Raw genomic sequence first — 54,605 nt, 5'->3', positions numbered from 1 at the left:
TCATGGCGGGCAACGCGTTCAATCGCTGGATGGTGCGCTGCATGTCCGCGGCGGGCGCGAAGGACATGACGGCGGTGGAAGTGTCGCTGCTGCACCACGTGAGCCATCGCGACCGCAAGAAGAAGCTCGCCGACATCTGCTTCGTGCTGAACATCGAGGACACGCACGTTGCCACGTATGCGCTGAAAAAACTCGTCGCTCGCGGCTATGTGCAGAGCGAGAAATCCGGTAAGGAAGTGTTCTTTTCCGCGACGCCGGCGGGCCGCGAGCTGTGCGGCAAGTATCGCGAAGTGCGCGAAGCCTGCCTGATCGAGACGCTGCGCGAAAGCGGCCTCACCAACGAGCAGATCGGCGAGGCCGCGCAACTGATGCGCAACGCCTCCGGCCTTTACGATACGGCCGCGCGCGCGGCGGCCTCGCTCTAATAGACAGCGGATTCGGTGACGATCGCGTCGAGCGGCATGTCGTGCGTCTCGCGCGGCAAGGTCGCGCACAGACCCGATTCGTACGCGACGCCGATCGTCACCGGCCGCGCGCCGTTCGGCCACGCGGCGAGCGTGCGGTCGTAATAGCCGCCGCCGTAGCCCAGCCGATACCGGTCCGCATCGAAACCGACGCACGGAATCAGCAGCAGTTCGGGCACCACGGCTTTCTCTTCAGCGGGCACCGGAATACGGTAGCGGCCTTCTTTCATCGGCGAGTCGGCGCGCCAGGCGTGGAAGACCATCGGCGCGTGCGGTTTCACGACGACCGGCAGCGCGGCGCTGCGCGTGGCGTCGGCGGCGAGCCAGCGCGTGAGCGCGTCGCGCGCGTCGAATTCGCCCGCGACCGGCCAGTAAAACCCGACGCAGCGCGCTTCGTGCCGCGCGAGCACTTCCTGAAGACGGATCGCGAGCGCCTCGTTTCGTGCGTCCTGGCCGGCTTGCTCCTGTTGCGCCTCGCGCTTCGCGAGAAGGGTCGCGCGCAAGGCGCTTTTCGGCTCACGCTTGGGTTCGTCGCAAACGTTGCGTGCTATGCTTTCCTCCGATCTCAGGACCCGGTTCAAGACCATTCGCGCTCCAGAAATAAAGATGTCAAAACGCCTCAACCGAGTATATCTCGCGGTCGGCGCAGCCCTTGCCGCCGCGACGCTCGTCGCCTGCGGCACGGCCTCCGCCGTCCGTCCCGATGCAGATTTCTCCCCCACGTCCGACGACCGCGTCTTCCTGCAGCTGCGCGATGCCGCGCGCGCGAACGATGCGGGCAAGGCCGCGATGCTCGCCGCCCAGATTCCGAATTACCCGGCGCCGAGCTACATCGAATACTTCACGATCAAGCCGCAGCTTTTCGATTCGCAGGGCCACGCGCGCCTCGACGCGCCCGACGCGCCGGTGCTCTCGTTCCTGCAGCGCTACGACGGCCAGGCGATTGCGGACCGCCTGCGCAACGACTATCTCGTCGTGCTCGGCGGCCGTCACGACTGGAAGAACTTCGAGCAGCAGTATTCCCGTTTCGTTCTCAACGACGACACGCAGGTCAAGTGCTATGCGCTCGAAGCGCGTTTGTCGCGCGGCGAGAACGTCGCGGATGCGGCGCGCGCGCTGCTCGTCGAGCCGAAATGGTATGGCGACGGTTGCGTCGATCTGATCGGCGCGCTCGCGGCGTCCGGCCAGTTCACGAGCGACGATGTCTGGCAGCAGATCCGCCTTGCCTACGAGCAGAACTACACGTCGACGGGTTCGAATATCGTCGACGCGCTCGGCCAGGAAAAGCCGAAGGATTCGCTCTTCGACGACGCCGTCAACAAGCCGCCGCTCTATCTCGCGCGCGGCGTGATGCCCAACACGCCGGCGCATCAGCTGACGCTGCTCGCGGTCACGCGCCTCGCCCGCAACGATCCGGCGATGGCCGCCGCCACGTTCAGTTCCGTCGCGCCGAGTCTCACGCCCGCGGAGCGCGCGACCGGCTGGGGCACGATCGGCTATCAGGCGGCGATCAAGCGCATGCCGTCGGCGGCCGACTGGTATCGGCTGTCGGCGAACGCGCAATTGTCCAACCCGGCGTACGAATGGCGCACGCGCAGCGCGCTCCTCATCGGCGACTGGAACATGGTGCGTTGGTCCATCGAACAGATGCCGCCCACACTGCGCGCCCAGCCGTCGTGGGTCTACTGGCATGCGCGCGCCGTGAAGCAGGCCGGCGATACGGCCACGGCGAATCAGGAATTCCAGAGCATCGCCGATCAATACAACTTCTACGGCCAGCTCGCGCTCGAAGAGCTCGGTCAGAAGATCACGGTGCCGCCGCGCACCACGGTGTCCGACGCCGAGATCGAGCAGATGCAATCGGTGCCGGGCTTCGCGCTGTCGCAGCGTTTCTACGCGCTGAACATGCGGCTCGAAGGCAACCGCGAATGGAACTGGCCGCTGCGCACGATGACGGATCGTCAACTGCTCGCCGCCGCGCAGTATGCGAAGCGCATCGAGATGTTCGACCGCACGGTCAACACCGCCGACAAGACGAAAGCCGAGCACGATTTCACGCTGCGCTATCTGTCGCCGTTCCGCGATATCGTCGAGCGCGACGCGAAGGACACCAATCTCGACATCGAATGGGCGTACGGGCTGATCCGTCAGGAATCGCGTTTCATCATCAATGCGCGGTCGGAAGTCGGCGCGGGCGGCCTGATGCAACTGATGCCGGGCACGGCGCAACTCGTCGCGAAGAAGATCGGTCTTGGCACGGTGTCGCGCGCGCAGATGAACGACATCAACACCAATATCCTGCTCGGCACGAATTACCTGTCGATGATCTACAATCAATTCGATAACTCGCCCGTGCTCGCGACCGCTGGCTACAACGCGGGGCCGGGCCGGCCGAAGCAGTGGCGTCAGGACTTGCGCGCACCCGTCGAGGGCGCGGTTTTTGCTGAAACGATCCCTTTCACCGAGACTCGCGATTACGTGAAGAACGTGCTGTCGAACACCGTCTATTACGCGGCGCTGTTCGAAGGCCGTCCGCAGTCGTTGAAGGCGCGTCTGGGCTACATCGCACCCTGACCGTCTGAAACGAAGCTTCACGCCCGCGCGTCGAACGACAGGACGCGCGGGCGTTTTCATTTCTGCGCCGGCGTTCTGAACTGAAGCCGCATTCGTCAGGCCGCGACCCAAGAGGCGAACTATGCGACACCAACATATAGCGTTGATCGGCGGTTCGGGATTCATCGGCAGCCATCTCGTCAATGCGCTCGTCGATCTCGGCAAGAACGTGCGCGTCGCGACGCGACGGCGCTCGAACGCCGCGCATCTCACGCTGTTGCCCGTCGACGTCATCGAGACCGATGTGCACGATCCCGTGCAACTCGCCGCGTTCATCGATCAGAGCGATGCCGTGATCAATCTCGTCGGCATTCTTCAGGGACGGCGCGACGATCCGTACGGGCCGGAGTTCGCGAAAGCGCATGTCGAACTGCCGCGGAAGATCGCCGCCGCGTGCGAGGCGAAGGGCGTGCGGCGTCTGTTGCATATGAGCGCGATCGGCGCCGATCCGGCGGGCCCGAGCATGTATCTGCGTTCGAAGGGCGACGGCGAAAAGATCGTCCGAGAATCCGGACTCGACTGGACGGTCTTTCGCAGTTCCGTCGTGTTCGGTCCGGAGGACAATCTGCTGAATCAGTTTGCGTTTCTGGAACGCATGTTCCCGGTGATTCCGCTCGCTTGTGCCGATGCGCAGTTTCAGCCGGTCTTCGTCGGCGACGTGGCGAAGGCGATGGTCAACGTGCTCGATCTCGACGCCGCCAATGGCCATGTCTACGAGCTCGCCGGGCCGAGCGTCTACACGCTCGCGGAACTGGTGCGTTTCGCGGGCGCGACCATCGGCAAGCATTCGCGCATCATCAAGCTGCCGGAGAGCCTCGGCCGCCTGCAGGCGATGACGATGGAAATGGCGCCCGGCCAGCCCGTCATCTCGCGCGACAATCTCGATTCGATGAAGACGCCGAGCATCGCGAGCGGGCCGCTTGCGCCGGAACTGGGCATCGACGAGCCGGCGAGCATCGAGACCATCGCGCCGCTGTATCTGAGCGGCAACTCGCCGCGCTCGCGCTTCAACGGATATCGCGCAACCGCGCATCGTTAATCTTCTTTTTGTGATCGCATGAAACTCGTTATCGGTGACAAGTTCAATTCTTCCTGGTCGATGCGCCCGTGGGTGCTGCTCAAACATTTCGGCATCCCGTTCGAAGAGACGCTGATCCGCCTCGGCCAGCCCGACACGAAAGCGAAGATTCTCGAAGTGTCGCCGTCCGGCAAGGTGCCGTGCCTCATCACCGATGCGGGCGATTCCGTGTGGGAGTCGCTCGCGATCGTCGAAACGATCGCCGAGGCGCATCCCGAACACGCGATGTGGCCACGCGATGCGGCTCTCCGCGCGCGCGCCCGCAGCATCAGCGCGGAAATGCACGCGGGTTTCGCGGACTTGCGCGAGAACATGCCGATGGAAATCACGACGCGCGCGCCGGGCGCGGGCGCGACGCCGGGCGCGCTCGCGAACATCGCGCGCATCGAGGCGATCTGGGCGGAGTGCCTGGCGAAATCGGGCGGGCCGTTTTTGTTCGGCGAGTTCGGTATCGCGGACGCGATGTTCGCCCCGGTCGTCATGCGCTTCAACACCTACGCGCCTGAACTGAGCGCGACGTCGCTCGATTATGCGAAGCGCGTGACGGCGCTGCCCGCGGTCGCGGCGTGGATCGACGGCGCGCGCGAGGAAGCGCGATGAACATCTACGCAGTCGGCGGCGCGATCCGCGACGAATTGCTCGGCGTGCCGGTGGTGGATCGCGATTACGTCGTCGTCGGCGCGACGCCGGAGCAGATGGTGGCGCAGGGTTATCGGCCGGTCGGCAAGGACTTTCCGGTGTTTTTGCATCCGCAGACGCACGAGGAATACGCGCTCGCGCGCACGGAGCGCAAGACGGCGGCGGGTTATCACGGCTTCCAGTTCTACTATTCGCCGGATGTGACGCTCGAGGAAGATCTCGCGCGCCGCGATCTCACGATCAACGCGATGGCGCGCGAAGTCACGCCGGCGGGCGAGCTGACCGGTCCGGTGATCGATCCGTTCGACGGGCAGAGCGATCTGAAGAACAAGTTGTTCAGGCATGTCGGCGATGCGTTCATCGAGGATCCGGTGCGTATTCTGCGACTCGCGCGTTTTGCGGCGCGTTTCGCGGATTTCGATGTCGCGCCCGAAACCGCCGAGCTGATGAAGCGGATGGTCGCGGCGGGCGAAGTCGATGCGCTCGTCGCCGAGCGTGTGTGGCAGGAAGTGTCGCGCGGGCTGATGGAAAAGAAGCCGTCGCGCATGTTCGACGTGCTGCGCGGATGCGGCGCGCTCGCGCGGATTCTGCCGGAGGTGGATGCGTTGTGGGGCGTGCCGCAGCGCGCGGACTATCACCCGGAAGTGGATACCGGCGTGCACGTGATGATGGTGCTCGACTACGCGGCGTCGCAGGGATTCGCGTTGCCGGTGCGCTTCGCGGCGCTGACGCACGATCTTGGCAAGGCGACGACGCCGGAGCATGTTTTGCCGCGGCATATCGGCCATGAGGGACGCAGCGTCGACCTCTTGCGGCCTTTGTGCGAGCGCTTGCGCGTGCCGAACGAATGCCGCGATCTGGCGATGCTCGTCGCGCGTGAGCACGGGAATATTCATCGCGTGATGGAGATGGGCGCGGCGGCGCTCGTCAGGCTGTTCGAGCGATCGGATGCGATACGCAAGCCTGCGCGGTTTGCTGAAGCGCTACAGGCTTGTGTCGCGGATGCGCGTGGGCGGCTTGGGTTGGAGCAGCAGGCTTATCCGCAGGCTGAGCGTTTGCGGGAGGCGTTGGTTGCGGCTCGTGCGGTCGATGCCGGGGCCGTTGCGCAGGCGTTTGCTTCTAATCCTTCCAAGATCAAGGATGCCGTGCATGATGCGCGGGTCGCGGCGGTGAAAGGCGCTCTGGGGGTTTGACGGCTTCTTGTTTTGCTTTGTTTTGCTTTGTCCTGCGGTTCGTTTGTTTTTTGTTTTCGCCGGATCCCGTGTTCGTGTCGGTCGATTAGCGTTGCCCCTGTGCGGGGCGGCACCTACTTTCTTTGCTGCTGCAAAGAAAGTAGGCAAAGAAAGCAGCTTTTCAGGCCCGCGGTCACACGCAATTTGGGTAGTTCTCTCGTCCTCGATGGCACTCGCCTAAAGAGTGCCCTCATCACAATAACCGGGCTTGGATCGCGCACGGTCCGCCGCCCGAAACCGTTGAGAACGCCGGTTCAGCACGAAAGAGCTTCGGCACAGCGCTACGCGCTGCCGCCGGGTTTGCAAAGGAAGCCATCGGTTTGCGCGCGCAGTGCGATAAAGATGTTAGTAGCGAAGCACGCGCGGACCCGATTGACCGGTCGGCCGCGAAGCGGGCTGGAGCTATTTGGTGCTGAACCGGTTTGTTGTGTGGTGCGATGTGGCAGACCGTGCGCGAGCCAAGCCCAATTGGGCCTATGAGGGCACTCTTTAGGCAGCCCACGAAGGACGAGAGGACTACCCAAATTGCGTGTGACCGCGGGCGTATCAGGAGCTGCTTTCTTTGCTTACTTTCTTTGCAGCAGCAAAGAAAGTGAGTGCCGCCCCGCACAGGGGCAATGCTAATAGACCGACACGAATACGGGATCCGGCGAAAACGAAAGCAAAAGCAAAAGCAAAGCCAGGACCCAAAACCCTCAAAGCGCCCGCGCAATCAACGACAACAAAACCGACAACAGCAGCGTCGACATAAAGGGAAACGAATATTCCCGCCCAAATATCCGCAGCGTGAAATCTCCGGGAAGCCTCCCGATGCCGATCTTCTTGAGCCACGGCAGCGACCCCGAAAGAATCGCGAGCGCGATAAACGTAGTGAGCAGCCAGCGGATCATGATCGCTTACTCATAGCGTATGAGACCGATCGCCGGCCGAAAACGCATCCAGCATTCCGGGAATGCCGCGCGAAAACGCGATCACCTTGAACAACTCGCCCATTTCCGCCTCCGAAAGCAGCTTCTGCACGGCATTCGCAGCAGGCAAAAAGCGCTTCACATCAGCGGGATCGAGATCGCTGAGCACATCGGTGATGCCGGCATTCATCAGAAACCGCGCCTGCGACGTAAATCCGAGCAAATCCGCACCCGCTTCGACGCCTGCTTCCGCGATGCCCGTAAACTCGACATGCGCCGTGATGTCCTGCAATCCCGGATACAGAAACGGATCCGAATGCGCGCGATGCCGGTAGTGACACATCAGCGTGCCCGCCGCGCGCTGCGCGTGATAGAACTCGCGTCGCGGAAAACCATAGTCGATGAAAAATGCCGCACCGCGCACAAGCATCGTGCAGACGGTCTTCGTGAACGCGAGCGCGGCCTCGTGCGTCTCCGTCACATATTCGGCAAAAGGCTCGTCGTTGGCTTCATCGATGGCGGCATCGATCAGTTCGACCTGCGCGTCCGGCGCGATCGGCCGGTCATCGAAGGCAAAGCGGTCGTTCAGCGCCACGACGCCACGCTCGTGCCACGCGCCGAGCTTGCGCACGACCAAACGCACAGGCATCGCGTCGAGCACTTCGTTGCCGATCACGACGCCCTCGAACGCATCGGGCAGCGCGTCGAGCCATTTCACCTTCGCGGCGAGCGCCGGCGCGTCCTTCTCGATGGTCTCGCGCTGACGTTCGCGCAACTCGCCCGAAAGATCGACGATCGTGTAGCTGTCGAAGGCGACATCGAGTTCGGCGAGCGCGTTCACCAAGCCCGCCGCGAGCCTGCCGGTGCCCGCGCCGAATTCCATCAACTGCTTCGTGTCGCTTTGTTGCAACGCCTGCGCGACAGGCCGCGCGAGCGTCGTCGCGAAAAGCGGGGACAGTTCCGGCGCGGTGACGAAATCGCTGCCGTCTTCCGCGCGGCGGCCGAATTTCATTGCTCCGCCGCCGTAATAGCCGAGGCCGGGCGCGTACAGCGCGAGGTCCATATAGCGGTCGAACGGCAACCAGCCGCCCGCCGCGGCAATGCGCCTGCGGATCAGGTCGGTGAGCGCTTCGGACTGCGCGAGCGCGTCGGCGCCCGGAGCAGGTAAACTATCGGATTGTCTGGCATTCGGATTCATCCCAGTATTGTAAATGAGCGCTTCCACGCCGTTTTCTTCCGTCAACACGTCGTCATCCGGTTCCGTTTCGCGTGCGCGCGCCGTGCTCGTGACCGGCGCGGCGAAACGCATCGGGCGCGGCGTCGCGCTCGAATTCGCGCGGCAAGGCTGGGATGTGGTCGTGCATTACGGCCACTCGGCGCATGAAGCGCGCGAAACCGTCGCGGATATCGAGTCGCTCGGGCGCCGCGCGGTTGCACTGAAAGCGGATCTCGCCGTCGAGGCCGAGGTAGAACGGCTCGTGCCGGCGTGCGCCGAAGCGTTCGGCGGTCTGAACTGCGTGGTGAACTGCGCGTCGCGTTTCGACGAAGATACGGCCATCGACTTCGGCTACGCGAAGCTGCTCGAGATGACCGCCGTCAACGTCGCGGCGCCGCTCACGCTCGCGCGCATGCTGCACGAGATCACTCCCGAGTCCGCAACCGTCGATGACGCGCAACGCGGCGTCGTCATCAACGTGCTGGATCAGAAGCTGTACAACATGAACCCGGACTACCTGTCGTACACGCTGACGAAGGCGGCGCTCGAAAACGCCACCATCGCGCTCGCGCAGGCGCTGGGTCCGAAACTGCGCGTCGTCGGCCTCGCGCCCGGTCTGACGCTGATTTCCGCCGGGCAGACGCCCGCGTCGTTCGAGACGGCGCATCGCGTGACGCCGCTCAACCGCGCATCGACGGTCGACGACGTCGCGCAGGCCGCGTGTTATCTCGCGAACGCGCACGGCGTGACCGGCACGACGCTCGTCGTCGACGGCGGCCAGCATCTCGTGCCGAGTCCGCGCGACGTCATGTACATGATCGGCGCGCAAAAGTCCTGAAACGCGCCACTGAATATTGGAACCAACATGCTTGCCGCACTTTCGCACCCCCGGCTGACCGATTGCCGGCGGCTTTTTCTGCGTAACTACGAAGTTCGCATCAACATCGGTGTGCATGACTTCGAAAAGCGCGGCGAGCAACGTGTCGTCATCAACGTCGAGCTGTACGTGCCGCTCGCGCTGTCGACGCCCGTCGCCGACAAGCTCGCCGAAGTCGTCGACTACGATTTCATGCGCTCGACCATCGCCGAGCGCGTGAAGCGCGGACACATCCATTTGCAGGAAACGCTGTGCGACGACGTCGCGGCCGCGCTGCTCGCGCATCCGAACGTGCGCGCCGTGGCCGTGTCGACGGAAAAGCCCGACGTCTATCCCGATTGCGACGCGGTCGGCGTCGAAGTCTTCCGCATCAAAGAGGAACGAGCATGAACGCGCGCGACACGATCGAAGCCGCAGCCGAAACCGCAGAAGCGCAAAAGCCGGTGCGCGAGGCGCTGACGAAGCGCCAGCAAAAGGAAGCGTACGAGAACAACAAGCTGTTCAAGCGCATCGCGCGCCAGGTCGGCGAGGCGATCGGCGACTTCAACATGATCGAGGAAGGCGACAAGGTCATGGTGTGCCTGTCCGGCGGCAAGGACAGCTACGCGATGCTCGACATCCTCATGCGCCTGCGCGAGCGCGCGCCGATCAACTTCGAGATCGTCGCCGTCAATCTCGATCAGAAGCAGCCGGGCTTTCCGGAACACGTGCTGCCGGAATATCTGAGCAAGCTCGACATTCCGTTTCATATCGAGAATCAGGACACGTACAGCATCGTCAAGCGGCTCGTGCCGGAAGGCAAGACGACATGTTCGCTCTGCTCGCGACTGCGCCGGGGCATTTTGTATCGAGTCGCGGGCGAGCTCGGCGCGACGAAGATCGCGCTCGGACATCATCGCGACGACATCCTGCAGACGCTGCTGCTCAACATGTTCTACGGCGGCAAGCTGAAGGGCATGCCGCCCAAGCTGCAATCCGATGACGGCAAGAACATCGTCATTCGTCCGCTCGCGTACGTGAAGGAAGTCGATCTCGAAAAATACGCCGAACTGCGCGAATTCCCGATCATTCCGTGCAATCTGTGCGGCAGCCAGCCGAATCTGAAGCGCGCGGAAATGAAGGCGCTGGTCCGAGAATGGGACAAGCGTTTTCCGGGGCGCGTGGAAAACATGTTCAACGCGCTGTCGAACGTGGTGCCGTCGCATCTGATGGACAGCAAACTTTTCCCGTTCGCCGGATTGCGCGCGACGGGCGAGGCCGATCCGCAAGGCGATATCGCGTTCGACGAGGAACCGTGTGCGACCGAACCGTCAGGAACGTCCGGCACGGTTTCAATTGTGCAGTTCGACGACCTGTAACCTTTATCCAATAAGGCGCAGCGTGGGTTTCGCCGCATTGCGCCAAAGAGCCGCGTGATAAATTGGCGGCTCGTCATACCAGCAAGGCTTTCAGCGATGAACATCGTGATTCTGGCTGCCGGCATGGGCAAGCGCATGCGCTCCGCCCTGCCGAAAGTGCTTCATCCATTGGCGGGCAAACCGCTGCTCGCGCACGTCATCGATACGGCGCGCACGCTGTCGCCGACGCGGCTCGTCGTCGTCGTCGGACATGGCGCGGACAAGGTTCGCGAGGCCGTCGGCGCGCCGGACGTCCAGTTCGCTCTGCAGGACAAACAACTCGGCACGGGACACGCCGTGCAGCAGGCGCTGCCGCTGCTCGATCCATCGGTTCCGACGCTCGTGCTGTACGGCGACGTGCCGCTCACGCGTGCGAGCACGCTCGAACGTCTGATCGCCGCCGCGGGCGCGGAGCGCTACGGCGTCCTGACCGTGAACGTGGGCGATCCGACGGGCTACGGGCGCATCGTGCGCGACGCCGCGGGCAAGGTGAAGAAGATCGTCGAGCAAAAGGATGCGAGCGAGGAAGAACGGCGCATCGCGGAAATCAATACGGGCATCGTCATCACGCCGACGCGCACGCTCGAATCGTGGCTCGCGTCGCTGAAGAACAACAACGCGCAGGGCGAGTTCTATCTGACGGACGTCGTCGAGCGCGCGATCGAAGCGGGCGTCGAAGTCGTCACCGCGCAGCCGGACGCCGAATGGGAAACGCTCGGCGTGAACAGCAAGATCCAGCTCGCGGAGCTGGAGCGCATCCATCAGCGCAATGTCGCGAACGCGCTGCTCGATGCGGGCGTGACGCTGATGGACCCGGCGCGCATCGACGTGCGCGGCACGCTCGAATGCGGCGCGGATGTGTCGATCGACGTGAACTGCGTCTTCGAAGGACGCGTGACGCTCGCCGACAACGTGACGATCGGCCCGAACTGCGTGATCCGCGACGCGACCATCGGCGCGGGCACGCGAATCGATGCGTACACGCACATCGAAGGCGGCAAGACGGGCGCGAACGTCGTGCTCGGTCCGTACGCGCGGCTGCGTCCGGGCGCGACGCTCGGCGATGAAGCGCATGTCGGCAACTTCGTCGAAGTGAAGAATGCGGTGTTCGGGCGCGGCTCGAAGGCGAACCATCTCAGCTATATCGGCGATTCGGATGTCGGCGCGCGCGTGAACATCGGCGCGGGCACCATCACCTGTAATTACGACGGCGCGAACAAGCATCGCACGGTGATCGAGGACGACGTGTTCGTCGGCTCGGATACGCAACTGGTCGCGCCGGTGCGCGTGGGCCGCGGCGTGACGATCGCGGCCGGCACGACAGTATGGAAGGACGTTGGCGAAGGCGAGCTGGTGCTCAATGAGAAGTCGCAAGTGAGCAAGACGGGCTACGTGCGCCCGGTCAAGAAGAAGTCGTAAGGCTGTACGTCAGATTCAGCCCAACGCGCGCGGCGCATCGTGCATCGCGCTTTCGAATGCAAGTCTCAGAGGAAGAACGTCCATGTGCGGAATTGTCGGCGCGGTAGCGCAACGTAACATCGTCTCGGTGCTGGTCGAAGGTCTGCGCCGGCTCGAATATCGCGGCTACGACTCGTGCGGCGTGGCCGTTCTGAGCAACGGCGAGCCGCGCCGCGCGCGCAGCGTCGCGCGCGTATCCGATCTCGACGCGCAAGTGCGCGAGACGAACCTCGGCGGCATGACCGGCATCGCGCACACGCGCTGGGCCACGCACGGCGCGCCCGTCACCGACAACGCGCATCCGATCTTCTCGCGCGATACCGTCGCGCTCGTGCACAACGGCATCATCGAGAACTACGAGTCGCTGCGCGAAATGCTGAAGGGCAAGGGCTACGAGTTCGTGTCGCAGACCGACACCGAAGTCATCGCGCATCTGATTCACAGCATGTATCGCGGCGATCTCTTTCAAACCGTGCGCGAGGCCGTGAAGCAACTGCACGGCGCGTATGCGATCGCGGTGATGCACCGGAATCAGCCGCATACGGTCGTCGGCGCACGTCAGGGTTCGCCGCTCGTCGTCGGCGTGGGCGAGGGCGAAAACTTCCTGGCTTCCGATGCGCTCGCGCTCGCCGGCAGCACGGACCGCTTCGCGTTCCTCGAAGAAGGCGATGTTGTCGAGATCGGTCTCGAAGGCGTGAAGATCGTCGATCGCGAAGGTGTACCCGCCGAGCGCGAAGTGCGCGTGGTGACGGCGTACGGCGGCGCGGTCGAGCTCGGGCCGTATCGCCATTTCATGCAAAAGGAAATTTTCGAGCAGCCGCGCGCGATCACCGACACGATTCCGCAAGCCGACGAGTTCAGCCCGAGCCTCTTCGGTGAAGCGGCGCGCGACGCGTTCTCGCAGGTCGACAGCATTCTCATTCTCGCGTGCGGCACGAGCTACTACTCGGGCGTGACGGCGAAATACTGGCTCGAATCGATCGCGAAGATTCCGACGCAGGTCGAGATCGCGAGCGAATATCGTTATCGCGAATCGGTGCCGAATCCAAAGGCGCTGGTCGTCGTGATTTCGCAATCGGGCGAAACCGCCGACACGCTCGCCGCGCTCAAGCACGCGCAGTCGCTCGGCCACAAGCACACGCTCGCCGTGTGCAACGTCGCGACGAGCGCGATGGTGCGCCAGACCGAACTCGCATTCCTGACGCACGCGGGCACCGAAATCGGCGTGGCATCGACGAAGGCGTTCACGACGCAGCTCGTCGGTCTCTTCGTGCTCGCGGTGACGCTCGCGAAGATGCGCGGTCACGTCGACGCGAAGCGCGAAGCGGCGTACTTCACGCAACTGCGCCACTTGCCGGCTGCGCTGAACAGCGTGCTCGCGCTGGAGCCGCAGATCATCGCGTGGTCGGAAGAGTTCGCGCGCAAGGAGAATGCGCTGTTCCTCGGCCGCGGCCTGCATTATCCGATCGCACTCGAAGGCGCGTTGAAGCTCAAGGAAATTTCGTACATCCACGCTGAAGCGTATCCGGCGGGCGAGCTGAAGCACGGGCCGCTCGCGCTCGTCACCGAGGCGATGCCGGTCGTGACCGTCGCGCCGAACGACGCGCTGCTCGAAAAGCTGAAGTCGAACATGCAGGAAGTGCGCGCGCGCGGCGGCGAACTGTACGTGTTCGCGGATGCCGATACGCGCATCGTCAGCGAGGACGGCATCCATGTGATCCGCATGCCGGAGCATTACGGCGCGTTGTCGCCGATCCTGCACGTCGTGCCGCTGCAGTTGCTCGCGTATCACACGGCGTGTGCACGCGGGACGGATGTCGACAAGCCGCGCAATCTGGCTAAGTCGGTGACGGTGGAATAAGGTCGGTTGATCGGCTGAAAAAGAATAAAGAGGTCCGCGCATGTCGCGGACCTTTTTCATTTTCACGCGCCGATCATCCATCCGCCGATCGCGGTCAGCGCCACGACGATCACCGGAGACACGCGCCCCACGACGAGCAAACCGAACGCGGCCAACGCCAGCGCGACATCCGCACGCGAATGCACGGCGCTCGTCCAGACCGGGTCGTACAGCGCCGCGCCGAGAATGCCGACGACCGCCGCGTTCACGCCGCCCATCGCGCGCTGTATCGCGTCCCGCTGACGCAACGTCTCCCAGAACGGCAGTGCGCCGAGCACGAGCAGAAACGCGGGCAGGAACATGGCGACGAGCATCGCGAAACCGCCGATCCATCCGCCGAGCGGCGCGGGCATCACCGCGCCCAGAAACGCGGCGAAGGTAAAGAGCGGCCCCGGTACGGCTTGGGCCGCGCCATATCCGGCGAGAAAAACATCGTTGGGCACCCATCCGTTCGGCACGACGCTCGCCTGAAGCAGCGGCAACACGACGTGCCCGCCGCCGAAAACGAGCGAGCCCGACCGGTAAAACACCGACGCCATCGCGAGCCAGTTCGCGCCGGTCCAACCGGCGACGCCCGGCAGCAAAGCGAGCAGCACGAAAAAAACCGCGAGCAGCATCGCGCCCTGCGTTCTGCCGATGCCATATCGCCGATGCTTCGCCGACGCCAGATGCGTCAGCGTCAACATCCGCCAGCCGATGATTCCGCCGAACGCGATGGCGCCCAATTGCCCGGCGGCCGACGGCACGGTCAGCGCGATCAACGCGGCGGCCACGGCGATGCCGGCCCGCAACCGGTCCGGACACAGCGACGTCTTCATGCCCCACACCGCTTGCGCGACGATGGCGACCGCCGCGAGCTTGAGACCGTGCACGATCCCGGAGTGAATCAGCTGCGCCGAGTGCGCCAGGCCGAGGGCGAAGAGAATCAGCGCAATCGCGGACGGCAACGTGAAGCCGGTCCATGCCGCCAGCGCGCCGATCCATCCTGCGCGCGCGAAGCCGATCGCGATTCCGACCTGGCTGCTCGCCGGCCCCGGAAGGAACTGACATAGCGCGACGAGATCGGTGAAGCTCGTGTCGTCGAGCCATTTCCGGCGTTCGACGAATTCAGCGCGAAAGTAGCCGATGTGCGCGACTGGTCCGCCGAACGATGTCAGGCCGAGTTTGAGAAACGTCGCGAACACTTCGAACGGCGTTCCGCGCGCGGACTTCGGTTCATGCAAAGCCATCGTCCTGTGGACAACCTTGTTGGCACATCGTCGCGTTAACTGTTGGCGCTTTCTGAACAACTCGACGTCCGTCGAAACGACGCGAAAGTTGTCCCGAGTTCAGGCCGAAACCACGCCCGCCATACCGGAGTTGTCGGCGCGGTAAACCTCTGACGTAAAAAGCGCATTGCCAGTTATCCACCGATTTGCGGCGAGCTTGTTAACTACTACCACGTATACATACGAACTCTTTTGTTTACTCAGACAACGTGGCGGCACTGCCCAAAACATCGGCGCTCATTCAGGCGGCAGCGCCATGCGCGTGTCTCAACCGTTCGCGGCTGTTGCTCAGATGCATGCGCATCGCGGCGCGGGCATCGTCCGGATCCTGACGCACGATCGCCTGATAGATCGCCTTGTGCTCGCTCAGCACACAGCGCAGACGTTCGATCTGATCCAGCTCCGCGATTTCGGCCTTGCGCAGCCGCGTGCGCGGACTGACGCCGCGTCCCATCTGACTAAGCACGTCGTGGAAATAGCGATTCCCGCTCGCGCGCGCGATCTGCAAGTGAAACTCGACGTCGTGTTGCAGCACGTCCGTACTTCCGTTCGCGAGTTGCTCCTCGAAGCGCTTGAGCGCGGCGGCGATCTGCTTCAGATGCGCGTCGGTGCGCCTGCCGGCGGCGAGCGCGGCGGCGGCGCCTTCGAGATCGATGCGAAATTCGATGATCGCCATGATGTCCAGCAGGTTCGACAGGTCGGCATCCGCGAGACGCACCGATTCGCGTTCCTCGGGCGAGCGGATGAACGTGCCGACGCCGTGCCGCGTTTCCACGACGTTCGCCGCCTGCAAGCGCGACACAGCCTCGCGCACCACGGACCGGCTCACCGACAGTTGCTTCATCAGCGCGGCTTCGGTCGGGATCTTGTCGCCGGGACGGAGAACGCCGCGTTCGATATCCTCGATCAGGGTTGCGACGACTTTATCGGTGAGACTGGCCATGGTAATTCGCTGCTGATGGATATTGTTCTGGGAAGCGCGGCGTTTACACCCGTTGTCGGACGTCTTGGCTTCGCTTAGGATCGGTCGACGCGCATGGCGCGATAAGCCTCGCGCGTGGGGATGTCCGACGACGCATCTTCCTGCGTGGGGAACGCTTCGTCAATTCGACGCGGCCCGGATGTCCTGCAAATTGATATAAGACATCGTATAAGTAGAATTAGACGATTCTTAGCAGAAATCTCTTAAACTAAAGGAATGCAGGGTTTACGCCGCTGTCGTTTTCCCGCGTTTCCACAGTACCCTGTGTTAAGACGTCCGATAACTACGTGAGTTCGGACTTGCCGCTTTCCAATCAGATCGCCGTCGTCACAGGGAGGCATCATGCCGTCTTCGTCACCATATCAACCGCTGCCCAATACATTCCGAACGTCGCTGCGCGAGCGCAAGCGGCTGATCGGATGCTGGATGTCGCTGGCGAGTCCGATCGTCACCGAACTCGTCGGCGTGGTCGGATTCGACTGGATGCTGCTCGACGCCGAGCACGCGCCGAACGACGCGCTCACGCTCATCCCGCAATTGATGGCGCTGAAAGACAGCCCGAGCGCGCCTGTCGTGCGCCCGCAGGCCAACGATCCCGTCGCGATCAAGAAGCTGCTCGACGGCGGTGTCGTCAATTTCCTGATTCCGTTCGTCGACAGCGCCGCCGATGCCGAGCGCGCCGTCGCCGCGACGCGTTATCCTCCTCAGGGCATCCGCGGCGTGTCGGTCGGGCATCGCGGCAATCGCTACGGCACGGTTCCGAACTACTTCCAGATCGCGAACGACAATATCAGCGTCGCGGTGCAGATCGAGAGCCGCGCGGCGGTCGAAGCGATCGACGAGATCATCGCGGTCGAAGGCGTCGACGCGCTGTTCGTCGGACCGTCGGATCTCGCGGCATCGTACGGTCACATCGGCCAAGCGAACCATCCGGACGTGCAGGCGGTCATCGCACATGTGTTCGAGCGCGCGCACGCGGCCGGCAAGCCGAGCGGCATTCTCGCGCCCGTGCAGGAAGACGCCGAGCGCTATCTGGCAATGGGCAGCACATTCGTCGCCGTGTGCGCGGATCTGGGGATGCTCAGAAACGCGGCGCAGGGCGTGCGCAAACATTTCATCCCGGACTGAGCGTCGCGCTCGACAAACCGGCATCGAAAATCGACATCAAGGAGCGATACATGCAAAAGGCAGGCTTCATCGGACTGGGCATCATGGGCAATCCCATGGCGGCCAATCTTCTCAAGGGCGGCGTCCAGCTCGCGGCATTCACGCGCAGCGGCGTGCCCGCCGATCTGACCGGCGCGGGCGCCACGGCCTGTGATTCGCCCGCGGCCGTCGCGGAGCAGGCCGACGTCATCTTCATCATGGTGCCGGACACGCCGGACGTCGAACGCGTGCTGTTCGGCGAGAACGGCGTCGCGAGCAAGCTGAAGAGCGGTCAGATCGTCGTCGACATGAGCTCGATTTCGCCGATCGCCACGCGCGAATTCGCGGCGAAAGTGCGCGAGAAGGGCGCGGATTATCTCGACGCGCCCGTCTCCGGCGGCGAAGTCGGCGCGAAGGCCGCGTCGCTGACGATCATGGTCGGCGGCGCGCAAGCCACGTTCGACAAGGTCAAGCCGCTTTTCGACCTGATGGGCAAGAACATCTCGCTGATCGGCGAAGTCGGCGCGGGACAGGTCTGCAAGGTCGCGAATCAGGTGATCGTCGCGGCGACCATCGAGGCGGTCGGCGAAGCGCTCTTGCTCGCATCGAAGGCCGGCGTCGATGCCGAAAAGGTTCGCACCGCGCTGATGGGCGGCTTCGCGTCGTCGCGCATTCTCGAAGTGCACGGCGAGCGCATGACGAAGCGCACGTTCAATCCGGGCTTCCGTATCGAGCTGCATCAGAAGGATTTGAATCTGGCGCTCGCGACGGCGCAATCGCTCGGCGTCGCGCTGCCGAACACGTCGACGTGCATGCAGTTGTTCAATGCGTGCGCCGCGCACGGCGGCAAGGCGTGGGATCACTCGGGCATGGTCCGCGCGCTCGAGATCATGGCGAATCACGAGATCGGGCAGGACAAGAAGTAAGCGTCAGCATTTCCCGTCTTCGTTAAACACTGCCGGCCTCGCGCCGGCAGTGTCGTTTTCGCAACCGGCTTTGTGCTTCTGTAGTTGTCGGACGTCCTAGTTTAGAAGGCCAGCGTCCGAACATGCGCTCGGTGTCCATCGGCGTGTAAGCCATATACGACAAGCCTAGAGCCGAGAAAGGGTAAACACGTGATTGGCCCCGAAAGCATCTCGCCATACAATGTCATCAGACAACGTACCACGAGACGCGATCCGGAGACATCCCTTGAACACGATTCCCGCCACGCCAGCCGCCGATCTGCTCGAATCGGCCAGCGCCAAGGTCAAGCGCCATGTGCTGCCCTTGTTCCTCATCATGTTCATCGCGAACTACATCGATCGCGTGAACGTCGGTTTCGTGAGCTCGCATTTGCAGACCGATCTCGGCATCGGCGCGGCGGCGTACGGTCTCGGCAGCGGTTTGTTTTTCATCGGCTATGCGCTGTTCGAAGTGCCGTCCAACGTGCTGATGCAGAAGTACGGCGCGCGCGCGTGGCTCACGCGCATCATGGGTACGTGGGGCGTCGTCGCGGCGATGATGGCCTTCGTGCAGAACGAAACGTCGTTCTACGTGCTGCGCTTTCTCCTGGGCGTCGCGGAAGCGGGATTCTTTCCGGGCGTCATCTATTACTTCACGCAATGGCTGCCGCAGAAGGAACGCGGCAAGGCGATCGCGATTTTCCTCGGCGGCTCGGCGTTCGCATCGATTCTGTCCGGCCCGATCACGGGCGGTCTGCTGTCGATTCGCGGTCTCGGCCTGCACGGCTGGCAGTGGATGTTTCTGATCGAAGGCGGGTTCTCCGTCATCCTGTGCGGCGTGAGCTGGATGCTGCTGAAATCGCGCATCAGCGATGCTCACTGGCTCTCCGTCGACGAGCAACGCGCGCTGCAAAACGCGATCGCATCCGAACAGGCGGAACGCGAAGCGGCCACCGGCGGCCACATTCCCGCGATCAAGCTGCTGAAAGATCCGCAGATCGTGCTGTTCTGCTTCATGTATTTCGCGATTCAGCTCACGATTTACGCCGCAACCTTCTGGCTGCCGACGATCATCCGCAAGATGGGCGGCCTCACCGATTTCCAGGTCGGCCTCTACAACACGATTCCGTGGATGATCGCGATCGTCGCGATGTACTGCTTCGCGCTGCTCTCCGCGCGCTGGCGCTTCCAGCAGGCGTGGGTCGCCGTGGCGCTCGTGATCGCGGCATGTGGCCTGTTCGCATCGACGACCGGCAACGCGGTGCTCTCGTTCGTCGCGATCTGTTTCTCCGCGATCGGCTTCAAGGCGGCGTCGTCGCTGTTCTGGCCGATTCCGCAAGGCTATCTCGATGCGCGCGTCGCGGCTGGCGTGCTCGCGCTCATCAACTCGGTCGGCAATCTCGGCGGTTTCTTCGCGCCTGCGACCTTCGGCTATCTTCAACAACATACGGGCTCGGTGTCGGGCGGCTTGTACGGCCTCGGCGTCGCATCGCTGATCGCGGCGGTCGCGGTCTTCTTCACGCGCAACCGCCGCTCGGATCGCACGCCGGACGGCCACGTCGCGCATCAAGGCGCGCACTGAAACCCGCTTCAACCTCTCTGGGAAGGATCACGCTCATGTCCACGAACACTCCGAAAGTCACCGAATTGCGCGTCGTGCCGGTCGCGGGCCGCGACAGCATGCTCATGAACCTGTCCGGCGCGCACGGTCCGTTCTTCACGCGCAATCTCGTGATCCTGACGGACAGCGCGGGCTACACGGGCGTCGGCGAAGTGCCGGGCGGCGAGAACATCCGCCAGACGATCGACGATGCGCGCTCGCTCGTCGTCGGGCAATCGGTCGGCAATCTGCATGCGGTGCTGAATCAGGTCCGCACGAAGTTCGCCGATCGCGACGCGGGCGGCCGCGGCCTGCAAACCTTCGATCTGCGCACGACGATCCACGCCGTCACCGCGCTCGAAGCGGCGCTGCTCGACCTGCTCGGCAAGCATCTCGGCGTGCCCGTCGCGGCCTTGCTCGGCGAAGGCCAGCAGCGCGATGAAGTGGAAATGCTCGGCTATCTGTTCTACATCGGCGATCGCCACAAGACGGATCTGCCGTATGGGTCCGGCGCGGACGGCAAGGACGATTGGGACCGCGTGCGTACCGAAGTCGCGCTGACGCCTGAGGCGGTCGTGCGTCTGGCCGAAGCGGCACAAGCGCGCTATGGCTTCAACGATTTCAAGCTGAAGGGCGGCGTGCTCGCGGGCGATGCGGAAATCGAAGCCGTCACGGCGCTCGCCGAGCGTTTTCCGGATGCGCGCGTGACGCTCGATCCGAACGGCGCGTGGTCCTTGGCCGAAGCGATCCGCCTGTGCCGCGACAAGCACGACGTGCTCGCCTACGCGGAAGATCCGTGCGGCGCGGAAAACGGCTACTCCGGCCGCGAAGTGATGGCGGAATTCCGCCGCGCGACCGGCCTGCCGACGGCGACGAACATGATCGCGACGGACTGGCGTCAGATGGGTCATGCGATCCAGTTGCAATCGGTCGACATTCCGCTCGCCGATCCGCATTTCTGGACGATGCAAGGCTCGGTGCGCGTCGCGCAGATGTGCAACGACTGGGGCCTGACGTGGGGCTCGCATTCGAATAATCACTTCGACGTGTCGCTCGCGATGTTCACGCACGTCGCCGCTGCCGCGCCGGGCAAGATCACCGCTATCGACACGCACTGGATCTGGCAGGACGGCCAGCGTTTGACGCGCGATCCGCTCCAGATCGTCGGCGGGAAAGTGAAGGTGCCGGAAGCGCCGGGCCTCGGCGTCGAACTGGATATGGACGAAGTCGAGAAGGCGCACGAACTGTACAAGCAGCATGGACTCGGCGCGCGCGACGACGGCGTCGCGATGCAATATCTGATTCCGAACTGGAAGTTCGACAACAAGAAGCCGTGTCTCGTCCGCTAGAGGTTCTTTAGCCTTTCAGACGTTCGATGAGCGCGATCGCCGCCGCGGGATTGCGCTCCTTGAATCCGCTGATGACGTAGAGAAACACATCGCGCGATGCGGCTTTCGGCGCAGCCTTGCCGAAGGTCTGCAAGTCGTTCGGCGAGCCGCCCGACGACCACGTCTTCGCGCGCTCGGCCCAGCGATCGAGCGCCGCTTTCGCATAGCCCTTCGCCTGCTTGTCGGTCGTGCCCATGATGCGCGCATAGACGAACGGCGCGGTGATATCCGCGATTTGCGGATACTTCGAATCCCCCGCGATGACCACCGCGACGCGATACTTCCGCGCGAGCGCAACGAAGGCCGCATCGCAAAAGCTCTCGTGCCGAACTTCGACCGCGTGACGAATCGCGCGGCCTTCCACTTTCGCGGGCAGCAGTTCGAGAAAGCGTTCGAAGTCCTCCGGATCGAACTTCTTGGTCGGCGCGAATTGCCAGTTGATCGGGCCGAGCTTGTCCTTCAGTTCGAGCACGCCGCTGCCGAAGAATCGCTCGATGGTATCGCCCGCTTCGGCGAGCACCCGGCGATTCGTCGCGTAGCGCGGCGCCTTCAGCGAGAACACGAAGTCGTCGGGCGTTTCGTCGCGCCACTTGATGAACGTCGCGGGCTTTTGCGCGCCGTAGAACGTGCCGTTCACTTCGATGGACGTCAGCGCGCGGCTCGCGTATTCGAGTTCGCGCTTTTGCGGCAGATCGTCCGGATAGAACGTGCCGCGCCACGGCTCGAACGTCCATCCGCCGACGCCGACGCGAATGCGCGCGGTCTTGCTTTTCGAGGTGGCCATCGCGCGCTTACTTCCGGCCGGCATCGAGCGAACCGTCCGGCTCGCGCGTCTCGGTCACGACTTGGTTGAAGCCTTCGTCGAAGAGAGGTGCGGGAGATTCGTCGCAGTGCATGCTGGCCATTCCGTGGATAAGGGAAGCGCGTCCGTTCTCACCGAACGGACGCGCCGGGTCATGCACCTATGCTGGCGCAGTCTAAAAAATTCACTGGCCGAAGAAGATATTGCATTGCGGCCCGCGCGTGCAGGGCTTGGAGGCCGGACTGTCCATCGTGCCCATCGTGGTTGCGCCGGCCGCGCCGCGTGTCATCGGCGAGCCGCCGTAGGACGTGTCGGTCGACTGGCCCTGCATGGCGCTTTGCGCGGGCGCGCCGGGATCGGTCCAGGTGTCGGCGGTGGCCTGTCCCGGAACCTGCGCGGTGCGGTAGTAGGACTGCTGAGCCGATGCGAGACCGGCCGTGGCGAGTAACGAGGCGGCGAGCGCCGCCATGGCGATACGTGATTTCATGTCGACTCCTTGATCGAAAGGCGCGTTCGCGTGTACGCCGCGCAACGCTGTTCGCTGATTCGAATCGTTGATCCGCACGGAACGTGCCACGAGTGCTGCATGTGCCATGCATGGCGCTGGCGAGCGGATATTGGCGCCGGTTCCCGGCGAGGCTGCCGCGGCGGGTTTCCCGGACTTGTTCGAATGTGATGCAGACGGAGCGCCGGTGCGCTTGCCGGCGAATGGGACCCGCGGGTCCGCAGAAGACGCATGCCGCGCTGCACTCTTCGTTATAGGCCGTCGCTCCGCGATTGAACAGGACAATTGAACGCGCATGGCGCTCGCGGTCGCGTGCGTGACGCGAAGCTGTCGATCGCGCCATCGCCTAGAATGCGATGGCTAATCCACGAACGCAGGGACATCGCCGCCATGACCGTCACCATCTATCACAACCCGAAGTGCGGGACTTCGCGCAACACGCTCGCACTGATCCGCAACGCGGGCATCGAGCCGGCGGTGATCGAGTATCTGACGCATCCTCCGAGCCGCGAGACGCTCGTTGCGCTGATCGCGCGCGCGGGACTGTCGGTGCGCGAAGCGCTGCGCGAGAAGGGCACGCCATACGCCGAACTCGGCCTCGACGATCCGAGCCTCGGCGACGAACAACTCATCGACGCGATGCTCGCGCATCCGATTCTCATCAACCGTCCGTTCGTCGATACGCCGAAGGGCGCGCGGCTGTGCCGGCCATCGGAGCTCGTGCTCGATATCCTGCCCGAAGCGCAGAAGGGGCCGTTCACGAAGGAAGACGGCGAAGTCGTCATCGACGGTTCCGGCAAGCGTGTGCGCTAGGACACCTTCGTTTTCGCTGACCGTTACCTGACGTTACCTTTCTGGCAAACCCGTTGCACCTGTATCCGTCATCGCTTTCTAGACTGCACTGACTCACACGGCACTCGGTGCAAGGAGAAAGCGGCATGAAGAAGAAACTTCTTGGTACGGCGATCGGGCTGGCGGGGCTCGCGGCACTTGCGATATCGGCATCGGCGAACGCGCACGTCGATGTGGCGGTGGGCGTGGGCGTGCCGGTCTACACGCAGCCCGTGTACGCGCAGCCCGCGGTGCCGGTCGGCTATTACGGATATGGATACGGCGATCGCGACGAACGCTGGCGCGAGCGCGAATGGCGTCGTCACGAATGGCGCGAGCGCCGCTGGCATCACGAGATGCGCCGCGAGCAACGCTGGCGCGAGCGTCATGAATGGTAAAAGCGCGCGGGAATCCGCGTTCGAACGCGGCGCGCCGAAAGGCTGCGCCGCGTTTTTACATGCGTCATGCGACGCCATGACGCAGGTCGACCTGTTCAAGGCACGCCGATTCGAGCCGTAAACACGTCGGTGTTGTCGGATACTCGTGCTCTTTCGCCGCGAATCCCTTTTAGCGAATCTTTTCGTCGCACCGCGCGTGCGGCGTCGTTTGCTCAAAGCACGAGCGATAACCCGTCCACTTTCAGCGATGTTCAGTCCCGTCAGCATTCTCGTCGTCACGGCGCTGTCGAGCATCCTCTCGATACTGGTGCTGATCTCGCTGCTCTCGCACGCGATTGCGGGCGTGCCGCGCTGGCTTGGGGCGAACGTCATCGCAATCGTTTCGCTCTTGCTTTTTGCCGTGCAGAACGTGGCGCCGGCGTGGCTCGGCATCGTCGTCGCGAATCAGTTGCTCGCCGCGACGGTCCTGCTCATCTACGAAGGCTGCAACGATTTCTTCGACGTTCGCATGCGTCCCGCGCAGCGCTGGGCCGGCTGGATCATGTGGCTCGGCGTGATGGCGGGCATCGTCTACTTCACGTATGTGACGCCGGATGTGAATGCGCGCGTGGTGATTGTGTCGGCGTTTCATGCCGCGTGCGATTTCGCGATCGCCGGACGCGTGCTGATCGAGCGTCCGAGGGAACGGCCGCGCTATAACTACTTGTTCGTCGCCGGCGCGGCGGCGCTCGGCGCGCTCGGCCATACGGTGCGCGGCGCGATCTACGTCGTGGAGCCGCCCGCGCAGACATCGCTGCTGCAGCCCGGCGTGATGCAGATCACGTTTCTCGCGCTCGGCATTCTCGTGCTGCCGTCGCTGTGCATCGGCCTCGTGATGATGGCGCACGACCGTCTCGCGCAGCGGCTCGAACGGCTTGCGCGCTTCGACGATCTCACCGGCGCGCTTTCGCGCAAGGCATTGCTGGCCGGCGCGGGCGAGCGTCTCGCGCGGGCGCGGCAGGAAGGCGAGCGCGAGTTCGTCGCGGTCATCGACATCGATCACTTCAAGAGCGTGAACGACCGCTACGGTCACGCGGCGGGCGACGAAGTCTTGCGCCATTTCGCGTCGATCGTGCGTGCGCGCATTCGCGAAGACGATGCGTTCGGGCGTATCGGCGGCGAGGAGTTTTGTCTTTTCTGCACGGCGGCGCGCATCGGCGATGTCACCGCGCTCGTCGAGCGGCTGCGCAAGACCGTCGAGGCGACGCCGTGCGCCGCGCCCGGCGGCCTGCTGCATTACACCTTCAGCGCGGGCATTGCGATGTGGGACGGGCGCGAGCCGCTCGCATCGCTGATGGCGCGCGCCGACGGCCTGCTCTATGCCGCGAAGGTCGCGGGCCGCAATCGCGTGAAAGCGCCCGCCGCCGACGCGTTCGCCTAAGCCTCTTCGACGTCCGCGTATTTCTGGCGTTCGTCTTCCGGCTTGCTCATCCAGCGACGCAACAGACGCTTCTCGACGACGCGCCCGATTGTGAGCAGCGCGATCATCAGGATCATCGCGATGAACGCGAGGCTCCAGACGCCCAGTCCGCAGACGATGCCCACCGCCGCCGTCACCCAGATCGACGCCGCCGTCGTGAGCCCGCGCACGCGATTCTCGCGCGGATTCTGCAGGATCACGCCCGCGCCGAGAAAGCCGACGCCCGTCACGATGCCCTGCACGGCGCGCGACACGTCGGCGTCGTTGGAGAGCGTCATCGAGAAACCTTGCGCGCACATCGTCGCGATGCACGCGCCGAGCGACACGAGCCCGAGCGTCTTCATGCCGGTCGGCTTGCCGTGCAGATCGCGATCGATGCCGATGATGCAGCCGATCAGCATCGCGGCCAGCATGCGCAACACGGCGTCGGCGAGAATGGGATAGGGAAGCATCGCGTGTGAAAAGGTAATCGTAAGCCGGGCCATCTTCGCATGCGGCGCCGGCGCGCGCGCAATTTTGGCGCGCTAACGTGCCGGTTCTGCTTTATATCGAACGCAAAACGGGGAGACGAAGTGACTCAGATGCCGAAATTCACGATGGTCGATGCCGCGCCGACGCCCGTCGGCCCTTTCTCGCACGCAGCCGAAGCCGACGGCTGGGTGTTCCTCACCGGTCAGATGCCGACCGATCCGAACGACGACGGCGCGCCGTTGCCCGAAGGCGTCGCCGCGCAGACGCGCCGCGTGATGGACAACCTGATTCTCGTGCTGAACGGCGTCGGGCTGACGCTCGACAATGTGGTCAGCGTGCGTATCTTTCTGACCGAGTTCAAGCGCGACTACGACGCGATGAACGCGGTGTATCGCTCGTACTTTCTGCCGAAGCCGCTGCCGGCGCGAACGTGCATCGGCGTGACGGGGCTTGCGCGCGATGCGCTCGTGGAGATCGATTTCGTCGCGAAACGTCCTTGAGCGCGATTACTTCCGTTTCGACGCATCGACCCAGCGGAAAGTGAGATTGATGCGCTCGCCGCGCGCCCCCGGCTCTTTCGGCACGCGATGCACCCATTCGCGCTGCGTGCGCCCGCGCATCACGAGCAGGCTGCCGTGTGTGAGCGCGAGCGTGTGCGTCGCGTGCGTGCGCGCGTGACGAAACTCGAAGGTGCGCGTCGCGCCGAGACTCACCGATGCGATCACCGGCTCGGGCCCGAGTTCGCGTTCCTTGTCGGCATGCCATCCCATGCTGTCGAGGCCGCTGCGATAGCGGTTGAGCAGCACGCTGTTGAAGCGCGCATCGCAGGCGGCCTCGGCGCGCTCGCGAAGTTGCGCGACGGCGGGCGTCCACGGCTGCGGCACATTGCGGATGCCGGAATAGACATAGACCGCGTCCGGTTCGCCTTGCCACGCGGTCAGGCGCGGCAGCGGCACGCGGCCGCCCGGCGTGGTCATCGTGTCCTGCTGCCAGGCGACTTCCGCGATCAGGGCGCCCATCAGATCGGAAGCCGCGTCGGCGTCGATCCAGTCCGGATGCCACGCGATGTCGGGCTTGGGAATGTCGTCGAAGAGATCGAACATGACTGTGGTGCGAGACGGCGGCGGAAGGAACGTTCACGATAGCAGAGCCGCCGGGCGGTGTGATTGCGGAGTCGTTTTCTTGCCCGCGAACCCGCTGTGCTACATTGCCCCAATCATCTCAATAACGTCGTGCGAGGGTCGGAACATCCGCTTTGGCCTTTTCGTGCGACGACGGCAACGGGGAACTGCATGAACACCACCGCCCAAGCAAGCGGCGGCACGGTGCCGGGCCGCCGCATCCTGCTCGTCGACGACAGCGTCGATGCGGCGCTTGCCATGTCGATGCTGCTCGAAGCGCTCGGCCATGAAGTCCGCACCGAGCATGACGGCCCGCGCGCGCTCGCATCGCTCGACGATTTCAAACCGGATGTTGTCGTGCTCGATATCGGATTGCCGGGCATGAGCGGCTTCGACGTCGCGCGCGAAATGAGAAAGCGCGACGCGACCCGAAGCGCGCTGCTGCTTGCATTGACCGGCTGGGGCAGCGATGCCGATCGTCGCAGCGCGCTCGACGCGGGCTTCGATCATCATCTGACGAAGCCCGTCACCATCGCCGATCTGGAAGCGCTGCTCACGAAGCCCTGAGCGCGCTCACTCCACGCGCAGCCGCGCCATGTACGGAAGGTGATCGGACAGCCACGCGGTGTCCTGCGTCGGCACGAGCCATTCGACCGGCTTCAGGCCGCGCACGAACATCTTGTCGAGCGCGAGCGCCGGTGAGAAAGCCGGAAACGTGCGGCCCGATTCGCCGAGCATCGTCGCGACTTCGCTCATGCCGAGTTCGCCGAAAAGCGGCACGGAGTCGTTGCGCCAGTCGTTGAAATCGCCCGCCAGCATGAGCGGACCTTCCGGCGCTTCCTTCGCGATCCAGTGCGCGATCCAGTTCATCTGACGCAGCCGCGCCTGCCGCGTCAACGCGAGATGCGCGCACAGCAATGTGATGGCCTGACCGGCGAAGGTCGCGCGCGCGACCAGCAAGCCGCGCTTTTCGAAACGATGCGCGGAGATGTCCCAGCGCCCGGAAAGATCGAGCGGATGCGGCGAGAGAATGGCATTGCCATGCCGCCACGACGGCTTGAACACGTTCGGTCCGAGCGCGATCTGCAATTCGAGCGCGGTGGCGATCTCGGTCGCCTGGCAATGCCAGACATCGTCGAGCGGCGCGTCGAACGGCTTGCCGAAGCCGCTTGCGAGCACGGGCTGCGGCATGCGCCGCGCCATCGCTTCCTGAAGAAAATAGACGTCGGCGTTGGTGGTCTGAACCCACCGTTGCATCGCGGTCCACGCGCGCAGGCCGAGGGGCGAGCGGCCCTTGTGCAGATTCCAGCTGACCGCCGTGAAATCCGGCGTGGCCGAATGAGCGGACGGGCCTGGCGGAAGATGTTCTGGGTTTCGCATGCGTTCTTGGTCTCGAGCGGCGGCCTCTTGAGTCTATGTCACCGCGGTTGTCATTGCGCCGCCGCCGGCGACCCCAGGCTCGCGCGTACCCGGTAGGCGAGCGACGGATTGCTGTCGATGAGCTGCCACTGCGCCCATTCGCCTGGCTTGAGCGCCAAGCCCGGATGCGATCCGCTCACCTGACGCGGCACCGGCGGCAGCTTGCAGCCCGAGGGCGATGCGCGCGAGCTGTCGTCCTGCAAGGTTTCCTGCGCGTCGATGGCGAGCGTGATGTCGTCGGCGTTCGCGCGCGTCGGCGAAATGGTGATGGTGCGTTGCAGATCGATGTCGCCGGCAGGCTGATCCGCGCAGCCGACGCGATTCTGCACCTTGCTGTGATGCGTGTCGGTGCGCGCCTGTCCGACGTTCGTCGTGCCGGAAAACGAGTCGATCTGTTGTCCGTCGCGCACGACCTGCAACTCCCAGGTCACCGGTTGCGATGGCGCGGTCTGCGCCTGCGCGTTAAGCGCGGCAAGACCGGCGCCCGTCATGAGCGCGGCATTCAGAAAGACGGTGCGTATCGTTTTATGCATTGAAAGCGACTCCTGCGCGCGGACTGTTCGGATGGCGGCGCGGCTGGCGCGTCGCTGGATCGGCGTTCTCCGGCGAATTCGTTGTGACACGGCGGCGCAGGTACGGTTCAGCCAGACCGCGCAACACACAATTGTGGACGAACGAAACGAATCTCAACCTGGCCTGACGCGAAGCAGATTTCGAACCCGCTCGCCGCGTCGTCCGACGATGATACTCGCACGCTTTGCGCGCATCGCGATTAGCAGCACACGCGTTCGACTGCTCGCTTGCGTGCGGTTTTGGCGTCGATACACTGGACTCGTCGACCATAAAAATTGACGGGGTGTGACATGACGACGGCCGTGGTCAAACAGGAACTCGCAGTGGCATCGTTCAGCAAGGTCTACAGTCTCGACGATGTGGAGTCCGCGCTCAACGATCTCTCCGAAGGCGCGAACGACGCCTTGCGCGCCACTTACGAAAAAATGCTCAAAGTGGGTAATCTGCGTTTCTGCGTGAAGCCGAACCGCATGCCGTCGGTGGACGATCTCGCCGCGGATCTGCCGAATTTCGAGGAGCCGCTCGCCGATATCCGCAAGCAGATCGCGCTGTGCCTCGAAACCGACGATCGCCTCGAACTCATGCCGATGCTGCTGCTCGGCGAGCCGGGCATCGGCAAGACGCACTTCGCGAAGCAGCTCGCGCGGCTGCTCGGCACGTCGAATCACTATGTCGCGATGAGCTCGCTGACGGCGGGCTGGATCCTGTCGGGGGCGTCGTCGCAATGGCGCAATGCGAAGCCCGGCAAGGTGTTCGATGCGCTCGTGAACGGCAGCTACGCGAATCCCGTCATGACCGTCGACGAAATCGACAAGGCCACCGGCGACGCGCAATACGATCCGCTCGGCGCGCTCTATGCGCTGCTGGAGCATGACACGGCGCAGACTTTCGTCGACGAATTCGCCGAAGTGCCGATCAACGCGGGCAACGTCGTGTGGATCGCGACGGCCAACGACGCGCGCGCGATTCCCGAGCCCCTGATGAATCGCATGAACGTCTACGAAATTCCGCCGCCCGATCGCGACGGCGCGCGGCGCATCGCGCAGTCGATTTACGCCGAAATCCGCAATGCTCATTCGTGGGGCGCGCGTTTTCCGGAAACACTCGGCGACGCGCCGCTCGACGCGCTCACGCAGGCGTCGCCGCGCGGCATGCGGCGCGCGATGCTGAATGCGTTCGGCAACGCGCGTATCGACGGACGGCATCACGTCGAAGCGCGCGACATTCAGATCGACCGCAACTTGCGCAAAAAAGCGATCGGCTTCTGAAAGCGCGCCGTTCGCGAAATTGCCGAAAAGGCCGCCAAAACCTGTCGTTTTTGACATCTGGCGGCCAGATTCTTGCCTTTTTCTGAATTGCACCGGAAAACGATCTAATCGGCGTGCATTTGTTGTGTAACGCGCAATAGTCCCGAACGTAAAATAGTTGGGACAAATCTGCCGCGGAAGAAGACATGGATCGGATCGATTGCGTAGTAATCGGGGCGGGCGTCGTCGGACTGGCGATCGCCCGCGCGCTGGCCAAGCGTGGCCGCGAAGTCATCGTGCTGGAGGCGGGCGAGGGCATCGGCATCGGCACGAGCTCGCGCAACAGCGAAGTCGTTCACGCAGGCATCTACTATCCGCGCGGATCGCTGAAGGCCGAACTGTGCGTGCGCGGGCGCGACATGCTCTACGCGTTCTGTCAGGAGCACGGCGTGCCGCACCGGCAATGCGGCAAGCTGCTCGTCGCGACGGCGCGCAATCAGGTGCCGCAACTCGCGGCGCTGGAACAGAAGGGCATCGAGAATCGCGTGAAGGGACTCGTGCGCATCAGCGGCGCACAGGCGGCCGAGATGGAGCCGCAACTTCAATGCGTCGAGGCGGTGTGGTCGCCGCTGACGGGCATCGTCGACAGTCATCAGTACATGCTCGCGCTGCAGGGCGAGGCGGAGAATCACGGCGCGAATATCGTGTTCCATACGCCGGTCACGTCGATCGATGCGCGCGAAGGCTGCTTCATCGTCGAGACGGGTGGCGAGTCGCCGGCGCGCTTTCGGGCGTCGTTTCTCATCAACAGTGCGGGCTTGCATGCGAACGAGATCGCGCGGCGCATTCGCGGACTGGACGATCGTCACGTGCCGCCGCTCTACTTCGCGAAGGGCAACTACTTCAGCGTGAGCGGACGCGCGCCGTTCGAGCGGCTCATTTATCCGATGCCGAACGAAGCCGGCCTCGGCGTGCATCTGACGATCGATCTCGGCGGGCAGGCGAAGTTCGGTCCGGACGTCGAATGGGTGCAGGCGCTCAATTACGACGTCGATCCGCGTCGCGCCGATTCCTTCTACGCCGCGATCCGCGCGTATTGGCCGGGTCTGCCCGACGACGCGCTTCAACCCGCGTACGCGGGCATCCGTCCGAAGCTGTCCGGTCCGGGCCAGGCGGCGGCGGATTTCGTGATCCAGGGCAAATCGGCGCACGGCGTGCCGGGACTCGTGAACCTCTTCGGCATCGAATCGCCGGGATTGACGGCATCGCTCGCGATCGCCGAACGCGTCGCCGACATGGCGCGCTGACTGTCATGCGACTTTCCGCCGTGCCTTATCTCTAACATTTGGCGTCGTCGACTCGCTTTCAGGTTGCTATGCTCGGGTATCGCCGTCGCCAAGAACGGCGCTATCCCCCAATACAACATGGAGTGAGTCACCATGAAGACATCACGTCGCACGTTTCTCATTACCAGCGTGGGCGTCGCATCGACGTTCGCGCTCGGCTCGAAAGCGGCCTTCGCCGCCGACGCCCCGAAAGTCGCTGAAAGCGATCCCACCGCGCAGGCACTCGGCTACAAGGAAGACGCGAGCAAGGTCGACAAGGCCAAGTTCGCGAAGTACGCCGCCGGGCAGGACTGCGGCAACTGTCAGTTCTATCAGGGCAAGCCGACGGACGCCTACGCGCCGTGCCCGATGTTCAGCAACAAGCAGGTCGCGGCGAAGGGCTGGTGCAGCGCCTATGTGAAAAAGGCCTAAGCGCGGCTCGCTCCCGAGCCGAAGCGCGCCCGGCCGAAAGGCACGGCGCGCTTTTCTTCGTTCGCAATTAGCTTGATCGGGAGAAAAACCGTCTTTACACTCGCCAAGGAAAAAAGAGCCGCGCGTTCGCATCTTTAAAGCGCGGACACCCACTGACCTTGGGGGATCGCATGCCAGGAAGAGCATTGAACGCGCGCGCCGTGATGGCGGCGGTCATCGGCAACGCGCTGGAGTGGTACGACTTCACCGTGTTCGGCTTCATGACGGTCGTCATCGCCCGCTTGTTCTTTCCGAGCAGCAGCGATTATTCGTCGATTCTTCTGACCACCGCGACCTTCGGCGTCGCGTTCGTGATGCGTCCCGTGGGCGGCATCGTTCTCGGCCTGTATGCGGATCGCGCGGGGCGCAAGGCGGCGCTGACGCTCGTCATCGGACTGATGACGCTCGGCATTCTCCTGCTCGCGATAGCGCCGCCGTATTCGGCGATCGGCATCGGCGCGCCGCTCGTCATCGTGTTCGCGCGGCTGCTGCAGGGATTTTCCGCTGGCGGCGAGTTCGGCAGTTCGACCGCGCTGCTGATCGAAGCGGCGCCGTTTTCGAAGCGCGGCTTCTACGGCAGTTTCCAGATGGCGAGCCAGGCGGCGTCGCTCCTGCTCGGCGCGATCGTCGGCTCGGCGATTTCGCGCGGACTGTCGCCCGAAGCGCTCGATTCATGGGGATGGCGCGTGCCGTTCATCTTCGGTCTCGTGATCGGGCCGGTCGGGCTGTACATTCGCCGCAACATGGCCGACACCGAAGCGTTCCTGCACGCGAAGAAAACCGCGCGCCGCGCGACGCTCGGCGAAGTGTTCGGCACGCATGGCCGCGAGGTGCTGTGCGGGCTCGGCTCGGTGATCGCGTTGACGGTGAGCGTGTACGTGCTGATTGCCTATCTGCCGACGTTCGCCGTCAAGCAATTGAAGCTGCCGTTCGGTCAGTCGTTCACGGCGTTGATCGTCGGCAATCTTCTGCTGACGGTGCTGTCGCCGGTCACGGGCGCGTGGTCGGATCGCATCGGGCGCAAAGGGCTGTCGCTGTGGTCGCTCGCGATCACGCTCGTCATCATCTATCCGCTTTTCGCGTGGCTCGCGGCGGAACCGAGCGTGATGCGGCTCGTTGTCGTGCAGGCGCTGCTGTCGATCGCGCTGTCGGGATACTACGGGCCGTTCGGCGCGCTGATCGCGGAGCTGTTTCCGGCGCACGTGCGCTCGACAGGGCTTTCCCTCGCGTACAACATCGCGGTGATGATCTTCGGCGGCTTCGGACAGTTCATCGTGACGTGGCTCATCCGCGTGACCGAATCGCAACTCGCACCCACGTTCTATGTGATGGGCGGGCTCGTGCTCTCGCTGATCGCGGTGGCGTGCATCCCGGCGACGCGCCATGCGGATGTCGACGAAGCGCGCGACCTCACGCGTTAGGCGCAAGCCGACTACACGGCCGGGCGCGCGCAGGCGATTCTTCCTAACCCGTTCGGACAGGTGGCATGGGGCGAACGTTGGCGGTCATAATCGGCCCATCGTCGTGCAAATGGGAGGGTGGAAAATGGTTAGGACCGTTGAATTAATCGAGCGTAAGTATGAAGCGGCGCGGGCAGCGGGGCGGTTGTCGAGCGAATGGGGCGAGATGCCGTTGCTGGATTCGGAGAAGCTCGTCGTGGTTCCGAAGGACAGGCTGGCGCTGTACATTGCGCGGCTTCAAGAGGTCGAAAACGAGCTTTGCCGGCGGACAGTCGACGAGACGTTCGAGTTGATGGAGGCGCAGGGCGTCAGTTTTCTTACGCCGGCATATCTCGAGGAGGAGGAAGCGTCGCAAGGTGGGAAGCTTCTGCGAGGGCGGCGCATACGTAGGACGCGGGCGCCGAAATCGTCGTTTCTCAACATGTTCGCGAAACGAACGAAGCAGGCCGGATGATGGGGCGCGGCGTGAAGTTCTTGATGCCGGGCTGGTGTGATTATCACCAGTGGCGTAGTTTGGATGCGAAGACCTTCGAGAAGCTGACGAGCCTGATCGATGAGTCCTGCCGCAGCCCGTTCAAGGGAACGGGCAAGCCGGAACCGCTCAGGCACGACAAAGCGTAGTCGCCGCGCATCGTTCGCTGCCGCGGCCACCACGGCGACAACCAGCGCTTACCGCTCCAGCCCCGCCTTCACCAGCAACTCGGCCAGCACTTCCGTCATCCCGCCTTCATGCGCTTCGGCGCGTTCCTTCAACTGCTTGACGAGCTTTTCATCGAGCTTGCACGCGAACGGCACGAGCCCCTTCGCCTGATCGAGCTTGCGCTGTTCACGCCGATCGAGCTTCTGCGCATCCGCTGCGCCCACGCGTGCCCGGCCGCCCTGCTTGAGGTCGTTGGCGAGTTTGAATGCCTTGTTCTGTTCCAGTTCGAATTTGTTCACGCGATGCTCCGATGCGACGATTGATTGCAAGTCCGACATTGTACGGAACTAGCGACCCGCCTCCGCCAGCGCATCGATGCGCGCCCGCATGCGCCGCCAGTGCGAGCCTTCCCAGAACACGCGATGGCACACATCGCAGGTCACGAAGCGCGCATGCCGCTCACGTACGCCCTCGGGCACGCGGCCGTCGATCTCGCCGGGCGCGGCCGGACGCAATGGCGCGTTGCACATCAGGCAGAGACGGAACGCGCGGACGTGCGGCGCGAGATCGAAGCGCTCCGAGACTTCGCGGAACTGGTCATCGGCTTGCAGGGTCCGCACGTAGCATCCGCGCAAGACGGTGCGGCGCTTGAGCAATTCGCGATCGCGCGTGAGCACGATGCGCGCTTCGTCCTGCGCGAGCTGCTCGATTTCATCGTCGGGGAAGTTGTTGTCGTAGCGCGTGTCGAAGCCCGCCAGCCGGAGGAGTTGCGCGAGTCCGCCGAGATGTGCGTCGGCGATGAAACGCAGGTCCGCGGCGTCGAGCGGCGGGCGCAGCAGCAGCGCGCCGTTCTCCATTCCGGCGGGCGCGTGACGCGCGGGATAAACCTCGATGAGATCGTCCGGCTCGATCGGGGCGTCGAATCCAACCGCGCGGCCGGCCTTCACGATCAGATCGACTTCGGTATGCGGCACGCCGAGCGCCTCGATCATGTGCTTGATCGACGAAGACTTCGCGCACGCGCACGCGAACGTGTGCCCGCGCAGGGATCGAGCGAGGAAATCGTTCAGTTCGCGATGGAAGTGAAAGCGCGCCTTGACCATGCAGCAGTATGGCATTGCGCGCTTCTGCGCGCTTTCCGGCGATGTGCTTTACTGGCGCTCGGTCCGCCCGGCATTGCGCGCGCGGCAAGCGGACAAGGCAAAGGAGCACACGAGCATGGATATCGGATTCATCGGATTGGGGGAAATGGGCGGCGCGATGGCGGAGCGCGCGCTCAAGGCGGGGCACAGCGTGCGCGTCTGGAATCGCTCGCGCGACAAAACGCGCGCGCTCGCGGATCAGGGCGCGTCGGTCGTCGATACGCCCGAGCAGGCTTTCGCCGGCGACGCCGCGTTCTCCATGCTCGCCGACGATACCGCGCTGCGCTCCGTGCTCGTCGATGGCGGCCTGCTCAAGCACGCGCCGAAAGGCCTGGTGCACGTCAACATGGCGACGATCTCGGCGGCGCTCGCCACCGAGCTCGCCGAATTGCACGCGCAGCACGGCGTCGCGTATGTCGCCGCGCCGGTGCTCGGCCGGCCGGACGTCGCGGCGGCGGGCAAGCTCAACATTCTCGCGGCGGGCGCGAGCGAAGCGATCGACCGTGTGCAGCCCGTCCTCGATGCGCTCGGCCAGAAAACGTGGCGCGTCGGCAGCGAGCCGCAGCACGCGAACGTGCTCAAGCTCGCCGCGAATTTCATGCTGGCGTCGGCGATCGAGAGCTTCGGCGAGGCGGCGGCGCTCGTGAGCGGCCACGGCATCGAATCGCAGACGCTGCTCGACGTCATCACGAATTCGCTGTTTCCAGGACCGGTCTATCAGGGATACGGGAAGATGATCGCCGAGCGGCGCTACGAGCCCGCGCTCTTCAAGGCGCGTCTCGGACTAAAGGACGTGCGTCTCGCGATCGCCGCGGGCGATGCCGTCAACGTGCCGCTGCCGGTGGCGAGCGTCGTGCGCGACAACCTCGTCGATGCGCTCGCCCACGGCGACGGCGAGAAGGATTTCGCCGTGCTCGGTCAGGTGGCCGCGCGCCGCGCGGGGCGCGAGTCGTAAATCGATGTCGTGGAAGGCGGTCAAACGGCATAATTCGAATCCCGTTTCCGTCCTTGCCACGCCGCAATGAGCCTGCATCTCTGGTGGCTGTTCGTCGCCACCGTCTTCGTCGTATCCGCGATTCCCGGCCCCAACATGCTGCTCGTCATGACGCACGGCGCACGGCATGGTCTCGAGCGCTCGACCGCCACCATGGCCGGCTGTCTGACGGCGCTCGTCATCATGTTGTCGGTGTCGGCGGCGGGGTTGGGCGTGTTTCTCGAAGCGTGGCCGCGCCTCTTCGACACGCTGCGTCTGATCGGCGCGGCGTATCTCGTCTGGCTCGGCGTGAAAAGCTGGCGCGCCAAGGCGGGCGCGATCGACGTGCGCGACGAAACCGGCGGCGCGCATGCTTTCAGACCCTTCACGCTTTTTCGCAACGGCTTTCTCGTCGCGAGCAGCAATCCGAAGGCGATTCTCTTTGCGGCGGCGCTGCTGCCGCAGTTCATCGATGCAAGCCGGCCGGTCTTGCCGCAATTCGCGGTGCTCGTGTCGACGTTCGCCGTCATCGAGGTGAGCTGGTACGCCGTGTACGCGGGGCTCGGCGCGCGCATCGGCGACAAACTGAAAAGCGCGAGCGTCGCGCAGGCGTTCAACCGGCTGACGGGCGGCGTGTTCGTCGGCTTCGGCGCGATGATGGCGCTCGTGCGTCACTAACGCGCTTCCAAACGTCTGCAAAAACGGGTGCGTGACTTGCTGCCGTTTTCAGTGCTTCATTCGCTTTCGAACAGACATACGCGAATTGGCAGCGCATAGTCGCGCTCGCCGGTTCTCGGCGACACGAAAAGAACAGCTAAAAGGAGGCGCTCATGGATGAGACAGGCCGACGCGCCGTCTTCGCCGCGCTCTTGCCGCTCTGCTTCGGCATGCTTTCGACGACGTGCGCGCGCGCCGACGACACGCCGAATCCGTGCGATGCGCTCAAACGCGTGCTGTCCGCCGCGCCGAATTTCTCGTCGCTTTCCGCTTTCGACGGCCGCGCGATCGCGCTTCCCTGCGGCGACGACGCGAAGTGCGCCGCTTCGCAAACCAACTATCGATGCACATGGACGCCGCGCGGCGGATCGAGCGCGGATTCGCTGCAGGGCGTCGCGGCGGACATCGCCTCGTGCGTGCCCGACGCGACGCACGATCAGAATTCGCCCGCGCGCCAGCACTTCTATCTGGGCGCACGCGGTGCGCGCACCGAGATTACGGCGGCGCAGGCCGGGTCGAACAAGCTGACACTCGAAATTTACGGTTCCCGCTGAGGCCATCATGAGCAAGCGCATCCTGATAGCCGACGACGACGACGATGCGCTCGCCGGTCTCGCGAACTTGCTGACCGGCATGGGCCACGAGGTCGCGCTCGCGGCGAACGGCGCGCAGGCTGTGGAAGTCGCCGCGCAGTTCGACCCCGAAGTCGTGATCCTCGATCTCGGCATGCCGCTCGTCGACGGACTTGCGGCGGCGCGCCAGTTGCGCAAGCTGCCGAACGGCCACGCGTTGATGCTCGTCGCGCTCACCGGCTGGGGGCAGCCCCAGCATCGAGAAATGACGCTCGACGCAGGTTTCGACATGCATCTCGTCAAGCCGATTTCCGCGGATCAGCTCCAGTTCATCCTTTCGATGATGCAGCCCTGAGTTTCGTCGGCGTGTCGGGCGTCAGCGCGTTGCGACGGTCATGTTGCGATGCACCAATATTCTTGGTATATTTACTCCTGTCTCCTCCATGTCTCCACTGATATGGATTCAGCCCGTCAACCTTGGCGGGCTTTTTTTCGTCAGTACATTCCGATGCTGCGCCGCACCGACTGATACGAAAAAGGCCGATTCGCCCCCTAGGCGAGTCGGCCTTTTTTGATTCGGCTGAAGCTCGATCAGCGGGCGAGCCCCGTCTCTTCGTCGGCGCCGATCGCGAGATTCATACACTGGATCGCCGCGCCCGACGCGCCCTTGCCCAGATTGTCGAGGCGCGCCACGGTCACGAAGCGCTCGTCGTTGCCGAACACGAAAATATCGACGCGGTTCGTTTCGTTGCACGCCTGAACGTCGAAGAAGCCGGCGTCGAGGTTACTCTCAGCGTCGAACGGCATGACGCGCACGAAGGGCTCGTTGTTGTAATACTCGGCGAGCATGTCGCGCACGTCCTGCGGCTTCGCCGGGCGCGCGAGCTGGTCCGGCGAGAAATACGTCGTCACGGCGAGACCTTTCAGGAACGGTCCGACGATCGGCGTGAAGACCGGCGCGCGTTTCAGACCCGTGCGCACCGACATTTCCGGCAGATGCTTGTGCGTCAGGCCGAGCGCATACGGGCGCGGGCTCATCAGCTTGTCGTCGCCGCCTGCTTCGTACTCCGCGATCATCTTCTTGCCGCCGCCGCTGTAGCCGGTGATCGAATAGGCGTGAGCGTGGAAATCGGCGGGCACGAGGCCGCCCGCGACGAGCGGCTGCACCGACAGCACGAACGCCGACGCGTGGCAACCCGGCACCGCGATGCGCTTCGCCGTGCGCAGGCGCTCACGCTGCGCGCGCGACAACTCCGGCAGACCGTACGCCCAGTCGTCCTGCGTGCGGAACGCCGTGCTGGCGTCGATCATCACGGTGCGCGTGTTGTCCGGCGCGACGAGCGAAACCGACTCGCGCGACGCGACATCCGGCAGGCACAGGAACGTCACGTCCGATGCGTTGATGAGGCGGCGGCGCTCCTCCACGTCCTTGCGCTTCGCATCCTCGATGCGCAACACTTCGATGTCACGGCGCTGCGACAGATATTCGAAAATCTTCAGGCCGGTGGTGCCTTCCTGTCCGTCGACAAATACTTTCGTGGTCATCTCGATCTCGCTGGTTCGTGCGGGCGCTCGCCGCAAAACGGACATTTTAGTGCGAATTCGAGGCGGACTGATGTCCGTCGTTGTCGACGGCGGCGCGATCGCCGATCCAGCGCGCCGTCACAGCCGCGACGCGCGCGCCGAAAACCTTCGCCGTCTCCAGATCGCCGATCGGCGGCGCTTCCTCCGGCGAGGCATCCGCGGGCGATTGCGTGAGCAGCCCGGTGAATCCGCCGACGAAATTCAGGTCGTTGCGCGTGGCCGCCTTCGTGTTCGACGGCATCATGCCCGTGCCGACCCAGACCATCCCGTGCTGCATGGCGAGCGTCACGAAATACGAGATCGTCAGGAATTTATCGCCGTTCATGTGCGCCGAATTCGTGAAGCCGGCCGCGATCTTGTCCTTCCATTTCTGCGCGAACCACGGTTTCGAGCTTGCATCGGCGAATTTCTTGAAATCGGCGGACGGCCCGCCCATGTAGGTCGGCGCGCCGAAAACGATGGCGTCGGCGGCGTCGAGTTCGGCCCAGCCAGCGTCGTCGAGCTCGCCGACGGCGATCAGCTTCACGTTCGCGCCGGCGTCCGTTGCGCCGCCGAGCACGGCGTCCGCGACCTTCTTCGTGTGGCCGTAGCCGCTGTGATAAACGATGACGATGTTCGGCATGGTGTCCCCGAGGTCGGTCCGTGCGCGGCGGCACACGCCGAAGGCGCGCCGTGCGGACGGTTCGGGCCAGTCTAGCAAAGACAATTTTTGACCGACCGGCGCGACCGCACGGTTCTCGACGTCCGACTATCGCCCGTATGTGAAGGTGAGTCGCGCGCTGGCGATGGCCATTGTGCGGATTTCGTGTTCGAACATGAGTGCGGGCGTGCCCTGGCGCAAGCGCAGATCGGCGCTGTTGAGCGCGTACACGGTCACGATGTAGCGATGCGGCTTGCCGGGCGGCGGGCAGGGGCCGCCGTAGCCGTCCGTGTCCCAGTCGTTGCGCGCTTCGATGGCGCCCAACTTGCGCAGCGCGCCCGAAGCGCTCGCGTTGTTCGGCAGCCGATCCGTGCCGGCGGGAATGCCGGCGACGGCCCAGTGCCACCATCCGCGCCCCGGCGCGTCGGGGTCGAAGATGGTCACGGCGAAGCTGCGCGCGTTCGAAGGCGCGCCATGCCAGGAAATTTGCGGCGAGCGGTTGCCGCCCTTGCACTCGGATTGATCGAAAAGCAGATCGCGCCCGATAGTCTTGCCCGGCGCGAGATCCGTACTGGTCACGGTGAAGACGGGATCGGCCGCAGCGTCGCGCGAAATGGGAAAAACCGCCGCCGCCAAGGCGATGAACAGTACTGATACGACATGGCCACTCGAACTCACGCGTCGGCCGGTGAGGCGCATGGGCTGAACTCCTGTCAGTATCGCCGCGCGTTATAGCAGCGTTTCGCTGGCCGCAACGATGTTTTTTGTCTCAGTGATGCGCTTCGAACCAGCTTGCAGTTTAACATTGCAACAAAGCATTAAAGCTTGGATTCCTTGGGACTTAACCGATGGCGCATTGTGCGCTCGCAGGTTTGGACGTAGTGAAAGCAGCGCCTTGACGGCGACGACTTCCGACTCTATTGAATGTAGAAATGAGTAATTCGATGCAGATTCGCGCGGCAACAAATCGACTGAAATACAGGAGAGTTAAATGAGCCAGCGAATAAAAGTCATTATCGCAGACGACCATCCGGTGATCCTTTTCGGCGCGACGCAGGCGCTCAACAAGTTTCCGGAGGTTGACGTCGTCGGGCAGGCGCGTCAGTCGACCGAACTCATCCAGTTGCTTCAGAAGTCTCCCTGCGACGTTCTCGTCACCGATCTCGCCATGCCCGGCGGTTCGTACGGCGACGGCATGCCCTTGCTCGGCTACATCGGACGGCAGTTCCCGCGGGTCAAACTCGTCGTGCTGACGATGCTCGAGAATCCGGCGTTGCTCAAACGTTTGCGCGAGGTCGGCGTGATGTCGATCATCAACAAGGCCGACGACATGAATCACATCGGCTGGGCGATCCAGCACGTGATGCGCGGCCAGGAATACCTCGGGCCGTCGGTGAAGGTCGCGCTCGACAGCATGGGCCTCGGCGCGAGCGGGCAGCAGCGCAGCGTCATCCTGTCCAAGCGCGAGCTCGAAGTGGTGCGCCTGTTCGTCTCGGGCATGACGATCACCGAAATTGCGGCTCAATTGCGGCGCAGTATCAAGACGATCAGCACGCAAAAGAATACGGCGATGCGCAAACTCGGCATCGAGCGCGATTCGGAATTGTTTCAGTACGCGCAAAGCAACGGATTAATGAACCTGTCGGCGTATTCCGGCGACGGCTCGCTCGACGATTCCTCGCTTTCCAATCCGAACTCGCTCTAGTTCGTCCGCTTGCAGAATTAAAAAAACCGCTGAGTTTAATCAGCGGTTTTTTGCATTTTCATTGCCTTGCGACTGTCAATATTTATTGCGGAGCCGCAGTTGCGCCGCCGTGCGCGGCCGACCATTCCGCCGGCGCATGCAGGAATTTCTCGACTTCATCGAGCGTCTTCGTCTCGAAATAGCCCTGTTCCTTCGCGACGCGCAGCACGTCCCACCATGTGGCGAGCGCGTGCAGATCGACGTCGATGTCCTTCAGCACGGACACGCTTTCCTTGAAGATGTTGTAGTGGAAGAGCACGAAGCAGTGATTCACCGTCGCGCCCGCGGTGCGCAGCGCGTTGATGAAGTTGATCTTGCTGCGGCTGTCGGTGGTCAGGTCCTCGACCAGCAGCACGCGCTGGCCTTCGGTCAGCAAACCTTCGATCTGCGCGTTGCGGCCGAAGCCCTTCGGCTTCTTGCGCACATATTGCATCGGCACCATCAGGCGATCGGCGATCCACGCCGCGAACGGGATGCCAGCGGTCTCGCCGCCGGCGACCGCGTCGATCTGCTCGTAGCCGACGTCGCGCAGAATGGTCGCTTCGGCCATCTCCATCAGGCCGCGGCGCACGCGCGGGTAGGAAATCAGCTTGCGGCAATCGATATACACGGGGCTCGCCCAACCGGACGTGAAGATGTACGGTTTTTCCGCGTTGAAGTGCACCGCCTGCACTTCGAGCAACATCTTGGCGGTGGTGTCGGAGATCGTCTGGCGATCGAAGCCTGTCATGGGCGAATCCTTGGACTTGTGTGGCGCTTGGAAAGCGGGAGGCGGCCGCGCGGGCCCTGGCGCATGGATCGACGCGGAAAGAGCATTCCTTTCGGATGGCTTTTGGCGTTTCCTGCGCGCGTGTCGACGGGACTTGGCGCTTCGGCGCCTTAGTTCGGCGCGTTAGTTCGGCGCCTTAAGGCCGTCCCATGCACAGCTAGCCCGGCATTTTACCCGAGGCGGCGAGGCCGGGCGAATTGTTTGCAGGTTGTGAAGCCGCGCCGCTCGCGCGTAAACTCGCGGCGCCGTTGCGCAACTTCACATCGCCGATGACATCCGTTCCCTCTACACAAGATTCCAGCGTCGCGCCCACGCGCCACGCGCTGCAGGCGCTCATCGCGTCGGTTCTCGGCTACGCGATGGACGGCTTCGATCTGCTGATTCTCGGCTTCATGCTGCCCGCGATCGCCGCCGACCGGCATCTCACGCCCGCGCAATCCGGCGCGCTCGTCACGTGGACGCTCACCGGCGCGGTCGCGGGCGGCATCGTGTTCGGCATGCTGTCCGACTATTTCGGCCGCGTCCGCATGCTGACCTGGACGATTCTCGTGTTCGCCGTCTTCACCGGTTTATGCGCCCTCGCGCAGGGCTATGGCGATCTGCTGATTTACCGCACCATCGCCGGGATCGGGCTGGGCGGGGAATTCGGCATCGGCATGGCGCTCGTCGCCGAGGCGTGGCCCGCGCGTTTGCGGGCGCGCGTGTCGTCGTATGTCGGAATCGGCTGGCAACTGGGCGTGCTCGCCGCCGCGCTCGTCACGCCGTTGCTCCTCCCCCTGATCGGCTGGCGCGGCATGTTCGCGGTGGGGCTGCTGCCGGCGGTGGCGTCGTTTTTCGTGCGGCGGCATGTGGAGGAACCCGCGCTCTTCACCGAACGCCGCGCGGCCGCGAAAGCGAACCGCGCCCGCAAGCTGCCGCTCAAACGTCTCTGCGACGACGCCCGCACCGCGCGCGCGAGCATCGGCGTCATCATTCTGTGCTCGGTGCAGAACTTCGGCTATTACGGGCTGATGATCTGGCTGCCGAGCTATCTGTCGAAGACGTTCGGCTACTCGCTTACGAAATCCGGTCTCTGGACCGCGGCCACCGTGCTCGGCATGGCGCTCGGCATTTGGCTGTTCGGTCTCGCGGCGGATCGCTTCGGGCGCAAGCCCGCGTTTCTCGTCTATCAGATCGGCGCGGTCGCGATGGTCTTCGTCTACTCCAATCTGACGAGCCCGTCCGCGTTGCTGATCGGCGGCGCGGTGATGGGCGTGTTCGTGAACGGCATGCTCGGCGGCTACGGCGCGCTGATCTCCGAAATCTATCCGACCGAAGCGCGCGCGACAGCGCAGAACGTGCTGTTCAACATCGGGCGCGCGGTGGGCGGTCTGGGACCGGTCGCGGTCGGCGCGCTGGCGGCGCGCTATTCGTTCGCGGTCGCGCTCGCGTTCCTCGCGTCGATCTATCTGCTCGATGTCATCGCGACGCTCTTTCTGATCCCCGAAAAGCGCGGCGCCGAGCTCGCCTGAGCGTGCTTCATCGGACGAAATTGCGCTGAAACGTTGCATCGCGTCATTTCAAGTGCGCGGTGTACACTGGACGTCCCAAAAAAACCAAGGCTCCGTCCGCTCGTCACATCCTTCCGAGCGGCACGTTGCGTCTATCCGACGTGCCGAGCCGTGATACTTGGTCCATCGATTCACATTTCCGCATTCATTGCAGCACGGTCGACGGCAGTGTGAACCCTGTTCAAATAATTCCCAAACGTCTCAGGTCAATCATGGACGAACAACTCAAGCAAAGCGCCCTCGCGTATCACCAGAATCCCCGCCCCGGCAAGATTTCGGTTACTCCGACCAAGCCGCTATCCAACCAGCTCGATCTCTCGCTCGCGTATTCGCCGGGCGTCGCGGCCGCTTGCATGGCGATCTACGACGAACCGCTCGACGCGCAGAAGTACACGTCGCGCGCGAATCTCGTCGGCGTCGTGACGAACGGCACGGCCGTGCTGGGACTCGGCAACATCGGCCCGCTCGCGGCCAAGCCGGTGATGGAAGGCAAAGGGTGCCTGTTCAAGAAGTTCGCGGGCATCGACGTGTTCGACATCGAGTTGGCTGAAACCGATCCGGACAAACTCGTCGATGCGATCGCGATGCTCGAACCGACGCTCGGCGGCATCAATCTCGAAGACATCAAGGCGCCGGAATGCTTCTATATCGAGAAGAAGCTGCGCGAGCGCATGAAGATTCCCGTTTTCCATGACGATCAGCACGGCACGGCGATCATCGCTTCGGCGGCGATTCTCAACGGCCTGAAAGTGGTCGGCAAGAAGCTCGAGGAAGTGAAGCTCGTCTGCTCGGGCGCGGGCGCGGCGGCGATCGCGTGTCTGGATCTGCTCGTGCATCTGGGTTTGAAGAAGTCGAACACGCTCGTGATCGATTCGAAGGGCGTGATCTACGAAGGCCGCGGCAATCTGGATGCGTCGAAGGAGCGCTATCAGGCGTCGACCGACGCGCGCACCCTCGCCGATGCGATGCACGGCTGCGACGTGTTCCTCGGCTGTTCCAGCGCGGGCGTGCTGAAGGCCGAGATGGTCCAGACGATGGCCGACAAGCCGCTGATTCTCGCGCTCGCGAATCCCGAGCCGGAAATCCGCCCGGAAGAAGCGAAGCGCGTGCGTCCGGACTGTATCGTCGCGACGGGCCGTTCGGACTATCCGAACCAGGTCAACAACGTGCTGTGCTTTCCGTTTATCTTCCGCGGCGCGCTGGATGTCGGCGCGACGACGATCACCGAAGAGATGAAGCTCGCGTGCGTGCGCGCGATCGCGGAACTCGCCGAAGAGACCGATCAGGGCGATGAAGTCGCGAAGGCATACGAAGGTCATTCGCTGGAATTCGGTCCGGAATATCTGATTCCGAAGCCGTTCGATCCGCGCCTCATCATCAAGATCGCGCCGGCTGTCGCGCAAGCCGCGATGGATTCGGGCGTGGCGACGCGTCCGATCAAGGACATGGACGCGTATCGCGAGACGCTCGGCGCGACGGTGTATCGCACGGGCATGGTGATGCGCCCGGTGTTCGCGGCGGCGAAGGCGGCGCCGGCGCGCATCGCGTTCGCGGAAGGCGAGGACGAGCGCGTGCTGCGCGCCGCGCAGTTCGTGCTGCTGGAGAAGATCGCGAAGCCGATCATCATCGGGCGTCCGGCGGTTGTCGAGATGCGTCTGCAGAAGATGGGCTCGAAGCTGAAGCCAGGCGTCGATTTCGAGATCGTGAATCCGGAAGACGATCCGCGTTATCAGAAGAGCTGGCAGGCGTATCACGAGATCGCCGCGCGTCAGGGCGTGACGCCCGAAAGCGCGAAGGCCGCGCTGCGCAAGTTCAACACGCTGATCGGCGCGATTCTGGTTCATACCGGCGACGCGGACGGGATGATCTGCGGTCTCATCGACACGTATCAGGATCATCTGAAGTTCATCGATCAGGTGCTCGGCAAGGCCGAAGGCGCCAACAACTTCGCGGCGATGAACTTGCTGATGCTGCAAGGGCGCAATCTGTTCATCAGCGACACGTACGTCAATGAGACGCCGACGGCCGAACAGCTCGCCGACATGACGATTCTCGCCGCGCGCGAGATCGAGCGTTTCGGCGTGCAGCCGAAGGTCGCGCTGCTGTCGAATTCGAACTTCGGCAGCGTGCCGAGCGCATCGGCGAGCCGGATGGCCGAAGCGCGCAAGCTGATCGCCGAGCGCGCGCCGGATCTCGAAATCGACGGTGAAATGCACGGCGACGCGGCTTTGTCGGAAGCCGTGCGCAAGGCTTCGTTCCCCGGCACGACGCTGCATGGCGAGGCGAATCTGCTCATCATGCCGAACGTCGAGGCGGCGAACATCACGTATAACCTGCTCAAGATGGTGAGCGGCGAAGGCGTGACGGTCGGGCCGTTCTTGTTGGGTGCCGCGAAGCCGGTTCATATCCTCACGCCGGCGGCGACCGTGCGTCGGATCATCAATATGACGGCGGTGGCGAGCGCGAATGCGCGGGTGGCGAAGTAAGGTTTATTTGCTGCGCTGAAAGAAAAACGGCGATCCGGAAAGGATCGCCGTTTTTTTTTTGAGCCAGCGCGTCAGGCTACTTGTCGCTTTTCGTCACCCTGCGGATCGCGCCACCGTCCCAGCAACTTCTCCCACTTCAGCTTCGCGGCCTTCACGTTGTTTTCCTTGATGTGCCCATACCCGCGCATCGAATCCGGCAGATTCGCCAGTTCGATCGCGAGCGGCAGCTTCTCTGCCGTCAATCCGCCGATCAGCTCCTTCACCAGCGCTTCGTATTCGCCGATCAACGCGCGCTCCATCTTCCGCTCCTCCGTGCGTCCGAACGGGTCGAGCGCCGTCCCGCGCAGGAACTTGAAACGAGCGAGAACACGCATCGCGGACATCATCCACGGGCCGTACTGCTTCTTCACCAGATGCCCATGCGAATCCTTCTTCGACAAGGAAGGCGGCGCGAGATGCACCTTGATCTTCCAGTCGCCTTCGAAGCTCCCGCGAATCTTGTCGAGGAAAACCGGATCGGCATACAGGCGCGCGACTTCGTACTCGTCCTTATAAGCCATGAGCTTGTGAAGATTCTTCGCGACAGCTTCCGTCAACGAATAATCACCGGTTCCGAGTTCCGCTTCCTTCGCGCGCACCGACGCGACCAGCCGCCCATACCGCGCCGCATAAGCCGTGTTCTGATACTTCGCGAGATAGTCGAGCCGCTTGTCGATGAGCGTATCGAGCGCCTTCGGCGTATGCAGCGCAATGATCTTGCCCGGCGCGTCTTGCGTTTGCGTCCCGTGAGCGAGCCGCGTAACCGACGAAAGATCGTGCGCCGCGCGTCGTCCCCATTCGAACGCCGCGAGATTCTTCTCGACCTGCACCGCGTTCAATTCGATCGCGCGCACCAGCGATTCATGCCGCAGCGGCACCCAGCCCTTCTGCCACGCAAACCCGAGCACGAACGGATTCGTATAAATCGCGTCGCCCATCAGCGCGACGGCGAAGCGGTTGGCATCGACGAGCGCGACGTGCTCGCCCGCCGCCGCGCGGATATCCGCCTCGGCGCTCGCGCCCGGAAAGCTCCAGTTCGGATTCTTGATGAACTCGGCGGTCGGCGTTTGCGCGCTGTTCACGACGACGCGCGTGTGGTCCGGCTGCATCCGCGAGCCGCATTCGTTGCTCGCGGTCACGATCGCGTCGCAGCCGATGACGAGATCCGCCTCGCCCATCGCGATGCGCGTCGCGTGGATATCGGCAGGACGATTCGCGATCTGCACGTGGCTCATCACGGCGCCGCCTTTCTGCGCAAGACCGGTGACGTCGAGCACGGTGACGCCTTTCTGCTCCAGATGCGCCGCCATGCCGAGCAGCGCGCCGATCGTCACGACGCCCGTTCCGCCGACGCCCGTCACCAGCACGCCATACGGCCGCCCGATTTCCGGCAGCTCGGGCGTGGGCACGGCGGGCATCGCATCGCTCGCGACGCTCGTCGCCTTCGGTTTCTTCAACTGCCCGCCTTCCACCGTGACGAAGCTCGGGCAGAAGCCGTTCAGACACGAATAGTCCTTGTTGCACGTCGACTGGTTGATCTGCCGCTTCGTGCCGTACTCGGTTTCGAGCGGTTCCACCGACAGGCAATTCGACTTCACCGAGCAATCGCCGCAACCTTCGCACACGGCCTCGTTGATGACGACGCGCTTCGCCGGATCGGGAAACGCGCCGCGTTTGCGGCGACGCCGTTTCTCGGTGGCGCAGGTCTGGTCGTAGATCAGGATCGACGTGCCCGGAATGTCGCGCAACTGGCGCTGGATATCGTCGAGTTCATCGCGATGATGCACGTCGATGCCCGGCGCGAGTCCGACGTTCGCCGTGTACTTCTCCGGCTCATCCGTGACGATGACGATCTTCGCCGCGCCTTCCGCCGCGAGCTGATGCGTGATCTGCGGCACGGTCAGCACGCCGTCGACGGGCTGGCCGCCCGTCATCGCGACGGCATCGTTGTAAAGAATCTTGTAGGTGATGTTCACCTTCGCCGCGATCGCCGCGCGGATCGCGAGCAGGCCCGAATGGAAGTACGTGCCGTCGCCGAGATTCGCGAAGACGTGCTTGTCGTTCGAGAACGGCGCCTGGCCGACCCACGCGACGCCTTCGCCGCCCATCTGGCTGAACGTGCTCGTGTTGCGGTCCATCCAGACCGTCATGTAGTGACAGCCGATTCCGGCCATCGCGCGCGATCCTTCCGGCACGTTCGTCGACGTATTGTGCGGACAGCCCGAGCAGAACCACGGCTTGCGCTCCGCCTCGACGCGCGGCCGCGCGAGCGATTTCTCCTTCGCGTCGATCACGGCGAGGCGCGTCGCGATGCGCGCACGCACGTCGGCGGGGAGATCGAACTTTTCGAGGCGCGTGGCGATCGCCTTCGCGATGATCGCGGGCGACAGCTCGTAGTGCGCGGGTAGAAGCCAGTTGCCCATCGGCACGGACCATTCGCCGCCGGCGCCGTCTTTCTCGTCGAACTTGCCGTAGACGCGCGGACGTTGCGCATCCGGCCAGTTGTACAGCTCTTCCTTGATCGCGTATTCGAGAATCTGGCGCTTTTCTTCGACGACGAGAATCTCTTCCAGCCCGCGCGCGAATTCCTGCGCGCCTTGCGCTTCCAGCGGCCACACGCAGCCGACCTTGTAGAGACGAATGCCGATTTGCGAACACGTCGCGTCATCGAGGCCGAGATCGGTCAGCGCCTGACGCACGTCGAGATACGCCTTGCCGCCGGTCATGATGCCGAAGCGCGCGTGCGGCGAATCGATTTCCACGCGGTCGAGCTTGTTCGCGCGCACATAGGCCAGCGCCGCGTACCACTTGTAGTCGAGCAGACGCGCTTCCTGCACGAGCGGCGGATCGGGCCAGCGGATGTTCAGGCCGCCGTCGGGCATCGCGAAATCGGTGGGCAGCACGATTTGCGTGCGATGCGGATCGATATCGACCGAAGCCGACGACTCGACGACATCTGTCACGCATTTCATCGCGACCCACAGGCCGGAGTAGCGCGACATCGCCCAGCCGTGCAGGCCGAAATCGAGATATTCCTGCACGTTCGACGGAAACAGCACCGGCAGTCCGCACGCCTTGAAAATGTGCTCCGACTGATGCGCGAGCGTCGACGATTTCGCGGCATGGTCGTCGCCGGCGAGCACGAGAACGCCGCCGTGCTTCGCGGAGCCAGCGGAGTTGCCGTGCTTGAAGACATCGCCCGAGCGATCGACGCCCGGACCTTTGCCGTACCACATCGAGAAAACGCCGTCGTATTTGGCGCTCGGGTACAGGTTGACTTGCTGCGAGCCCCACACGGCGGTGGCGGCCAGATCTTCGTTCACGCCCGGCTGAAACACGATCTGATGCCCGGCGAGATGCTTCTTCGCCTTCCAGAGGGACTGATCGAGACCACCGAGGGGAGAACCGCGATAACCGGAGATGAATCCGGCCGTATTGAGACCAGCGGCTTTGTCGCGCTCTTGCTGGAGCATCGGCAGACGCACCAGCGCCTGGATGCCGCTCATGTAGGCGCGGCCGCGTTCGAGCGTGTATTTGTCGTCGAGCGTGACGGACTTCAGCGCGGCTTCTAGCGAAGCTCTTTGTTCTGCGTCTAGCGGGGCGTTCATTATGTGTCTTCCTCCACCCGAGGTTTGGGATCACCAAAGCATGTTTCGGGCCGTCGCGTCTTATGAACGGTCGGGCCGGGATTCCAGTTTGCCGGTCTAAGGGTTTTCGAGACAGTGGGACAAACCCGTTAAAAATTCCTCGCTTGGTTGCGCTTTGCGTCAATTCCTTGACGATTTGACCGTGATCGGGAAGGTTTTGTTACATCGTGAAAACCGACCGATCTGCGGAACCCTGCCGCTCAGCTCTGTCTAAAATGGCGCTTCCGGAAATCCCGTGCCATCTTTTTAAGCACGTTTTGGCTTCCGAAAGCGAGTTGTACGCAAGCAGTTAGAAGGAGATAACGATGAAACAACGCCACATCCAGAATTTCTTGATGGTTTCGGCAGCCTTTTTCGCCATTAGCGCGCCCGTTGGCGGCGCACGGGCGAATAATGCCTCGCCGTTCGGGGCGTCGTCGGTTGCACAGGTCGCGCAAGTGCGCGTTCAGTCGGTTCAGGCTGGCGCCCAACAGCGCCGCGAATCCGAAAGCAGCGACGACGAGACGGCGGGCTGACCCGATCGTCGCGGTCCGCGCCGACAAAGCGGGTCGCCGGAATGGAAAAAGGGACATGAAGTTCATGTCCCTTTTTTTGTGCCGCTCGTATTTCTTAGCTCGCGGTGGTGTCCTTCAGCACGCCACGGCGCATTTGATCCAGTTCGATCGATTCGAACAGCGCCTTGAAGTTGCCTTCGCCGAAGCCCTGATTGCCCTTGCGCTGAATGATCTCGAAGAAGATCGGCCCAATCTGGTTCTCCGTGAAGATCTGCAACAGGATTTCGTCCTTGGTGCCGTCGATCAGAATCTTGCGCTTTTTCAGTTCCGCGACGGATTCGCAATGCCCCGGCACGCGACGATCGACGAGTTCGTAATACGTGTCGATGGTATCGAGCAGCGCGATCTTCGCGCCGCGCAGTCCGTCGACGGTGCCGTAAATGTCGCCCGTGCCGAGCGCGATGTGCTGAATGCCTTCGCCGTGGTACGCGTCGAGATATTCCTGAATCTGGCCGGCGTTCTCCGAGCCTTCCTCGTTGATCGGAATGCGGATCTTGCCGCACGGCGAGGTCATCGCTTTCGACTTCACTGCCGTCACCTTGCCTTCGATATCGAAGTAACGCACTTCGCGGAAGTTGAAGAGCCGCTCGTAGAACTCCGCCCATTCGACCATGCGGCCGCGATGCACGTTGTGCGTCAGGTGATCGATATACGTGAGGCCGTGGCCGACCGGATTCTGCTCCGCGCCCGGGATCGGCTCGAAATCGACGTCGTAAATGCTGATATCGCCGATGCTGCCCGGCTGCGCGCCGTTCTTACCGCGCCAGCGATCCACGAAATAGATCAGCGAATCGCCGATGCCCTTGATCGCCGGGATATTCAGCTCCATCGGACCGGTCTTGTTGTCGAAACCCCAGGCGCCGAGTTCGAGCGCGCGCTGATACGCCTTGGCGGCATCGGCGACGCGGAATGCGATCGCGCAGATCGACGGCCCGTGCAGACGCGCAAAGCGCTGCGCGAAGGAATCCGGCTCCGCGTTCACGATAAAGTTGATTTCCCCTTGCCGATACAGCGTCACATCCTTGTGACGATGCTTCGCGATCGCCGTGAAGCCCATCTGCTCGAACAGTTTCCCGAGCGCGACGGGATCCGGCGCGGTGTATTCGATGAACTCGAAGCCGTCGGTGCCGACGGGATTGTCCCAAGTCGTTGCGGTCATGCATGTCTCCTGATTGGCGTGCGGCGCGTGTGCGCGACGTGAAGACAGTTTAGTCAGATGGCGATGGCAAAAACTTGCGAAACAAATCGCGCATCCATAAGATTGCGCACGATACTGCTAATCGAGTGCATTCCGGAGCTATGAAATGGCCGAACCCGAATTGGACATGATAGACCGCCGCATTCTTGCGATCCTTCAGGAAAATGGCCGGCTGTCGAATCAGGAGATCGCCGAGCGCGTGAATCTGTCGCCGAGTCCGTGCTTGCGGCGCATCCGTCGGCTGGAGGAGATCGGCGTCATTCGCGGATACGTCGCGTTGCTCGACGCAAAAAAACTCGGGCTCGGCTTGCTTGCCTATATCAACGTGCGTCTGGAAAAGCGCGGCGGCACGCAGGCCGCGGCGGGCACGCCGAAGGCGCCGACGCACGGCGATCTCTTTCGCGAAGCCGTGCGTTCATGGCCGGAAGTCGTCGCGTGCGACGCGATGACCGGCGAGATGGACTTTCTGCTGCGCGTGCAAGTGCGCGACATGGATGACTTTTCGCGCTTCGTGCAGGACGAGTTGCTGCATCATCCATCGGTGATTGACGTACGCTCGAGCTTCTCGCTGGAGCGCATCAAGGAGACGACGGTTCTGCCGTTGCGCTGAAATGAAAAAGGGCGGTCGATGCCGCCCTTGCTGGTCCCGCTCGCAGCGCAAACCCCGCGCTGTTCTCGATGATGGTTAAGCTGCGTCCGCCGTCGGAACGAACGCCTGAAAAACCTGCGACGCACGATGCGCCTGACGCTTGATCGCGTAGTCGAACACGGCCGCTTGCTCCTGGAGCATTTCGGCCATGATGCTGGTCTGATCGGCCGGCGCGAGCGACAGATAGGCGTCCGCTTCGCCGTACGCGTACTCGATCTTCATGCCCGACTTCTTCGCGATGTGCATCATGGTCGAGTTGCGCGACAGGCAGTGCATGTAGAGCACCGACACGTGCGTGTTGCGGCTGCGCATGGCGGCGCGCTCGAAGAGCTTCGAGCCGACGCCGCGGCCGCGGGCGCTTTCGAGCACCGACACGCCGAACTCGGCGGTGCGCTTGTCGCCTTCGGCGGGCAGATAGGCCAGATGGCCGACGCCGATCAATTCGAGCGCGCTGCCGAAGACACCGAACACCTTGTCGTCCGCGAAATTGATGTTGCGCACGTAGTTCTCGATGACGTGGTCCGGCACGATCTGGCCGAACCGCAGAAGACGGTCGTCTTCATCGAGCGCGAGCAAGTGCGTGAGGAGACGCTCGCGATCCGCCGAAGACAACTCGCGGACGAGAACCGGCATACGCGCGTCTTTGAGCGGCTGATCGTGCGCGACGATCTGCTCGGCAGTGCGGTTGATAGTCAGTTCCACGGTCGTTTCTCCTTCGATTCGTCATGCAGCGTGCTGCAAAGCAAAACGAATTCTAGCCGATCTGGGAGAAGCGAGTACGGGAAAACCCTTAAAACCGATTAGACGTGACGTTCTAAACGTGCGCTGAAATCAATTTAGGTCAATGAAATCAGTCGCTTAACAGGTTGCGTGAACGCAACGGTTCACCGACCGGTGAGTCTGTTGTGCCGCGGCATTTTCTAACGGTCGACGTTTAACCCATTTTCGATCATGTCGACGACCTGCTCGGCGAATTCGCTGTAGCCGAGCTTTCCGCCCGGCTTGAGCCAGGTGAACGTCCAGTTGATCATGCCGAACACCATCATCGTGAGGGCGGTCTGATTGTCCTTGGTCGCGCGTTTCGGATACGCGCGCGCCAGTTGTCGCGCGAACGCCGCCACGATGTCGCGCTGACGATCGAGGACGATTTCGCGCTGCGCCTCTTCGAGATACTTCACGTCGTTCAGCAGCGCAACGTGCCGGCTGTGCGACGTCTCATATTCGGCGAGGAACGCGCGCACGAGCTCGGCGAACGCCTCGCGCTCGCCCAGTCCGCGCCGCTGGCTCGCGCCTTCGACCTCCGCGATGATCAGCATCAGCCGCTTCGTGTAGCGATCGAGCAGATCGAAGAGGATCGCTTCCTTGCTCTCGTAATAGTGATAGAGGCGGGCTTTCGACGTGCCACTCGCCGCGGCGAGATCGGCCATCGAGGTACTGGGATAGCTCGTCTGCGCGAATTTCGCGGCGGCGAGTTCGAGGATCTGTTCGCGTTGCGTCTCGTGATCGGGCGCTTTGGTACGGGCCATGTGTTCGAAGAATGCGTTCTTATAAATATGGATTCAGCGGCGCAGTTCGGCCTGACTGATTTCGGACGGCGTGCCGCGGATTTTAAGCCGTCCCGCCATCACGAGTTCGCGGCAACGCCAGAACGCGACGGCATCGGAGAGCAGGAAATCGAAGCGCTGTGCCATCGCCGCGCCGGCGATGCGGGCGGCCGGCTTCCATTCTGGACTGGCGAGATCGAGCAGCGCTTCGTCGACGTCGGTCCACGTTCCCGATACGAGCATGTTGTCGCGCAGCCGGCGCGTTTCCGCGTTGGCGTACTTCGCTTCCTGCCATTCGAGCGCGAGCCGGCTGATGCGCAGCACGGAAATGGGCGCGGCGGTCGGCAGCTTCGCGACCAGTTGCTTCGGCGAGAACATGCCGACGGCCGTCGCGCGGTCTTCGCGGCTGACGCGTTGCGGCTCGCTGTCGTCGGTTCCGATCGACAGATCGTCGTACGTGAGTTTTGCTTCGTTCAGGCGCTGCGGCGCATTGCGCAGATGATAGGCGACGCGTCGCAACGTGAGCTGATCCGCCGCGCTCTGACCGTGCCACACGACGATCTGTCCGTCGCCGCGCGCGAGGCGGGTGAAGAGCGCCTGTTGCTGTTCGAGTTCGTCTTCGAAGTCGATGCCGCTCGTTATGATCTGACGCCAGAACGTGGCGCGCGCGAGCACCGATTCGTCGATGTCCCTAAGCGGACCGACGGCGAGATCGTCGCGCAGCGCAATGACGCGCTCATCGCGTTCCGCGCGCAGCAGGGCTTCGGTGAGCGATTGGGCCGCGCTATCGCCATTCGTGACATGAATCGTGTTCATCGGTGTCGGCTGCCGGAAAGACGAAAGGACCGCTCGGGTGAGCGATCCTAGTTTACGCGAATCGAATGCCGGCGGGACGTCGCTTACCGCTCGTCGAAGCTCACAACCACGCGCTCGCTCACCGGATGGCACTGGCAGGTCAGCACGAA

General features: G+C 63.5%; 56 protein-coding genes (1 of these 56 running past the window's edge). 34 read left to right on the top strand and 22 right to left on the bottom strand.

Annotation, left to right across the window (positions count from 1 at the left end; translation table 11 throughout):
- Positions 1-425, top strand: partial view of a winged helix DNA-binding protein gene (locus NCR93_RS13100; RefSeq protein ID WP_008352632.1) — the 3' portion only. 88 nt of this gene lie to the left of the window's left edge; 425 of the gene's 513 nt are visible here — the last part of the coding sequence; its start codon lies off the left edge, out of view; the stop codon is at positions 423-425.
- Here NCR93_RS13100 and NCR93_RS13095 read toward each other — a convergent pair.
- On the bottom strand, positions 422-1,051 hold the full coding sequence (locus NCR93_RS13095) for a 5-formyltetrahydrofolate cyclo-ligase (RefSeq protein WP_008352633.1): 630 nt from the start codon (positions 1,049-1,051) through the stop codon (positions 422-424). The genes NCR93_RS13100 and NCR93_RS13095 overlap by 4 nt on opposite strands.
- Positions 1,052-1,070: 19 nt before the next feature.
- Here NCR93_RS13095 and NCR93_RS13090 point away from each other — a divergent pair, with 19 nt between their 5' ends.
- From NCR93_RS13090 to NCR93_RS13075, 4 genes are all read left to right on the top strand, one after another.
- Positions 1,071-3,038: a lytic transglycosylase domain-containing protein gene (locus NCR93_RS13090; protein WP_008352634.1), complete on the top strand. Its 1,968-nt coding sequence runs from the start codon at positions 1,071-1,073 to the stop codon at positions 3,036-3,038.
- 121 nt (positions 3,039-3,159) lie between these two features.
- Positions 3,160-4,116 (top strand): complex I NDUFA9 subunit family protein, encoded by a 957-nt coding sequence (locus tag NCR93_RS13085; RefSeq protein ID WP_008352635.1) that lies wholly within the window; start codon positions 3,160-3,162, stop codon positions 4,114-4,116.
- Positions 4,117-4,134: 18 nt separating this feature from the next.
- A complete protein-coding gene (locus NCR93_RS13080; RefSeq protein ID WP_008352636.1) occupies positions 4,135-4,755 on the top strand; it encodes a glutathione S-transferase family protein in 621 nt (206 codons plus the stop codon).
- Positions 4,752-5,987: a multifunctional CCA addition/repair protein gene (locus tag NCR93_RS13075; RefSeq protein ID WP_008352637.1), complete on the top strand. Its 1,236-nt coding sequence runs from the start codon at positions 4,752-4,754 to the stop codon at positions 5,985-5,987. Before NCR93_RS13080 ends, NCR93_RS13075 begins: the two co-directional genes overlap by 4 nt.
- Positions 5,988-6,721: 734 nt before the next feature.
- Here NCR93_RS13075 and NCR93_RS13070 read toward each other — a convergent pair.
- Positions 6,722-6,916 carry a DUF2905 domain-containing protein gene (locus NCR93_RS13070; RefSeq protein ID WP_008352638.1) on the bottom strand — a complete coding sequence of 65 codons (195 nt, stop codon included), beginning with the start codon at positions 6,914-6,916 and terminating at the stop codon, positions 6,722-6,724.
- A 10-nt stretch (positions 6,917-6,926) separates the two neighbouring features.
- Positions 6,927-8,132 (bottom strand): class I SAM-dependent methyltransferase, encoded by a 1,206-nt coding sequence (locus NCR93_RS13065; RefSeq protein ID WP_034473251.1) that lies wholly within the window; start codon positions 8,130-8,132, stop codon positions 6,927-6,929.
- A gap of 13 nt (positions 8,133-8,145) precedes the next feature.
- Between NCR93_RS13065 and NCR93_RS13060 the strand changes: the two genes are divergently transcribed.
- The 5 genes from NCR93_RS13060 (at position 8,146) to glmS (ending at position 13,743) form a co-directional block, all read left to right on the top strand.
- Positions 8,146-8,988: an SDR family oxidoreductase gene (locus NCR93_RS13060; RefSeq protein ID WP_008352640.1), complete on the top strand. Its 843-nt coding sequence runs from the start codon at positions 8,146-8,148 to the stop codon at positions 8,986-8,988.
- Between the two features lie 27 nt (positions 8,989-9,015).
- Positions 9,016-9,417, top strand: coding sequence for a dihydroneopterin aldolase (locus NCR93_RS13055; protein ID WP_008352641.1), 402 nt, complete (start codon positions 9,016-9,018; stop codon positions 9,415-9,417).
- Positions 9,414-10,385 (top strand): tRNA 2-thiocytidine(32) synthetase TtcA, encoded by a 972-nt coding sequence (gene ttcA / locus NCR93_RS13050; RefSeq protein ID WP_008352644.1) that lies wholly within the window; start codon positions 9,414-9,416, stop codon positions 10,383-10,385. The genes NCR93_RS13055 and ttcA overlap by 4 nt, the downstream gene beginning before the upstream one ends.
- Before the next feature lie 96 nt (positions 10,386-10,481).
- Positions 10,482-11,843 (top strand): bifunctional UDP-N-acetylglucosamine diphosphorylase/glucosamine-1-phosphate N-acetyltransferase GlmU, encoded by a 1,362-nt coding sequence (gene glmU, locus NCR93_RS13045; RefSeq protein ID WP_008352645.1) that lies wholly within the window; start codon positions 10,482-10,484, stop codon positions 11,841-11,843.
- An 82-nt stretch (positions 11,844-11,925) separates the two neighbouring features.
- The gene (gene glmS, locus NCR93_RS13040) at positions 11,926-13,743 is read left to right on the top strand and encodes a glutamine--fructose-6-phosphate transaminase (isomerizing) (RefSeq protein WP_034473249.1); all 1,818 of its coding nucleotides are present in this window, start codon (positions 11,926-11,928) and stop codon (positions 13,741-13,743) included.
- Positions 13,744-13,805: 62 nt separating this feature from the next.
- Here glmS and chrA read toward each other — a convergent pair whose 3' ends face one another.
- Together chrA and NCR93_RS13030 are read right to left on the bottom strand one after the other, a co-directional pair.
- A complete protein-coding gene (chrA, locus tag NCR93_RS13035) occupies positions 13,806-15,011 on the bottom strand; it encodes a chromate efflux transporter (protein ID WP_008352649.1) in 1,206 nt (401 codons plus the stop codon).
- 280 nt (positions 15,012-15,291) lie between these two features.
- Positions 15,292-15,993, bottom strand: coding sequence for a FadR/GntR family transcriptional regulator (locus NCR93_RS13030; protein WP_008352651.1), 702 nt, complete (start codon positions 15,991-15,993; stop codon positions 15,292-15,294).
- A 381-nt stretch (positions 15,994-16,374) separates the two neighbouring features.
- Here NCR93_RS13030 and garL point away from each other — a divergent pair, with 381 nt between their 5' ends.
- The 4 genes from garL to gudD all read left to right on the top strand — a co-directional run bounded on the left by garL (position 16,375) and on the right by gudD (position 21,071).
- On the top strand, positions 16,375-17,160 hold the full coding sequence (garL, locus tag NCR93_RS13025; RefSeq protein ID WP_008352653.1) for a 2-dehydro-3-deoxyglucarate aldolase: 786 nt from the start codon (positions 16,375-16,377) through the stop codon (positions 17,158-17,160).
- A complete protein-coding gene (locus tag NCR93_RS13020) occupies positions 17,094-18,104 on the top strand; it encodes a 2-hydroxy-3-oxopropionate reductase (protein WP_268811673.1) in 1,011 nt (336 codons plus the stop codon). Before garL ends, NCR93_RS13020 begins: the two co-directional genes overlap by 67 nt.
- Positions 18,105-18,369: 265 nt before the next feature.
- Positions 18,370-19,704 (top strand): MFS transporter, encoded by a 1,335-nt coding sequence (locus NCR93_RS13015; RefSeq protein WP_008352655.1) that lies wholly within the window; start codon positions 18,370-18,372, stop codon positions 19,702-19,704.
- Between the two features lie 35 nt (positions 19,705-19,739).
- A complete protein-coding gene (gene gudD / locus NCR93_RS13010) occupies positions 19,740-21,071 on the top strand; it encodes a glucarate dehydratase (protein ID WP_250478905.1) in 1,332 nt (443 codons plus the stop codon).
- A gap of 7 nt (positions 21,072-21,078) precedes the next feature.
- Here gudD and NCR93_RS13005 read toward each other — a convergent pair whose 3' ends face one another.
- Together NCR93_RS13005 and NCR93_RS13000 are read right to left on the bottom strand one after the other, a co-directional pair.
- On the bottom strand, positions 21,079-21,894 hold the full coding sequence (locus NCR93_RS13005) for a DUF72 domain-containing protein (RefSeq protein WP_250478904.1): 816 nt from the start codon (positions 21,892-21,894) through the stop codon (positions 21,079-21,081).
- Between the two features lie 202 nt (positions 21,895-22,096).
- The gene (locus NCR93_RS13000) at positions 22,097-22,399 is read right to left on the bottom strand and encodes a hypothetical protein (RefSeq protein ID WP_144403794.1); all 303 of its coding nucleotides are present in this window, start codon (positions 22,397-22,399) and stop codon (positions 22,097-22,099) included.
- Between the two features lie 408 nt (positions 22,400-22,807).
- Here NCR93_RS13000 and arsC point away from each other — a divergent pair, with 408 nt between their 5' ends.
- The 3 genes from arsC (at position 22,808) to NCR93_RS12985 (ending at position 25,066) form a co-directional block, all read left to right on the top strand.
- Positions 22,808-23,230, top strand: coding sequence for an arsenate reductase (glutaredoxin) (arsC, locus tag NCR93_RS12995; RefSeq protein WP_250478903.1), 423 nt, complete (start codon positions 22,808-22,810; stop codon positions 23,228-23,230).
- 125 nt (positions 23,231-23,355) lie between these two features.
- Positions 23,356-23,646: a hypothetical protein gene (locus NCR93_RS12990; protein ID WP_008352663.1), complete on the top strand. Its 291-nt coding sequence runs from the start codon at positions 23,356-23,358 to the stop codon at positions 23,644-23,646.
- Positions 23,647-23,893: 247 nt separating this feature from the next.
- Entirely contained in the window at positions 23,894-25,066 is a 1,173-nt protein-coding gene (locus tag NCR93_RS12985; RefSeq protein ID WP_250478902.1) for a GGDEF domain-containing protein, read from the top strand.
- Here the strand turns inward: NCR93_RS12985 and NCR93_RS12980 are convergent.
- On the bottom strand, positions 25,063-25,557 hold the full coding sequence (locus NCR93_RS12980; protein WP_051996639.1) for an MgtC/SapB family protein: 495 nt from the start codon (positions 25,555-25,557) through the stop codon (positions 25,063-25,065). The genes NCR93_RS12985 and NCR93_RS12980 overlap by 4 nt on opposite strands.
- A 129-nt stretch (positions 25,558-25,686) precedes the next feature.
- Here NCR93_RS12980 and NCR93_RS12975 point away from each other — a divergent pair, with 129 nt between their 5' ends.
- Positions 25,687-26,076 carry a RidA family protein gene (locus NCR93_RS12975; protein ID WP_008352667.1) on the top strand — a complete coding sequence of 130 codons (390 nt, stop codon included), beginning with the start codon at positions 25,687-25,689 and terminating at the stop codon, positions 26,074-26,076.
- Positions 26,077-26,082: 6 nt separating this feature from the next.
- On the opposite strand, the gene NCR93_RS12970 is transcribed toward NCR93_RS12975, so the two are convergent.
- Positions 26,083-26,679 (bottom strand): alpha-ketoglutarate-dependent dioxygenase AlkB family protein, encoded by a 597-nt coding sequence (locus tag NCR93_RS12970; protein WP_175979604.1) that lies wholly within the window; start codon positions 26,677-26,679, stop codon positions 26,083-26,085.
- A gap of 189 nt (positions 26,680-26,868) precedes the next feature.
- On the opposite strand from NCR93_RS12970, the gene NCR93_RS12965 reads away from it, so the two are divergent.
- Positions 26,869-27,264, top strand: a complete 396-nt coding sequence (locus NCR93_RS12965) for a response regulator (RefSeq protein WP_008352671.1) — start codon at positions 26,869-26,871, stop codon at positions 27,262-27,264.
- 6 nt (positions 27,265-27,270) lie between these two features.
- On the opposite strand, the gene NCR93_RS12960 is transcribed toward NCR93_RS12965, so the two are convergent.
- Positions 27,271-28,077, bottom strand: coding sequence for an endonuclease/exonuclease/phosphatase family protein (locus NCR93_RS12960; RefSeq protein ID WP_008352672.1), 807 nt, complete (start codon positions 28,075-28,077; stop codon positions 27,271-27,273).
- A 50-nt stretch (positions 28,078-28,127) separates the two neighbouring features.
- On the bottom strand, positions 28,128-28,649 hold the full coding sequence (locus tag NCR93_RS12955; protein WP_250478901.1) for a hypothetical protein: 522 nt from the start codon (positions 28,647-28,649) through the stop codon (positions 28,128-28,130).
- A 330-nt stretch (positions 28,650-28,979) separates the two neighbouring features.
- On the opposite strand from NCR93_RS12955, the gene NCR93_RS12950 reads away from it, so the two are divergent.
- From NCR93_RS12950 to NCR93_RS12925, 6 genes are all read left to right on the top strand, one after another.
- A complete protein-coding gene (locus NCR93_RS12950) occupies positions 28,980-29,957 on the top strand; it encodes an AAA family ATPase (RefSeq protein WP_008352674.1) in 978 nt (325 codons plus the stop codon).
- 185 nt (positions 29,958-30,142) lie between these two features.
- Entirely contained in the window at positions 30,143-31,243 is a 1,101-nt protein-coding gene (locus tag NCR93_RS12945; RefSeq protein WP_250478900.1) for an NAD(P)/FAD-dependent oxidoreductase, read from the top strand.
- 132 nt (positions 31,244-31,375) lie between these two features.
- Complete coding sequence (locus tag NCR93_RS12940) at positions 31,376-31,693, top strand: high-potential iron-sulfur protein (RefSeq protein ID WP_008352676.1); 318 nt, start codon at positions 31,376-31,378, stop codon at positions 31,691-31,693.
- A gap of 170 nt (positions 31,694-31,863) precedes the next feature.
- The gene (locus NCR93_RS12935; RefSeq protein ID WP_250478899.1) at positions 31,864-33,153 is read left to right on the top strand and encodes an MFS transporter; all 1,290 of its coding nucleotides are present in this window, start codon (positions 31,864-31,866) and stop codon (positions 33,151-33,153) included.
- A 124-nt stretch (positions 33,154-33,277) separates the two neighbouring features.
- On the top strand, positions 33,278-33,646 hold the full coding sequence (locus tag NCR93_RS12930; protein ID WP_250478898.1) for a hypothetical protein: 369 nt from the start codon (positions 33,278-33,280) through the stop codon (positions 33,644-33,646).
- On the top strand, positions 33,643-33,813 hold the full coding sequence (locus tag NCR93_RS12925) for a type II toxin-antitoxin system YoeB family toxin (RefSeq protein ID WP_250478897.1): 171 nt from the start codon (positions 33,643-33,645) through the stop codon (positions 33,811-33,813). Before NCR93_RS12930 ends, NCR93_RS12925 begins: the two co-directional genes overlap by 4 nt.
- Before the next feature lie 48 nt (positions 33,814-33,861).
- Here NCR93_RS12925 and NCR93_RS12920 read toward each other — a convergent pair whose 3' ends face one another.
- Positions 33,862-34,170 carry a hypothetical protein gene (locus NCR93_RS12920; protein ID WP_250440261.1) on the bottom strand — a complete coding sequence of 103 codons (309 nt, stop codon included), beginning with the start codon at positions 34,168-34,170 and terminating at the stop codon, positions 33,862-33,864.
- Between the two features lie 9 nt (positions 34,171-34,179).
- Positions 34,180-34,935, bottom strand: coding sequence for a Mut7-C RNAse domain-containing protein (locus NCR93_RS12915; RefSeq protein ID WP_175979866.1), 756 nt, complete (start codon positions 34,933-34,935; stop codon positions 34,180-34,182).
- On the opposite strand from NCR93_RS12915, the gene NCR93_RS12910 reads away from it, so the two are divergent.
- From NCR93_RS12910 to NCR93_RS12895, 4 genes are all read left to right on the top strand, one after another.
- Entirely contained in the window at positions 34,928-35,929 is a 1,002-nt protein-coding gene (locus NCR93_RS12910; protein WP_284507432.1) for an NAD(P)-dependent oxidoreductase, read from the top strand. The two genes, NCR93_RS12915 and NCR93_RS12910, sit on opposite strands and share 8 nt — an antisense overlap.
- Before the next feature lie 66 nt (positions 35,930-35,995).
- A complete protein-coding gene (locus tag NCR93_RS12905; RefSeq protein ID WP_008352688.1) occupies positions 35,996-36,625 on the top strand; it encodes a LysE family translocator in 630 nt (209 codons plus the stop codon).
- Between the two features lie 152 nt (positions 36,626-36,777).
- Positions 36,778-37,218 carry a hypothetical protein gene (locus NCR93_RS12900; RefSeq protein ID WP_250478896.1) on the top strand — a complete coding sequence of 147 codons (441 nt, stop codon included), beginning with the start codon at positions 36,778-36,780 and terminating at the stop codon, positions 37,216-37,218.
- A 7-nt stretch (positions 37,219-37,225) separates the two neighbouring features.
- On the top strand, positions 37,226-37,591 hold the full coding sequence (locus NCR93_RS12895; RefSeq protein ID WP_008352689.1) for a response regulator: 366 nt from the start codon (positions 37,226-37,228) through the stop codon (positions 37,589-37,591).
- 236 nt (positions 37,592-37,827) lie between these two features.
- Here NCR93_RS12895 and argC read toward each other — a convergent pair whose 3' ends face one another.
- From argC to NCR93_RS12880, 3 genes are all read right to left on the bottom strand, one after another.
- Entirely contained in the window at positions 37,828-38,781 is a 954-nt protein-coding gene (argC, locus tag NCR93_RS12890; protein ID WP_008352692.1) for an N-acetyl-gamma-glutamyl-phosphate reductase, read from the bottom strand.
- Positions 38,782-38,827: 46 nt separating this feature from the next.
- Positions 38,828-39,442, bottom strand: a complete 615-nt coding sequence (locus NCR93_RS12885; RefSeq protein WP_239295487.1) for a flavodoxin family protein — start codon at positions 39,440-39,442, stop codon at positions 38,828-38,830.
- 126 nt (positions 39,443-39,568) lie between these two features.
- Positions 39,569-40,159 (bottom strand): YbhB/YbcL family Raf kinase inhibitor-like protein, encoded by a 591-nt coding sequence (locus NCR93_RS12880; protein WP_008352697.1) that lies wholly within the window; start codon positions 40,157-40,159, stop codon positions 39,569-39,571.
- A 292-nt stretch (positions 40,160-40,451) separates the two neighbouring features.
- Here NCR93_RS12880 and NCR93_RS12875 point away from each other — a divergent pair, with 292 nt between their 5' ends.
- Positions 40,452-41,165 carry a response regulator gene (locus NCR93_RS12875; protein ID WP_008352699.1) on the top strand — a complete coding sequence of 238 codons (714 nt, stop codon included), beginning with the start codon at positions 40,452-40,454 and terminating at the stop codon, positions 41,163-41,165.
- An 82-nt stretch (positions 41,166-41,247) separates the two neighbouring features.
- Here the strand turns inward: NCR93_RS12875 and NCR93_RS12870 are convergent, their stop codons facing one another.
- Positions 41,248-41,934 (bottom strand): orotate phosphoribosyltransferase, encoded by a 687-nt coding sequence (locus NCR93_RS12870; RefSeq protein WP_008352701.1) that lies wholly within the window; start codon positions 41,932-41,934, stop codon positions 41,248-41,250.
- A 308-nt stretch (positions 41,935-42,242) separates the two neighbouring features.
- On the opposite strand from NCR93_RS12870, the gene NCR93_RS12865 reads away from it, so the two are divergent.
- Together NCR93_RS12865 and NCR93_RS12860 are read left to right on the top strand one after the other, a co-directional pair.
- Positions 42,243-43,484, top strand: a complete 1,242-nt coding sequence (locus tag NCR93_RS12865; protein WP_250532239.1) for an MFS transporter — start codon at positions 42,243-42,245, stop codon at positions 43,482-43,484.
- Between the two features lie 251 nt (positions 43,485-43,735).
- Positions 43,736-46,009, top strand: coding sequence for an NADP-dependent malic enzyme (locus NCR93_RS12860; RefSeq protein ID WP_034473239.1), 2,274 nt, complete (start codon positions 43,736-43,738; stop codon positions 46,007-46,009).
- 71 nt (positions 46,010-46,080) lie between these two features.
- Here NCR93_RS12860 and NCR93_RS12855 read toward each other — a convergent pair whose 3' ends face one another.
- Positions 46,081-49,656: an indolepyruvate ferredoxin oxidoreductase family protein gene (locus tag NCR93_RS12855; RefSeq protein WP_175979592.1), complete on the bottom strand. Its 3,576-nt coding sequence runs from the start codon at positions 49,654-49,656 to the stop codon at positions 46,081-46,083.
- Positions 49,657-50,000: 344 nt separating this feature from the next.
- Here NCR93_RS12855 and NCR93_RS12850 point away from each other — a divergent pair, with 344 nt between their 5' ends.
- Positions 50,001-50,210, top strand: coding sequence for a hypothetical protein (locus tag NCR93_RS12850; protein WP_008352707.1), 210 nt, complete (start codon positions 50,001-50,003; stop codon positions 50,208-50,210).
- Between the two features lie 94 nt (positions 50,211-50,304).
- On the opposite strand, the gene hppD is transcribed toward NCR93_RS12850, so the two are convergent.
- Complete coding sequence (hppD, locus tag NCR93_RS12845) at positions 50,305-51,408, bottom strand: 4-hydroxyphenylpyruvate dioxygenase (protein ID WP_008352709.1); 1,104 nt, start codon at positions 51,406-51,408, stop codon at positions 50,305-50,307.
- 145 nt (positions 51,409-51,553) lie between these two features.
- On the opposite strand from hppD, the gene NCR93_RS12840 reads away from it, so the two are divergent.
- Positions 51,554-52,057 carry an Lrp/AsnC family transcriptional regulator gene (locus NCR93_RS12840; RefSeq protein ID WP_008352710.1) on the top strand — a complete coding sequence of 168 codons (504 nt, stop codon included), beginning with the start codon at positions 51,554-51,556 and terminating at the stop codon, positions 52,055-52,057.
- A gap of 75 nt (positions 52,058-52,132) precedes the next feature.
- Here NCR93_RS12840 and NCR93_RS12835 read toward each other — a convergent pair whose 3' ends face one another.
- The 3 genes from NCR93_RS12835 to NCR93_RS12825 form a co-directional block, all read right to left on the bottom strand.
- Positions 52,133-52,729, bottom strand: coding sequence for a GNAT family N-acetyltransferase (locus NCR93_RS12835; RefSeq protein ID WP_250478912.1), 597 nt, complete (start codon positions 52,727-52,729; stop codon positions 52,133-52,135).
- A gap of 287 nt (positions 52,730-53,016) precedes the next feature.
- A complete protein-coding gene (locus NCR93_RS12830) occupies positions 53,017-53,622 on the bottom strand; it encodes a TetR/AcrR family transcriptional regulator (RefSeq protein ID WP_008352714.1) in 606 nt (201 codons plus the stop codon).
- A gap of 33 nt (positions 53,623-53,655) precedes the next feature.
- Positions 53,656-54,456, bottom strand: coding sequence for a DUF1835 domain-containing protein (locus NCR93_RS12825; RefSeq protein WP_034473234.1), 801 nt, complete (start codon positions 54,454-54,456; stop codon positions 53,656-53,658).
- Between the last annotated feature and the right edge of the window lie 149 nt (positions 54,457-54,605).

It is taken from the genome of Caballeronia sp. ATUFL_F1_KS39 (assembly GCF_023630985.1).
GTDB classification, from domain to species: domain Bacteria; phylum Pseudomonadota; class Gammaproteobacteria; order Burkholderiales; family Burkholderiaceae; genus Caballeronia; species Caballeronia zhejiangensis.
This window is presented reverse-complemented; position numbering and strand designations above follow the sequence as displayed.

What these genes read in the sequence shown, in the direction of transcription:
- NCR93_RS12935 (WP_250478899.1), top strand. Translation starts at nt 31,864, where the DNA reads ATGCCAGGAAGAGCATTGAACGCGCGCGCCGTGATGGCGGCGGTCATC.
- arsC (WP_250478903.1), top strand. Translation starts at nt 22,808, where the DNA reads ATGACCGTCACCATCTATCACAACCCGAAGTGCGGGACTTCGCGCAAC.
- NCR93_RS12920 (WP_250440261.1), bottom strand. Translation starts at nt 34,170, where the DNA reads ATGTCGGACTTGCAATCAATCGTCGCATCGGAGCATCGCGTGAACAAA.
- NCR93_RS12960 (WP_008352672.1), bottom strand. Translation starts at nt 28,077, where the DNA reads ATGCGAAACCCAGAACATCTTCCGCCAGGCCCGTCCGCTCATTCGGCC.
- NCR93_RS12915 (WP_175979866.1), bottom strand. Translation starts at nt 34,935, where the DNA reads ATGGTCAAGGCGCGCTTTCACTTCCATCGCGAACTGAACGATTTCCTC.
- NCR93_RS13005 (WP_250478904.1), bottom strand. Translation starts at nt 21,894, where the DNA reads ATGGCCACCTCGAAAAGCAAGACCGCGCGCATTCGCGTCGGCGTCGGC.
- glmS (WP_034473249.1), top strand. Translation starts at nt 11,926, where the DNA reads ATGTGCGGAATTGTCGGCGCGGTAGCGCAACGTAACATCGTCTCGGTG.
- NCR93_RS13000 (WP_144403794.1), bottom strand. Translation starts at nt 22,399, where the DNA reads ATGAAATCACGTATCGCCATGGCGGCGCTCGCCGCCTCGTTACTCGCC.
- NCR93_RS12880 (WP_008352697.1), bottom strand. Translation starts at nt 40,159, where the DNA reads ATGCGCCTCACCGGCCGACGCGTGAGTTCGAGTGGCCATGTCGTATCA.
- NCR93_RS13090 (WP_008352634.1), top strand. Translation starts at nt 1,071, where the DNA reads ATGTCAAAACGCCTCAACCGAGTATATCTCGCGGTCGGCGCAGCCCTT.
- NCR93_RS12895 (WP_008352689.1), top strand. Translation starts at nt 37,226, where the DNA reads ATGAGCAAGCGCATCCTGATAGCCGACGACGACGACGATGCGCTCGCC.
- garL (WP_008352653.1), top strand. Translation starts at nt 16,375, where the DNA reads ATGCCGTCTTCGTCACCATATCAACCGCTGCCCAATACATTCCGAACG.
- NCR93_RS12925 (WP_250478897.1), top strand. Translation starts at nt 33,643, where the DNA reads ATGATGGGGCGCGGCGTGAAGTTCTTGATGCCGGGCTGGTGTGATTAT.
- NCR93_RS12940 (WP_008352676.1), top strand. Translation starts at nt 31,376, where the DNA reads ATGAAGACATCACGTCGCACGTTTCTCATTACCAGCGTGGGCGTCGCA.
- NCR93_RS12865 (WP_250532239.1), top strand. Translation starts at nt 42,243, where the DNA reads ATGACATCCGTTCCCTCTACACAAGATTCCAGCGTCGCGCCCACGCGC.
- NCR93_RS13055 (WP_008352641.1), top strand. Translation starts at nt 9,016, where the DNA reads ATGCTTGCCGCACTTTCGCACCCCCGGCTGACCGATTGCCGGCGGCTT.
- gudD (WP_250478905.1), top strand. Translation starts at nt 19,740, where the DNA reads ATGTCCACGAACACTCCGAAAGTCACCGAATTGCGCGTCGTGCCGGTC.
- ttcA (WP_008352644.1), top strand. Translation starts at nt 9,414, where the DNA reads ATGAACGCGCGCGACACGATCGAAGCCGCAGCCGAAACCGCAGAAGCG.
- NCR93_RS12825 (WP_034473234.1), bottom strand. Translation starts at nt 54,456, where the DNA reads ATGAACACGATTCATGTCACGAATGGCGATAGCGCGGCCCAATCGCTC.
- NCR93_RS12885 (WP_239295487.1), bottom strand. Translation starts at nt 39,442, where the DNA reads ATGCCGAACATCGTCATCGTTTATCACAGCGGCTACGGCCACACGAAG.
- NCR93_RS12975 (WP_008352667.1), top strand. Translation starts at nt 25,687, where the DNA reads ATGCCGAAATTCACGATGGTCGATGCCGCGCCGACGCCCGTCGGCCCT.
- NCR93_RS12840 (WP_008352710.1), top strand. Translation starts at nt 51,554, where the DNA reads ATGGCCGAACCCGAATTGGACATGATAGACCGCCGCATTCTTGCGATC.
- hppD (WP_008352709.1), bottom strand. Translation starts at nt 51,408, where the DNA reads ATGACCGCAACGACTTGGGACAATCCCGTCGGCACCGACGGCTTCGAG.
- NCR93_RS12900 (WP_250478896.1), top strand. Translation starts at nt 36,778, where the DNA reads ATGGATGAGACAGGCCGACGCGCCGTCTTCGCCGCGCTCTTGCCGCTC.
- chrA (WP_008352649.1), bottom strand. Translation starts at nt 15,011, where the DNA reads ATGGCTTTGCATGAACCGAAGTCCGCGCGCGGAACGCCGTTCGAAGTG.
- NCR93_RS12945 (WP_250478900.1), top strand. Translation starts at nt 30,143, where the DNA reads ATGGATCGGATCGATTGCGTAGTAATCGGGGCGGGCGTCGTCGGACTG.
- NCR93_RS13030 (WP_008352651.1), bottom strand. Translation starts at nt 15,993, where the DNA reads ATGGCCAGTCTCACCGATAAAGTCGTCGCAACCCTGATCGAGGATATC.
- NCR93_RS12860 (WP_034473239.1), top strand. Translation starts at nt 43,736, where the DNA reads ATGGACGAACAACTCAAGCAAAGCGCCCTCGCGTATCACCAGAATCCC.
- NCR93_RS12870 (WP_008352701.1), bottom strand. Translation starts at nt 41,934, where the DNA reads ATGACAGGCTTCGATCGCCAGACGATCTCCGACACCACCGCCAAGATG.
- NCR93_RS12850 (WP_008352707.1), top strand. Translation starts at nt 50,001, where the DNA reads ATGAAACAACGCCACATCCAGAATTTCTTGATGGTTTCGGCAGCCTTT.
- glmU (WP_008352645.1), top strand. Translation starts at nt 10,482, where the DNA reads ATGAACATCGTGATTCTGGCTGCCGGCATGGGCAAGCGCATGCGCTCC.
- NCR93_RS12980 (WP_051996639.1), bottom strand. Translation starts at nt 25,557, where the DNA reads ATGCTTCCCTATCCCATTCTCGCCGACGCCGTGTTGCGCATGCTGGCC.
- NCR93_RS12930 (WP_250478898.1), top strand. Translation starts at nt 33,278, where the DNA reads ATGGTTAGGACCGTTGAATTAATCGAGCGTAAGTATGAAGCGGCGCGG.
- NCR93_RS12855 (WP_175979592.1), bottom strand. Translation starts at nt 49,656, where the DNA reads ATGAACGCCCCGCTAGACGCAGAACAAAGAGCTTCGCTAGAAGCCGCG.
- NCR93_RS12830 (WP_008352714.1), bottom strand. Translation starts at nt 53,622, where the DNA reads ATGGCCCGTACCAAAGCGCCCGATCACGAGACGCAACGCGAACAGATC.
- NCR93_RS13095 (WP_008352633.1), bottom strand. Translation starts at nt 1,051, where the DNA reads ATGGTCTTGAACCGGGTCCTGAGATCGGAGGAAAGCATAGCACGCAAC.
- NCR93_RS12905 (WP_008352688.1), top strand. Translation starts at nt 35,996, where the DNA reads ATGAGCCTGCATCTCTGGTGGCTGTTCGTCGCCACCGTCTTCGTCGTA.
- NCR93_RS13075 (WP_008352637.1), top strand. Translation starts at nt 4,752, where the DNA reads ATGAACATCTACGCAGTCGGCGGCGCGATCCGCGACGAATTGCTCGGC.
- NCR93_RS12950 (WP_008352674.1), top strand. Translation starts at nt 28,980, where the DNA reads ATGACGACGGCCGTGGTCAAACAGGAACTCGCAGTGGCATCGTTCAGC.
- argC (WP_008352692.1), bottom strand. Translation starts at nt 38,781, where the DNA reads ATGACCACGAAAGTATTTGTCGACGGACAGGAAGGCACCACCGGCCTG.
- NCR93_RS13065 (WP_034473251.1), bottom strand. Translation starts at nt 8,132, where the DNA reads ATGAATCCGAATGCCAGACAATCCGATAGTTTACCTGCTCCGGGCGCC.
- NCR93_RS12875 (WP_008352699.1), top strand. Translation starts at nt 40,452, where the DNA reads ATGAGCCAGCGAATAAAAGTCATTATCGCAGACGACCATCCGGTGATC.
- NCR93_RS12955 (WP_250478901.1), bottom strand. Translation starts at nt 28,649, where the DNA reads ATGCATAAAACGATACGCACCGTCTTTCTGAATGCCGCGCTCATGACG.
- NCR93_RS13060 (WP_008352640.1), top strand. Translation starts at nt 8,146, where the DNA reads ATGAGCGCTTCCACGCCGTTTTCTTCCGTCAACACGTCGTCATCCGGT.
- NCR93_RS13070 (WP_008352638.1), bottom strand. Translation starts at nt 6,916, where the DNA reads ATGATCCGCTGGCTGCTCACTACGTTTATCGCGCTCGCGATTCTTTCG.
- NCR93_RS12985 (WP_250478902.1), top strand. Translation starts at nt 23,894, where the DNA reads ATGTTCAGTCCCGTCAGCATTCTCGTCGTCACGGCGCTGTCGAGCATC.
- NCR93_RS13085 (WP_008352635.1), top strand. Translation starts at nt 3,160, where the DNA reads ATGCGACACCAACATATAGCGTTGATCGGCGGTTCGGGATTCATCGGC.
- NCR93_RS13080 (WP_008352636.1), top strand. Translation starts at nt 4,135, where the DNA reads ATGAAACTCGTTATCGGTGACAAGTTCAATTCTTCCTGGTCGATGCGC.
- NCR93_RS12970 (WP_175979604.1), bottom strand. Translation starts at nt 26,679, where the DNA reads ATGTTCGATCTCTTCGACGACATTCCCAAGCCCGACATCGCGTGGCAT.
- NCR93_RS12965 (WP_008352671.1), top strand. Translation starts at nt 26,869, where the DNA reads ATGAACACCACCGCCCAAGCAAGCGGCGGCACGGTGCCGGGCCGCCGC.
- NCR93_RS12990 (WP_008352663.1), top strand. Translation starts at nt 23,356, where the DNA reads ATGAAGAAGAAACTTCTTGGTACGGCGATCGGGCTGGCGGGGCTCGCG.
- NCR93_RS12835 (WP_250478912.1), bottom strand. Translation starts at nt 52,729, where the DNA reads ATGCCGGTTCTCGTCCGCGAGTTGTCTTCGGCGGATCGCGAGCGTCTC.